Here is a 55,903-nt window from a genome sequence, read left to right on the forward strand (position 1 = left end):
ACACTGCAAGACTTCGTCTTCGACGGTCAAATTGTTGAGCCCAATGCAACGATATACCGAGTAATTGGAAGTAGACGTAAGATTCGCTTAGCAGGGATCTGGAATACTGTCGGCACTGACAGTCTTCACCGGCACTGAGATATTACATTTCTCGTCACTGATCGCGATCGTTACACTGTTAATCAGCGACGGACAATCACATCCTCATTCAGTTGACACTCCCACTGCGATTGAACGAAGGGGCTCAACGTCGGCTTCTAGCCGGCGTCTTCGGTCGTGTTTAGTTTATAGCATTGTGCCAGACAGCGAAGGCTTCGAGCCATGATTCTGCTGTTAACGGTTTTGCGTGGCTGAAGCAGTTTGAGAATGAAGAGGTACGTCGTTTTATCTCACGAAAGACACATTCAGCAGTGTTCCGATTTCCATGTTTTTCGTATCGAAATCGGAGCCCAGATCGACGAAGTGCAGTCTGGAGATGTTTTGCTCCATCGACGGAAAACCAGTATCTTTGACATCGTGTTTCTCGGTTCGAATCACAGTTTCGTCGGCGCAACGTGATTCGAATCCGCGTCAGTTGTGGGCTGTAGACCAGCTTTCTGTACCTAATCGTGAACGGCCTTACGCGATCGCTCGACACCGAACTTCTCGAGTTCTCGAATGGTATGCCAGTGCTCGGTCCGGTATCGGCACCCGGCGTAGCACTGCCCAAGACGAGTTGTCGGTAGACAGTAGCAGCGAATGCTCGTTCTTTTGACACGGGGGTAGAGTTAAGCCGGCCGGTATTGAATCATTCACACACGGGTGATCCGATAGATGGCTATGGTCGACGACCCACGTCCTCCACTCCCCAACTGGGTGACGGACGCCTACACCGTCCTCGAGACCGATATCACGGAGAACGCGGCCGATAGCGGCCAAAGCGGGGTGCCAGCGATCAGCCGTGACCAGGCCGCCGACGTACTCTGTGCGGACGACGACCTGGCGCTCGAGCCCGATGATGCCGACTATGCCCTGAGACGGCTCCTCAATCGCGGCTATTTCTACGCGGTTGACAACGAACTCCGGCTCACCTCTCCACCCGGCGAAGACTGACCGCGCTGCGGATTCAGGGCAGAATACACCTTGTTGCGAGCGCCTTGCTCCCGACAGTACGGCTTCTGGTTGTATCGCGGTCACTTCACGACTCCCCCTTCGAAAATTCTGCTCCTCACTCCCTGGATTACCATCTCAGTCTGTACCAGTATCACCTTGATCGTCGCTTCCAAACCGTTTCTTCACGAGCGGCCAGCTGGAATACACCAGCAAGAATGGGATGAGGACTACAGACCATCAGTTCATAAAACTGTGGCAACACCTCTTCAAAGTCAACCAGTTTCCGCCAATACCAGAACGCCACAATAAACTCGAGTCTCCCAGAAACCACTGCTAATAGTCCCAACACCAGCCTCTCCAGGTCTTGGATCGAGACCGGATGGCTCCTTCTGATGGAGGGTGGATGGAAGGTAGACCAAGAACGGCTGATGACTGGTTACGGCGTCAGTGGGCCTGAAATCACAGTATCCGATGATGAGCAAAACCGTGTTGATCGGAAACCGGTGGAACTTCCGTTGGCGCCGTACGAAGATTGTGCGTACGTAGATAATCAGATCTCGAGTAGATACACCGGTTTGCAGGCTAATATAGGCTGACTTGGTCTTGTTGAATTTTCTGCTGTCCGAATGGAGGGGAGATTCATCGACTGATCTTGAAGACGTTTCTCTAGTCCTCGCTAGGTTCTTGAGGAAAATTGCATTAGGTGAGCATGAGATATACACTCATAATTGACGGGTGGTTAGTATTAACACGGGTGTCGGTGTTGCTGAAACCGAATGAGGGATCCTTCAGACGGATCATCACCAGAAATGGATAGTCTTACGCTTGATATCGTTGTAGCGGTTGCAGCCGCTCAGGATGAGGAGATTGAAGACCTTCCGCCGTTAGCACACCGTTTTGATCCGGTTGCCTTGGAACGTTTTGTTGAGAGTTCGACCATACCAACGTCCATTGTAGTTGAAGTGTACGGATGTGTCGTCGAAATTGATTCCAACGGTAACGTTGCAGCAACAGATGCCACCACCTGAGCCATCTATCCGGATCCTTCGTTGAATGACGAAGCCAGTAGGATCGATTGAGACGAGATCGAGCGGCTCAGCGAGATTCTTGAGTGCCTCTACTTCGTTTCGCCCTGACTGGCAACCCTGCTGGACTTGTCTCTTGTGACGTACCATCGCCCCTCCTTGGAGTCGATGGGCATGGTGATTCTCGGCCTCGGATATCCCTTGTACAGCGCGGTTCGCCAGTCCAGCGGGCAACGGACGGACCCCGCACTCGAGGAACTGAGAGCCGCCTCTGCCCCGGAGACCTCACGGACGAGGAGTTCGAGGAGCGCCGCGAACGCTTGTAACGGGAGCGGTAGTACGCTGGTGGACACGTTCTGGGTCGGGCGCCGCCACTTCTGGCCGGTAGTGCCCCCGTTAGCGGTCGGATTCCGCTGGTCGGTACGAGCCTTTGCTGAACGTCACTGTTGTGTCGAGAAACCCTTCCCGAGCGGCCATCGCGGCGTATGATCCGTCGGTTCATCTGTATACCCCAATCGGAACAGATGCTGCGGAACACCATCGCCGATCGCTGCCAGATTCCCGCGCTCGTCCTGTTTTTCGGGAAGTTGCAGAATCTGACTCATCGGGTGTGGCAACGGAGTTAGCGCTGGCACACCTGTACCGTGGCGAGATCCACCGGATGAAGTTCTGGCATGAACGGCTCGACCGCACATCAAACTGGGCGGTACTCGTTATGAGTGGTGTACTTACATGGGGCTTTTCCGGCACTGATCGCCCGCATTACATCCTCTTGTTAGGAGTAGTAGCATTGGCTGTTGACTCGAGTAGTCGCGTCATCGTCGTTGCAGTCTCCGGGCGGCCGGCGTCGGTGACAGTGATCGGGACGGCGATCTCTGGTGCGTCTTCGAGAACGTCACCTGGCGATGAGAGCTGCGTCTCGAGCAGGTCCCGGATCCGATGGATGTCTGGGCTCCGGAGCACGACCGATCCGATCAACTCGCCATGTGGATCCGCAGCGTCGACCGTCGGTGAGAGCGACGGCTTACCGGCGTCGGTCTCGAGGAGATAACGGTAGGGAGCGAACACACCGTATTTCGATTGGATGAGTACCGATCGTGTGATTGACTCGGCAAGTCCCTCGAGGTCGGCACTCTCGCGGCCACTAGGGACGCGAACGTCACGAACGACATCGATCCAGTAGCGTCGAGTAGATGGATGAGAGAGCCCGCGAGACCGTGACTCGAGCGCATGATCTCGGCGCCGAGTGCAGATATGTCGTCGCCGGTGGCTCGAGAGGGCAGAGTCGTCAGCTCCTCGAGCGTCTCGCCTCACTTAGCGAGCGTTGTGCGGAGGATCTCGGGGTTGTTGAGAGCGGCCTCGGAGAGTCCACCAATGTTTCGAGCGCCACGAAGGATTGCAGGCGATTCATCGAGTGTGTCGACTATCTCTCTGAACTCACAGCCCGGATGTGGCATGAAATTCGGCTTGAGTTGCGAATGGGTGATCAGTCAGTACAGGTGATGGAGATATCGGTAGCAGTGATGATTATTCAAGAGCTTGTTCCAAAGAAAACTCTTGAACAATTCTGATAAGATCGTCCGGTTCAAGTGGTTTCAAGACATAGCCATCTGCTCCGAGATCATCCGATTGTAGATCATGTAGCTCTGGTCCTGTCCCCGTCAGAACAATTACTGGGATTTGTTTTAGACGTTCGTCATTATTTAGCTTTGTTAGTATCTCTTCCCCGCTCTTCCGAGGAAAGTGCCAATCAAGAAAGATAATGTCCGGGTGAGGTGCATCAACATAGCTGTCACGTTGATAGAGGAAGTCTAATGCCTCGTCACCATCAGTAGCAACAGAATAGGTGCCATAAAATCCGGCTTCCTTAAACATCTCCTTTGTGAGACGCACATCCCCTGGACTATTCTCAATTAAAAGAATTTCGCCCACATACTTAGGTTCGGCCACTATTCTGTCACAGACTCAGCGACTAATAAATATTCGTATTTCTAGTGTTATTGGCATCACTCTTCAGAATAAGATTACTGAACAAATTTGCAAACTTACCGTCCCCAGCCGAGCCACTTATCTTCACACACCATCTGGTTCAATCATGAACAACCGCCCTCAACCTCCAGATGAGGCGCAAATATTACTGGTCGAAGACAATCCCGGGGATGTGCGTCTCCTTGAAGAAGCCTTCCATGACGGTCAGATCAACAACCAACTCCATACTGTCACTGATGGCCAAGCAGCACTAGACTTCATTCACCGCAGAGACGAATACGAGGATGCGCCTCGTCCAGATGCCATCTTATTAGACCTCAACTTACCACGTGTGGATGGAGAAGATGTTCTTCACGAAATCAAACACCACCCAGAGCTGAAAGATGTTCCCCTCATTATTCTGTCTGGTATGGACGGAGATATCGTTGAATCACGCGACCTTGACCATGATGCAGACGAGGATGCAGTCATCGAAAAACCGGTCGACCCCGACGAGTTTCTTGGCGTGATACGGGAGTTCGACGGCTTCAAACTGTCCGTCGTTCGTACTGGTCAGTAAGTCGTTGCCCTGTACTTACCGTTTGTCGGGTAGTCACAGAAAGGGTATAGGAACGTTTCTCTGACACCCTGTGTTCCAGCGTATCACCGAAATGAACTCGAGTTCACTCATGAACTCCACAGCAATAGGGACTATCAATTGTGAACTCCAGTTAGTGGGACCCTCCACGAGCGACACGGCGCCGGGTCGGTCAACATGAGATAGGTGGACTGTCAATCCTGGCGGCCAGCACGTCCTGAACTTCGGCGGCTTCCAGCCAAGTGGACTGTCTGTCCTGGCGACTAGATATCACTGAACTCGAGCAACAACAAGGGACCATCGTGCGTGTTCCAGAGGGTGTCAGTGACCGATCCGCATGACGTTATCTTCACCCAGTCTGGAGCGAACTATATGTTCACTACACTTTCTGCTCTCCAGTCACAAGAGTGGGTACGGTCGGGAAATGGTTGTCAGAGGCACCTCCCACCGCATTATTCTTGATTTTACGAGCGGGTATAGAACTTTGGGTGTTTTTCACAGAATTTCCCAATTACTATCGGAAAGAAAAAACGTGGTCTTGTCTTCCTGTATTTACCGTTTGCCGGGTAGTTACAGAGAGGGTATAGGAACTTTTCTATGACAGCCTGTGTTCCGGCATATCACGGAACTCGAGCAACAACAAGTAACTGTCCATCTTACGTGTTCCAGAGGGTGTCAGTGACCGATCCGCATGACGTTCCTAATTGATTCCTCAAACTTCGTACTATCTGGTGGAGTATCGAGTTCTTCTAGTGAATCAGGTTTCGGACTATCTTCTAACAAGGCGAATAACAGTTGCCGACGATGGACATTCGATACTACTTCGTATAGTTCATCATGGACTTAACTCATGAAAATGACCAGTGGATATCCACACATAAAGTATTCCTCCCAGATTCATCCGAAAGAAACGTTTTGATTATCTGGGTGAATCAGCTTCTATTCAGTGTACATCTCTGTGTAACAACTATTTCAGGAACATCACGTCTGAAGAATGAAGTTTCAGTAGGGGCCAAATCTGGTGTCTTCAGTGAGAATCTCCTCTGCGTCGGTGGGACGATGCGCTACCAGAACTCGGCTAACAGTGAGCTAAGCGATCATTCGGTGGAGCGGTCTCACTGTCCCTTCCCGGGAACTTCGAGGGCAGCGGTGAGTCGCTGGAAGAATCCTTGCCGGTGGGTGTCGGCGCTCTCGACGGTCTCGTAGCTGGTCTCGATTGCACCGTTCTCTCGGTAAGCGAGCAGCGTTAGTTCGGAGCCGTCAGCACGTGCCGCGACGCCCTCCTCGACGGCTCCCGAGGTCGTAACGACGACTGGATGCGCATCGATCGAGTTCGCGAAGGCGCAGAACGCGTCGATGCGTTCTTCATCGGGCGTCTCGTGGATGCTCACGATCCGCCGCTCGTCCAGTAGATCGTCCTCGGCGAGGACGTGGACCGATCGAGACGCTCCGTCGTCAGTGACGGTCGCATCGATTTCCGTCTCGAAACGGCGGTCCGCTAACACCTCGGCGATTGTCTGCCGGGCGTCTTTTTGGCGATCGAGCCACTGCTCACCGTCAGCTGTGAGACGGTATCGATACAGTACTCGCTCGATCGCGTCCACCGGCGGGAACAGCGAGAAACACTCGCGACACCAGAGGCGTTCGTCGGGGATATCGAAGATCTCCGAACACTCCTCGCAAACATAACGGTCCGTCTCGTCTACGTCGGAGGATTCGAGATCCATCTCGCAGTCCGGACAGCGGTACCCATCCGCGGCGTCGAACTCCGTTTCGGGACCGGCGTATCCGCAGACGTGTTCGAGGACGGTTGTCTCGATGGCGTGTGCGCTCCCACATGCCGAACAGACGGTGGTGTACTGCAGGCCTTCGGTAGTACACTCTGGACAGACGTACACCTTCGAGACGAACTCGTTCGCCAACACGCCTCGGGTAGCGAAGTGCTCGAGGACGTCAGCCGGGTCATCGTCGACATCGTCGAGGAGTTGCGTTACGTTCGGGTAGCTGACGGTTCCCTCGGCAGAAATTTCGGGCTTGTACTCCCCATTTGGTATCAACTCGTCGATAATTCGAAGCTCCCCTGGTGAAACCATAGCTCTCTACATACTGCAATTCCAATCGCTGTATATCTTCCCCTAATTGACTACTGTTATTATAGATGTTTGTTTGATATTTTGTCTCTCTTCTTCTCATAGCCGGAAGCCACCGCTTCAGCAGCATCGTAGATTTGAGTGATTGGGCTGTTATCGACGATTGCACTGAGCTCGTCCTTGAGGACCGGCTTCGCGGACAGGGCACACTCTTCTCGAAGGTTCGTTACCTGCATTGTGGACTCGAGTGCGTCTGTTTGAAAATCCGAATCCGCGATGACGAGGTGATCGCCGGTCGAGCGGGCAGTCGCTTCGATCAGCAAATCGCGAACGGCTATCCGGTCGCCATCGGTAAAGTGTTCGTCTTGCAGCCGAGTTGCCTCGAGCGCAACGACCTGACTTGGGAACAGCACCGGGAGATCGCTGAGATACTCACCACTCGAGCGGTCAGTTCGATATCAAACCGTCAGTCTCGGTGGCGACGAAAAGAGGTATGACTCGCTGAATGAGCTGTGCGACTCCGATCGGGACCGACTCGAGGACGACGCCGGCGTCGGGGAGCAGATGACCGATGCGGTCCTCGAGCACAGAAGATGACCATCACCTGAGAGTAAGACCTTCTCGTTTAGGAGATAGCATCCCGTACGCCTTTTACCTCCTCGGCGCTTACTAGTAACTAACACAACACGTTTGGAAAAATGGACTCAGATCAAAACCAACCGAACGAAGTTGAAATATCACTTGAAGAGAATGGGGAGTTGGAGCTTACAGCAATTGATATCGACTCGGAAGGTCTTCCCCTCAATTTCTCGGTCGAGGGCGTGATCCGAGATATTGATTCCAATGTCTTAGACGACATAAAAGAAAAAGAACTAAAACCAATCGCTGTTCGTCTTCGACTTCTTAGCGGCGACGAGTAATAGCATTCCAAACAACAGGTCTATTTGTAGAAGCGCGTGGAAAGGAATGCGCATGGAGACAAACGATCAACGTGCATCCCTTATACCAGATGGAGGACGAGTCTTTCAAACTGAGTACCACAATGAACCACCGGTTCGGGCAGTTGTACGCGCCCTTTCTATCCTCGAAAACAGGTCGATCGAGCACGTACCGCCTTTCTACGAGTATGCTGATTCCGATGCGCTGAATCAGCTGATGGAAACGGCCCGTGATTCAGATCAGGAGATTAGTGTCGAAGTGACTGTTGAGGAGTACAATATTTCGGTCGAGAGCGACGGGACGATTGTAGTTAGCGATCCCACCGCTGATTCTGAACTCTCGGAGTAGGCAGCGTCCAGCCGAAGATTGTGATAAACATCGGCAGCCTCTGCTGTAGGCGGGCAAACAGTGCGGAAGCAGATTCAGAATTTTCACTTGAAACGTGGAGGTTGTTTTCCCGTGACTAGCGATCAAGACCAGACCTCGGGCGGAGCCCGGACGTATACAGATGAACAGTTTCTCGAATGGATTCCCGAGGAACGCAGTCAGCACATAGCGACGTCTCTCATCAAACGGCGTGTAGAGTGTACGTTCAACACCGTCAATCGCCGAGTGGCCGCACTTGCCGACGAGGAGGGAACCGACTGTGTAGACCTAGAGTCGAAGGAGGTAGTTAGCCCTGAGACTGTCGATGGGAGCAGTCGACCGATGTTTGGTTTCGGAAACGCACTGGCCGAAGTCCTCGAGGAATAGCCTGCTGTCCAGTCTGTAAAAACAACTACCCCATAGCACACCATGGGGTTATCAGAAAACGTCGAGAGAGCGGCTATCGCCCCACTCGAGAAACAAACACTTAGCCCATAGGGGAAGCCTCTTCCAATATCTGAAAGTATGAGCACTAAGAAATCCGGTGGACAATACTCGGGGATATGCGGGGCCACGAACAACCGAGGGGAGCCGTGCAAACTCCCTGTCGGGAGGGAACGCCTGGTTCACAGAAAGGGCGCTGTAAGTTCCACGGTGGCTCGAGCACAAGATTGTCCGATATCTCGCACCTGGAGGACGACAACTTTGCCGAGGTCAATCCCGGCGGGGACGCTCCGATCGGTAACGACAACTCGGCCACGCACAACGGTTGGTCCGACCCGGACAAGTACTATGATCGGCTCGAGGGCAAGGCGAACGAGTACGTCGATGAGCTGGCAGAGTCCTACATCAAAGAGTCCAAAGCCGACCTACCAGAGGACGAGAGACGGAAGAAGGCCCGCCGACTAGCGACGTATCATCTACAGTGGGATAGTGCGGCGGCTGATACCCTCGAGCGTGGCGTTGTACTTGAAGAGGAGATCGAACACGAGGGAGAGACGTATATAATCTCGAAGATCAACCCGGCTTTTGAAGCCGATAATCGGATCAACAGCAAGCAGATGAAGCTCATGCGGGAACTCCGGGTCTACAACTCTCCAGATGGACTCTCGTGGACCGAACAATAGGAAGACAGTGATAACCTCCACCGAATCGCTAGACCATTCACCGATTGTTGGGTGATGTTTTATTCGGCTGGCAAGCGTTATGGTCCATGATGCCCCGAACAATCGAACTCGACGACGACCTCGCCGAACGGATAGAGGGCCACCTCGAGGATGGCGAGACCATCGAGGAGTACATCGCGGAACTGGTCGCGATCTACGAACAGGAAGGGAGGTTCCTGCAGGAAGGGGCGTAGGTCGGGGCTCTCGCGGGGGGCTGATCACCCAGTTGTGACTGTGGAGTTTGAGAACCAGGGCAGAACGACTCCCTGCTATATCTCTACCTTCTGTCCAGAATCATTTAAAGAGAAAATCCGGTTCCGGTGTCCTTTTCCCGATCCTACTGAAAGTCACAGTTGTCAGAGGCACGCTGGTCACTATCAGCGTATTCTCCCCTTGGCCGATCGGCCGGCTTTGTATATCCAGATTGTATAGATACAATTTCGAGGGCTAATTGCCCGAGTTTCGACTACCAATTGTAGAACGCCGGCGAGAACAACTCCCTGCGATAGCTCTATCTTATGACCAGAACCACTTAAGAACGACTGGGTCGAATCCATCGCAGGAAATACCTCTATGCATTATTTGGGGCTTCTTACTGCTGTTCACGGAGACTAAACAGTATTAGGGTTTTTGAGAATGGGGGGGAGTGGTGACACTCGCGGCCCTGTCGCAGATCAAGGTGCAACGCTGGGGGTGGCGCGTTGCACCGCAGAGGCTCATTCCTATCAGCGAGCCGCGAGTGTGGTAGATGCTACCACACCCTGGCATATAAACTACTCTGAACTAACTCCCAGTTGTCTCATCAATTCTACTATTCGAGGATAGTAGTGACTAAGATTGGTACAACTCTCAAACTCGAGAACCCAAAAGACGACTTACTCACACTCGAGATCATGCGAGGAATGCGTTGGCACGGACGATCCGACACTACCGGGACCGACTCGAGGCACTCGATCTCCTCAAGCGTCTCATCTGCTTCATCAAATTCCGTCGTATAGCACTCGCTGAGCAGGTCTGCGAGTATCATCCCAAACTAACTCCACGACCTGCTCGCTTCTCAAACCACGCTAACTAGACGGTGCCACTTACAATCATGTGACAATATATCATACTGTCGGGGCAGTGCACGTTATCGGCCTCTGTCCCGACAACCGGCTGCTGAGATCGGCCGAAGCTCCCATTTCGCCATCTCTCAGGAGCCGGTTTTCTAGAAACCAGCCCGAAGGCTGATTGGAGAGAGGAGAAATCGGCTATCATAGTGGTGTGACTGGTGAGGTTTGCGAGGGGATCTGATGGCTGGGATTAATGGCTGTACGTATTGGAGTTGGAGCCAACGCCGTCTCAAAATGGAGGAGTTGACCGATTCTGACACGCTGCGAGCGTGGGATGTATAGTGTCGCCGGGGGATCATTATTCCGGGGTACGCGGCAGAGATCGCTGAATTGCGTCAACTCCAGCGGGAATGGGAACGAGAAGACGAACCGTTGCGATAACAATGTCACGGATACCTTTCAGCTTGGAGAGCTGCCATTCCACAAGTTCGCGCGGAGTAATCAGCGGTAGCGGAGGAGGAGAACGGCTAACTACAGCCACAGGGTGATAGCTACGCCAGATCCCATTCGGAGATGTAGTCGAGGAGAGCCTCCAGTCGCTTATCTGGCCAGTAACGCAGTTCTTGGGAGCGTGCATCGTACTCAACAATCCCTGCATCGGTGAGTTTCGGGAGGTGGATATGATGGACCGTCATCTCGAGCTGATCGCGTCCTGGCCGTGTGCCAGTTCGCTGGGCCTCTTGATCCATGAGATGGGTGATGAGTTCGGTGACGGTTGCGGTCTTCTCGGGATCATCGCGAAGGACGTGCAGCATATCGCGGCGCTGATTCGATGCTAACAGCTCGAATACGGCGTCGACTGAGAGAGTAGCGCTGAGAACGTCGGATTCGGGTTCTTGCGGTTCTGGCTGGTCAGCGGTGTTGTTTCCGTCATTGTTTGCCATTGTCTATCATTAGGGGGCGCTGACTATGTGAACATTTGGCAAGAAATGTCACGCAACTCGAGGATTGCTATTAGGTACTGCGTCTCTCAGTGACGCAGCTACTCTGACGCAAGTGCTGGTACTGCCTGGCTATTTGCGCTGTGACTCGAGTCGTGCGGTTGTTTCTATTGTCTTCTGAAGTTCAATGATCGATCGATCCAAGTTCAGCGGTTCGGGGAGTTGATCGGCTACGTTGTGGACGTCCCTGAGGAGCACTTTGAGTTGCTGTTCTGTAGGGTTCTCGACTGTGTCTGTGTCACTCATGGTGGCCTCCGGTACTCCCACACCATCCTGCTAACCATGAAACAGTGGTGTTGGCTAGCTAGAATTCGATGTCGACATCCGATTCAGATTTTGGGAGTTTATTACGCAGGAGTAACACTCCTACCGCACCTCGAGAGACCGCTTCGTGTGCTTGGTAATTCGAGACGATGAAGGGCCATCAAACTTACAACAGATTGCTGGTATTCGTTACTCGACGGGATACAGATCTCTGTCGTTGCCGACAGCTTTCGTCCGATATGGGACATCACAATCGGACACTCCCGTCGCCGTAACCGTTCCAACATCACCTCATGACATCCCGTACATAGTGTGACAAGGTTTGATATTCGGTGAGTCGACCGGGCTACTGCTCTCGGAACAATATGAGACACTTCGAGTTCCGTCATCCACTGCACTATTTCGCCCTTCGAGGGGAGTTCGGTCGGGTCGCCCATTGTTCCGCTCATGTCTCTCATTGTCTCTTCGTTCGCTTTTGGCCGCGCTTCGAGTTCGAAGTAGGTACGCAACTCGTCAGGATTCTCGACGAATGGAACGATGCACTCACGCACGTACAGCAACACCTCGTGGAACGCTCGAGCGAGGTGTTCCAAGTGCCTGACTGTCACCTCGTGGCGTTGCTACTGTCTTCAGCAACGTCTCGGACGGCTTGCTCGAGGCGATCGGTAGTGTGGTGGGCAAGCTCATCGTAGAGGAGTCGGCGGGCAATCCGGTCCCACTCTGCGGCGTTCTCAGACATCTAATCCGCTCCCGTCGCGGGTAGTCGCTTCGACACCGGCGCCGTGGAACAGTGCGGTCTGATCCGGCAGTTGCTACAAACGTGTAGCGTCCCGTTGTTGGCCGCAAAGACACGGTGATAGGCTTCCGTCATGTGGGCGTCGCAATTGTCACAGGGGGCATGATTAGTTGTCTTCGAACCGGTAGCCGTCCCGATGAGAGCCGTGTTCTCGGTCGATGTCTTCGAGCACTTCGCGGTCACAATCACGGCACCGGATATACTTCGTGCCGGTGAGATCGCCGTGCCTGTCGTATTTCGGACGGGGTCTTCCCAGACGTCGGTCGTTTCACTAACTTCGCAATTGCCTTGAACCGTGGATTCGTATACAGACATGGGTTTGTTCTCTAGCTTTGAGACAACCCGGACTCGGGTGGTCCAAGCACCCGGGCTTCCTTCCATCCTACTCACTGAATCCGAGCGAGAAACGATCCAAAATCCAGAGTCCAACGACAACCCCTACGTAGCCGTCTCTTGAGTTCGGTTTAAGATTGAGGACGAACTACCGGAGGACATCGAAATACTCCGTGAGCACCGACCGGATCTACTCGAGGAACTGCAGGAGGTAGTCTGCAAAGCTGATAATGATGGAGGACTTAGTAACAGCGACTGTCCGCGGTGTTGGGTAACGGCGTCGTGGAACGGGGAGCTGTGTAAGAATTTAGCTATACCGACGCTGGGCGTCTGTCATGAGTACATAGATCATATGTAGACGACGAGAGCGATACGGTCCAGCTTGCCGAAGAGGGGGAGTGGAAGTCCTAAACGCGGGGACCGATGAGTGTGAGATTCCAGAGAACGAAACGACTGCTCGACCGCTTATCTGCCACCGGAAGACAGGTGAGAGCGACAGAGAATATTGGTCAATTCTAGTGAATTCGTCCGTAAGAGTGGCTATACTCTGATTGAGAAACAAACACAAAGCTCACAAGGGCACTGTCTAGTTCCGCGCTTCTGATGTAGAATGGTGTTTCAGCGCCTGTTGCAGCAATATCGTATGATACCGGATCATCACTTCTTCTGAGGCATTTGCTGAAGCAGTCGACTGTTCGCCGCTCGTGGAACAGGATCTAGTTATATCAGATCACATATAGTGGTTTCACAACCGATTCCGTCACTTCGTCATCGTCCTGTCTTGCGGTTTTCCGTATCTAGACAGTGCTCTGCTAAGAGAAGTGCATCCAGCGCGTCTGAATCGGTTGCTTCTGTGAGAGGAGGAAGGTCCAAGGAAGAACAGTCTTCCAGAACAGCAATCACAGACCAGACCCCCGCACTTGGGTTCTCATCAGCTCCCAGTGTGTATTGGTGCGTCGTTTATGAGTTGTCGGTATTATTCATTTCTTAGAATGGGATTTGCTCGAGGAAATCTTCGCTCTGTGCATCGAGGTGGTCTAATCTGGAGCCAAGCATCTCCCGGACTAACATAACAAGCGCATTGTTCTCACCATTGCCGGTAATCGCGGTCTCAGTTTGAATCCCATGCTCGTTCTGCTTGCTGAGAGTGCCGAGCATGATGGCTTCTCGATCGGCAAACAGCAGACGGCCCACCTTTTCGCGTTCGGGAGGCATATTCATCCAGTCTCGCCGGGGTTCCCAGAGTGTCGCCTCGGGAAGTTCTTCGCGGACGCAATCGCGGATCGCCTTCGTTTGCGTCCCAATATACACCTCAACACCACGATCGATGGCGTCTTGCAGACACTGCAGACACGTCTCTTCAATAAGGTCTTCGTCGGTATACATGAGAAACAGTTCTTCATCAGCATAATTACAGAGCGCTCGACAGCGTTCGATCACATTAGCACGGCCGTCAATCCGCCAGATGTCTTGCGATGGCTCAGCAACTGAAAAAATTGCCCGCGGTGTCTCAGTGAGGGGAAGATTAAACCAGTCATTTTCTTCTAAGACAGGATGACTCCGATAGCTGACAGCGCCACTCCGAGCGTCGTATTCGATCAGCCCAGCCGTCACAAGTTTTGGGAGGTGAACGTGATGCAGGTCAGCACAGATGGCATCGATAGTCGCGGAATCAAGAGTCTCCTCCTTATCTACCTCATGGGCAGCAAGTTCCCTCGCGAGTGCAACACGCGACAATGGGTTGTCATAGTCAGTAAGGACAGAGAGCACGAGTCGCCGCCGCTTATACATGAGATTAGCGAGGACATCATCCCACCCATTCCAGTCTGTTTCAATAACACGTGTGAACGTCGGATTCTGTAATACCGGATGATTGGATGTTATGACGGTTTCAGCCTCTCTTTCCCAGTTAATCAGACCCGCTGTCTCGAGAACCGGAAACTGGCTCTGTTTGAGATCAATCCGGCAGGTCTGCATTTCATCTTCAGTGACGTCTACTAGCCGCTTTTCTTGCTCTTCAGCGATGAGGTGGATCGCTACTTCTTCGTCGGAGACTGGTGCAGTCCGATTCTGGAGAAGATTAAGTACAGTGCGACGGCGCCTGTTGCTCAAGCACTGGAGGATCTCATTTATTTGTCTCTCTGACATCGTCTTTGGACTCTCGAAGAAGTGCCTCGTGATAAGACCTACGCCATTAATCACGGCGCGCTTTAAGTGTGATTTTAATATGCTAACGATATGAGACAATGTCTAGTTATTATTTCGTCACTTCCTCAGCAGGAGTGCAGTCGTTGAGTGCCTGATTCGGCCGCTGTGTATTGTAATAATGGACAAAGGCGGTGAGTCAGCGTTGGGCGCTGGCTCGCCACCCCATCCACGTCTGGTGGAACTGATCGATCCTCATAGCTGCCGGCTGCGAGTTTCGTGGTGAGATCCTTGTTCGGCGCAGTCAGACGTTCTCGATAATTTCTGCAAGGTCGACCAGTTCGAGGTCGTCGCGTTCGGCGGCGGCCTCACGAACCGACTGCGTGAATCCGCTTCTGGCGAAGAGCACGTACTTCCGCTCCACGTCGCCACTGTTGGGTGCCCATCGAATTTCGTCGGCATGGTCTTCGAGCGACGCGAGTGCACCGTAGTCAAGTGGCGACGACGTGAACTTGCACTCGCCAGCGACCATCGTCCCATCGTCCGTCAGACCGACGACGTCGACCTCGTGTTCCTTGTACCACCACCGACCGATGTCGACGAACGTCTCTGCGGGATACAGTTCGGGAAGTGCATCCTGACAGAGCCTCTCGAACTCTTGGCTCACGAAGTCGGCCATCTCTGGTTCGATAACTGTCTCGTAGGCGTCGTCACTGAGGCGCTCGTATCGGTCTTCGTTGCCGTAGACGAACCGGAACCAGAACCGGAACAGAGGGTCGACGATCCGATATCTCCCCCGTCGTGACTTCGTCTTGTCTTCAGTGATCGGGACTTCACGCTCGACGAGACGAAGCCGTTCTAGCTTCTGGGCGTACGTCGAAATCTGCTTCCCATCGATGCCGACTGTCCCCGCAATCTCGTTCGCGGTCGTGTTCCCGGCGGCGATCGCTTTCAGGATGGCGAAGTACCGGTTGGGTTCGGTGAGTTCGGTACGCAGGACGTACTCGGGTTCGTTGTGGAGGAATCCCTGCTGGGAGAGAATCGAGCGCTGGATGACAGTTCCGAGATCGTGGTCCAGTTCGACGCCGTCGAGGTAGTACGGCGTCCCGCCGAACACGCCCCACGCGAACATCTGTTCCTCCGGGGTGTACGAGTCGGGGAAGAACTCGCACGCAGCGTCGAAGTCGAGCTGTCGAAGGTCGATCTTCTCGGTGAACCGGCCGTACAGTGGGCTGTTCCCGAGGAGCGTCGCCTCCTCCATCATACTGATCGACGAACCCACGAGTACGAGCGTCGCGGCCGTGTCCTGTATCTCCTGGTCCCACAGCCGCTGGATGACCGACGGGAGGCTCTCGTCTGCGTCGATGAGGTACGGGAACTCGTCCAGTACGACGACTGTGTCCTGCTCGGCGAGGTAGCCCAGAAGCGACTCCCACTCCCCTTTGATGCGGTCGACGCTGGGAAACGACTCCGACGCGACATCGACGAACTCGTCAAGTTGCACCTGCGACGTTGTCTCGGTCGCCTGGTAGAAGACGGCATCGTCGCGATCGGTCAGTGACTGCCGAACGAGTTCCGTCTTCCCGAGCCGGCGTCGGCCGAAGATGACGACCATGCCAGCCTCGTCGGACCCATAGCAGTCCCGAAACCGCGAGAGCTCGGTCTGTCGGTCTATGAATCGGTCCATACTGTCCCATGATCGGACATCAGTATAAGCGTGCCGGATAACCAAACTCAAAATAGGCTAATTCAGAATTGGCTATTCTGAATTAGACAACCAGATACGTTCGTCCTGCAAGCGGTTGGCGGGACGGTCGGTCGAGGGCTGCCGGCCGCTCGAGTGTCTCTCCACTCATTGCTGTCCCTCCAGCACTGGGGGTTGGTCATTGGACGCGACAGTAGTTGGTGAGGGTCAGAGAACAGTCGCTTTGAATGGGATGATGTCCACGAGTGACCGCTATGTGGCGGCCAGCCGTGAGTGGTTGATCCAGATTCGAGATCTGGATTCACCACATCTGAACGATAACTTCAGGAGTTAAAAGACATTTTCAACAGTTAGCAATATAGGTGGAGTTTATTTGGATACACATGAAAGTGAGCACGGTCTTCTAGATTCGCGTTCTATCTGCTCGAGATGATCGGTCAGCGGCGGGCAGTACGCGCGCAGTGGCAATTCGTAGCCAGGGATCGACCGAGATAATCGAGCAGTCGCTAAGTAGATCACTGTACTAGAGAGGCGGGTCATGGATCAATCGCCCAACCATGATTCGATGGCTCGCATCTCCCTTACTGCTGCAACGGTCAGTACTCTCCCTGTACTGAACGGCAACTACACGTGCGAACTGAACATGCAAACCAGTTCATTCAGATATCTGATTATCAGAGATAATCGTTTTACACCGTACCAACCGTTATCTAGCCACGGACTGTAAGTCTCTTCCCCTTCGCGGGAGTCCCATGAACATTCATACCAACAAACTGACCGTAGAGGCGTACGTCCGTCCAGACGGACTGGTTGAGCCGATCGACACCAAAATCGACGCATTACACCGACTCGACGCTGCGGATCATATCGACAACCTGGTGATACACGCGTGGCCGGCGGCAATCACGCTCACAGACCAACCGCCCTACAGCAACGCGATCGATGCATTTCAACAGATGGAAATGTGGGCCGGTGAACACGGGGGCAGCATCCAACCGCCGTTCAGCGTTCGGACTTCCACGTCCACCTTTACGAACGAAATAAAGACCACGCTCCGGACACCGATGATGTGTCTTGCGGTATACGTTGAAGAGCAATTGGCGAGCGTCTTCCCACACTCCCGGGGTGACGATCACCACGGAGTAATGGACGCGATTGCAGCCCTCAGAACGGACGACCTTGAGCTATTTCCGTATGTCCCTGATTCGGCTGCACCACCCCCGAGCCACTGTCCAGAATGCAGTACCCAACTGACAACCGTACAGGGAATCGGTGTATGTCAGTGTTGTGACCGAGTCGAAGTCGGCACTATGCCTCATCACGAGCGAAGTCAGCGGTCAGAGCGTAAGCTGCGACCGTGAGCTAAGAACACCCTTCCCCGGTGACAGGGTCGATCGGCTCGAGCATAAGGTGTAGCCTCCTGAGCCGCGTCTTGAGCGTCCGCCTGCAGGTGGTCGTATACCTGTACTGATCACCCTACTGTGTTGAAGAAAGAAGGAAGGCGGCATGCCGATTGGCTAGCAGTGGCTGCTCCTCTATGAAGGCTCAATAGGAGTGGAACTGACCGAAATCGGCCTGATAGCCTCTGAGCTAATAGGACTGGTACACTAATTAGATGACTTCACGGTCGAAAAATAGGCGCTCAAGGCTGTAGCGTCCACTTCCATACAGAACGAGGACAAGGAAACCCGCGAGATAGAGCAAACCGAGTTCTCCTCCATTTTGAATTGGAACAATTCCCTCTGGAAGATGGGCAATGAACTGAGCGACGACCATCTGCCCGGCCGCAATAAGTGCGACAAGCCGAGTGAGTAAGCCGACGACGATAAGGAGGCCACCGACTAGCTCAATAATACCAGCAGCACCGTACATGCTGATTAGTGGCGCAGTGCTTCCACTTCCATCGATACCTCCGAAAAGACCAAATAATTTCTGAGCACCATGCTGCACGAATAAGAGTCCGACAAGAACACGAAATGCAAAATAAATTTGTTCTTCATACGCTTTCACCCGGTGACCGAGTAGGGCAGACCTGCTATTTCCGGATTGATACTCCGAAGTCGAGTTTTGGTTGTCATGGGTAACGTCAGATGACATCGCCCGAATTTTTCACCCTTTTACATATATATTTCAGGTTTCCTTTATCCAACTAAGTTACGTTAGTGTGACCGGCCCCGCAGGAGTACCCGGCTAAGGATTCATCGCTGTTGGTCCAGTGATCGGCTGTTGGGAGACTGGTTGTCCCACAGCGATCGGCGTCTCGCGATTCGGTCGCTCAGTGCCAGTCAACTGTGCGGCCAGTCTGGCCCACGGCGCAACAGCAGGCTGATCCGCCAACGACCACGGATCGGACGGCCAAAAGAGGGTTCCGCCGATCGGGTCCTCAGAATCGCCGTATCGGTCCGGTGGAAGTATTGTCTCGAGTAAATAGCTAGCCGTTGCAAGGACGGCCGCCACGACTAATTCGAGCCAGAGATCTCTCTCAACTTCTATCCATACACTCCGATATTCGGTACTATTATTCGGACCTTGGAGAATACCTACCTATGCGACGACGCGCGATGCTTGAAGGTGCCGGAACGGCACTCTCAGCTACGCTGGCTGGGTGCGGAGACCTTATCGAACCAATGGACGATGAAAGCGAAGAGAGCCCCAATCGAAACAATGTGACTGACGAGAACAACGAGGACGACACTGAAAACGAAACTGAACCGGCCAGCGAACCAAGTGACTTAGATGATGACGACTCCGGCAACGAGAGTGATGAATCCGTCAATCCGGCTACGCTGATAATCGACGACTTCGAGGACTACAATAGCGGCGGTCAGCTGGGTCCATGGACACGTGACGGAACCGGCAATGCCAGAGTCTCCTCGAGCGCGGCCTTACACGAGGACTCGAGTCAGGGTATTCGGCAAAACGGCGACTCGAATATCCGTTCCTTCCCTGGTCAGGGGCTACCGAACTATCCTGAAGACGGCCGCGTGGTTTCGGTACTTATGCGTCCTGACTCGAGCACCTCCCAGCCCTGGATCCTTCTCGGAATGGGGGACAACGTGTGGGCCACAGAAACCCCAGGGTGGCGGCTTATTGTTGACCCGAACGGTGGAATTCGGATTGCTCGAGAGACAGGGAATGATGTTGTAATTCTTGACAAGAACACGAGACTCCCAAATTTGGTTGATAGAACTGTTGACTGTCAATTTGTTGCTGACAGTTCTAACGGGGTTGGATTCCGGATCAAAGACCTTGATGGTACCGTACTCGGCACCGTTAGCACAAGTGTGACGGATGGCATCGCGGACGAAATGAGTATTGGCTTTCGGTCGTCACAAGGCGTTGACTGGGATCGGCTGCGATTCGTCGACGGCGAGAGTGACGGCTGAGCGACACAGCTCAACATTCACGATCGTCTCGAGTAACTTCACCAGCGGTCTCTTGGCACCGTCTAGTTAGCTTCTATCACCGGTTGACGCCGTCTCTTGCAAAATACTTCTGCGACCTCGTCGAGCACGGCCTCGACGAGGTCGCTGCCCCTGACACTGTTGATGTCGATATCGACCGATTCAGGGACGTGATGATCGCTGATGGAACTGTTCTACGGTTGCACGAATTTCTTTCCGAGGAATACGAAGCCGGAAAGAGGAGCAGGCTGGAGCGAGGCTCCACCTGCTCTATAATGCCACTAAACAGACAATAGAACGGCTCGACGTGACTGACGAGAAAACGCACGACAGTACGTTGTTTAACACAGAATCGTGGCCCGAAGATTAGCTCGTTTTCTTCGACTGAGCCTACTTCAAGTACCGCCGCTTTGCGTTGATCGATGAGAACAACGGCTACTTCGTGAGTTGGCTGAAAGAGAGTGCAAATCCGGTCGTAACGGAGGAATTACGGGAATGGCGCGGCCGCGATATTCCCTTGGAAGGTGGGCAGGTCCACGATGTTGTGGATGATCTGCACCGCGAGTACATCGACGTGGAAGTCGAAGTAGCGTTCAACCGAAGACCGTACGCGGGCCGCAATCACGCGATACGAAGCGGTTCCGCGTCATTGGCGTCCTCCTTGCGGACGCCGACGACTACCACCCGTATATCACGAATCTCCCATGCGAAGAGTTTCTCCCGGCAGATCTAGCGGCACTTTATCGCTGTCGGTGGGAGGTTAAGTTGCTGTTCCGTGAGTTGAAGACGCAGTACGAACTGGACGAATTCGACACGAGCAACCCGGATATCGTCGGTATAGACACTATCTCGAGTCAGTCGTCCGCTGCTTTCGGCTGTAACCACGGCCATGGATTCGCCGGCTCGCGCTCTTCCTGCTCTTCGCTGGCGGCAACGAGTGTCTGGTAGTGGCCTCGGCCGTGTCCCGATCCGAACGGGCGGTCATCGCCAGTACAGCACAAGCACGGCGACAACCCCCACACAAGCGCCATCTCGAGGGTCAACTCCTGCTCGCTGCTAGGAAAGTACGAGCAGTCTCTCGAGAGATGGAACGCCTTCTTCGTGGATCCGCCGCTGTCTTTCACGTAGGCGGTCGTCTCGTCTGGCAGGTCGTCGACGTCGATCTCAGTCGGTGTCGATTCGAACTCGTGGTCGGCGGCTGTGGATTGCTGTCGGGGCATAAGTGTGGACGAATCACTGGGGTTTTTGACCTCTGATTGAGAATCCAGAGGCGTGGCCGGTCAGAGGACGGCCACAGAGACATCAGCCCGTCCGCCGCAGTCGAGACATCTGACACACCACCCACCTCTCGCTTTCACACTTTCGCCGCAATCACCATCCGCTCGAAGAGCGGTTGGTATCGAGTAAAGACCTCACACATTATCCGAGGTATCTACCGTACCAGTTCTACCAGATTCGATTTATTAGCACTAAAACATCGCAGGCGGCGTCGGGCGCTATACGTTCGATCGGCGATCACTACGTGTGGGGACCACGAGTTGAGATAACCAGCGTGAACCGTGGCACCAGAACCAACCCAATCTGATTTCACCACTTCGGATTAGACCAACCGAGGGGCTCGGAGTTCGATCGTCGCCTCATACTTGTAGTAAGTCCCCTCGGCCCAGACACTGCACATTCTCAAAATTCTCGACAAGGGGGAGAACCCTACTCACAGATCGAATTAAGGGCACGGTTAAATTCTCCGTAGATGGTGATTACTGATTACGGGGACTATAGGGGATGGAATATGGAACGACGAAAGATACTCCTCGGCAGTGGCACTGCGCTCGCAACCGTCTTGGCTGGCTGTGCCAGCAGTGAGGCTGATAGCCAGAAAAAGAAAGACGAGACAAAGACCAACAAGGAAAACGATCACAAGAAGGACGATACGGAAAAGAAGGACGATACAGAAAACAATCACAAGAAGAAAGGGAAGAAGACGGATATTCCTGGCTTCGATCGTGATGCATTCGACATCGACAGTGACGTCATCCATGTCAAGAAAGTCATGTACCGCAAGGGCAAATTTGACCTACGCGTGATGGTGACAACGACCGATCGGGATGTACTGGTCGAGGAGTTTCGAGCTCTCGCTCCTAGTCTCACTCGGGCAATTCGTGATGCCGATGAATTCCTCACAGAAGTCAAGGAGATCAAACTCACAGTCCTTGACAAGCATAAAAATAGAGTGCTCGCTGTCTTCCTGGATGTCAAGTGGTTACGTAAACTTCTGAATGGTGATATTACAAACGACCAGTTCGGCGAGAGGATTCTCGATCTGATAGAGTCTGTAAACGGTGGTCCGCTGCTAAATGCCGGTCAATCCTAGACTCCAGATTTTGTCGTCTTGAGCTACAGTCTCGAGGCATCAGTTCACCCTCCGAACCGACAGTCGTCACGGTGGCTCACGAAATCCTTGCGCCCGGTGAGGATCTCCCGCCCACCGTTACGGCACGGTGGTACCGCTCTCCGGTCGGTTCCCGTACTTGTCGTACTCGGCGAACAGTCCCTTCCACGAGTCCGGGCCGTCGTCCGTTACTTGTAGAGAACCTCTTTCGCCGTTTCCACATCAGGTACATTTGGGTAGTTTGACCATCCGTCCATCTTTTCTGTACAACAATCTAAACAAAATAGGTGATAAGTATTATAATCTTGATGGTTTTCGCGTTCCAACCAGTATCCCTCAATTTCATCTCCGTCAATAAGTGTCTCACACTCAATACATTCCTTCGGTTTGCATGGCGGGTTTGGTTCGGGCCAATAGAGCCTCATACACTGACTGCTCAATTGAGCGCCTAATAGTATTAATCCACCAACATTTAAATTACAGACTCTAATTAGATATGGTGGTGCAAATTTATCTGATCAATGTGCAGATCTACTGATCAGCTGATTTGTCACGAATCAGTTGGGAAAGAAGACGTGGGTTTGCTGCATCCATGCTCTCTATTCAGCAGGTTGTTTCTGACGCCTATCCGAGAGGTGGGTAGCTGCTCCGGTAGCGCCTTCGCCTGTATTGACCGCTCAGAGTGATCGGTCTACAGTATGAATGAGACAGGCGATGGTGAGTTCACGGAACTGTGTCCACCAGCGTCGTGAGCGGGCGAACGCGCCGTACTTTCGCTTGAGCGTGGAGTTGACAGTCTCGGATTGACTCCGCTGGCCGTAGAGATCAGCATCTAAGCGTGCGTTCCATGCTTTGTGGAGCGATGTGAACTCACGATACTTGAGCAATGGTCGAACCTCGTGTTGACGGGCAAGTCGTCTGATTTTCTGGTCGTCGTACCCTTTGTCACCGAGAAGAATGTCAATATGCTCGGGATGGCGTTTGATCAACGACGGAGCGATCTGGCTATCGTGTGGATCCGGTTCGAGCGTAACAATGAGCGGTTCTTGGACTTGCATGACAGCCGAATCCAAGAATTGCGCGCTCGTTGACTAGACACTACCCGACCGAGACTAGCTATTGACATTGAACAGATCTCAATCAACACACGTGATTACAGGATAATCACGCGTGGAGTCAGCTGAACTGGAATTTAGTTATTATCGCCACACTCGAGGATGGGGACTCTCAAAGTCCGAATCGACACTTGTTGGCCAGTCAACTACGCAGGTGAGGCCGCTTAGTCTCACTCGCTGGCAGGACGTCGGCGAGGATCGAAACAGCACTGGTCAGCGCGAATAGACCCGTGATGAGCGTCACGAGGATCAGCCCAGGGGTCGCCAAAAGGCCACCCACAGTAGCTCCCAGCAGGCCCAGACTGATGCCGAGGGCTATGTGGTAATATCTGGGGAGGGCATCCTCACTGGACGCGGACGCACGCGCTGGCTGCTCGCTTTCCCTCTGCAAAGGCTGTACCTCGAGATAGGGGCGGATCTCCTCAAGGCGATCACCAGGACGCACAATTCCGCGTGACTTCTCGTATTCGATGATCCCTTTCTTATCAAGTTTCGGAAGGTGTGACTGATAGAGGGGAATGTACACCCGCTGGCGCTGGGTCGACGTTAATTGCCTGACCGTGGTGTCGTGCTCTTGCGCTGCAATGTGCTCAGCGATATCGCGCATTCGAACAGCTCCTTCATCCTCGTGAGCCAGCAGATAGCGGATACTCTCTCGGCGGCGGTTCGTCTGGAGAAGATGAAAGATATCATCTTGGTCAAGTTCCTGTGACTTGTCAGACTGGGACTCGCTGGAGGGCGAACCCGATGAACGGAGCGGGTAGTCTAATTCAGACATAATTTTCTGAACGAATGGTTAGAGTATTCCGACATAAGTTTTATTGTTTTTCTAAAGACTAGATGACACTATGATATAGTAAATTAATTAAACAACCACAGAAGATAGTATATAGTTCGAAGACATTGTGGAGAAGATATTTTGGCCTCAGAGAAATCCTGTATCCAGTGGTCTGTTGGGGTGGGGGGTTCCCTGTGTCAGAGAATGTGAGTAACGGGTAATAAACAGCATACCACGGAAATTTGGTTTATGTGATAATCCCTATTGTAGGTGTGTAGAGCTGAACAGTGAAATGTCAGATCAGTAATTCCAGATTGCTTTGATAAGACTGGGTCAACTATTTGTCTATTGCAGCAGGCGAAATGATCTAATTTCTTGTATACTCGGTGGTGTCAGCACCAGTACTAAATACTAGTGTACGGAGATAAATCGTATGCCCCAGGAAGGATCTGGTTTAGCTTCTGATCTGTCTATTGAAGTGGACGAAAGATACGACCATGAGCGCCATGGTCACGTCGAAGCCACTGGCATCTGGCAAGGCGTGACCAGCGTTGATAGGGTACACAACACGGGTGAGGAACAGACAATCGTCATCCGCTATTCGCTTCTCACGACAGATGACCGGCGAGGGCCCCCGAATCTTGTCGATACTATCGACGGGTTTCTTGACGCGATTGAGGCAAGTGACTGACGCCGTTCGAAAGAGCCGCACTCTTATCCTCTTACGGAATTATTGGCCGCTGCCGTCCTACTAGATCTAATTTATTGGCGTGGGGACATCACAGCCGCTATCAGGGTCGTGTCGGGTAAGCGCCGCTCGCGGCACCAGATCACTATGGTTGAGTAGTACACGTAGAGGATGCCAAAGGGCCGGGGACAAATAGTGGTGGAACGAAGGTCCCCGGCGAGATAAGCTATACTCGCCTACCAGAATAAAGCACCTCTTGGTCTCCCTGCTTGCACCCTTGCACTTAAGGGCGAAAACACACTTGTAGATTCGACTCTCCGGTCGAAGACGGGGAAAAGAGAACTCGTCTAAAGTCGGTCCTTCTCTCGAAGGTGCTCCACAGTGCAGCTCGAGCAGAAGCGGTCGATCACTCACCGTCTGTCTCCTTGCTGACGATGTCGATGGTCTCTTGGGCGGTCGAATTGATTTGTTCAAGCTGATCGAGAATCGTCTCTGGTTCATCATGCCACGGGGCAAGGTAGAACGCTGACCTACTGGTATCCAACTCGAAGTACCGCCCAACGATGGAGCCGACCGCTTCGGCCTCGAGTTCACGCTTCGATCGCTCAGCCTTGTCGTCAGCACCACTGTGTACTCGTAGATCCGTTTTTCCACTCTCGAGCTGGTGATCTCAGATTTCCAACACGGATGACTGACCGCGGCAAGCGTTTCACGATCGATGACGACGATGTCGTCGACGACGGGAGAATTGACCGCTATCGTCGGGCAGACACCCTCGGACGGCAGGCCCAGCGAGAGTATCGCGAACTTGAGCGGTTCGTCGAGTGGGCCGCCGGCGAACGCGGCAACGACTGAACCGGGATCGTCCCTCACGACGCCGACCGAGAGCCGACCTGGTTGAATATATACTGACCTTCATGTAGTTGGCTACGAATCAGATTGGAAGCGTGCTTTTGCCCACTGGAAGCGTATAGAGGTCAATGAAACCACTACAACACAGAATGGGACCAGCCCGGAAACAACCAGTGTCCTCGGATATCGAAGAATTGAAACAAGATATTGAACAGGTCCAAGCCGAACAGCGCCGGTTACGAAACACGCTCAGCGGTCTCGCTCGAGAATCGGACCTCTCGGTTGGCTGTCTGTGTTGTCACTGTGAGGGAGCGTATATGCTACTCAAAGATGGTATCATGTCCTGTCCAGCGTGTTCAAACCGAACGTCAGTATGAATTCTCTACCGAACCCGCTCGAGCACAGCCTCGGCGCGCTGATCCTCGTCGGGTTCGCTATCCGTGAATAACATTTTCTCGCCCCGATGACAGAGCCCGCTGAGGCCAGCAGCTAACGGATGTTGGTCCCGAATCACAGCCGAAAGGGGGGTGCCAGCCAGTGGGACCGGCATCTGGGGTGCCGACGTGAGCGACACACGTTAATTCACTCGTCGTGATGCACTGCCCCGGGTGCCAACCGTCCCACGCACGACTAGGCTGCCGGTGTGATGAGACGGGGGGTGACCAATGTAAACAGTGCGAGAGCACCAGTGAGGTGCCAGTATCGACGCACCATCTGGGTGCCATCGTGACCGCACTAGTTGGGTGCCGTCTTGTGCGAAACACCGCGGTTCCAGTAACAGCAGATCACGTGGACTTGAGTTCATTCATGAACTCGACAGCAGTAAGGGACTGTCACTTGCGAGCTCCAGTTCAGTGGGACCGTCCACGAGCAACACGGCGCCGTGTCAGCCAACACGCGACAGGGGGGGGACTGTCAATCCTGGCGGTCAGCATGTCCTGGACTTCGGCTGCTTCCAGCCAAGTGGACTGTCAGCCCTGGTGACCAGCGGATCACCGAACTCGAGTAACAACAAGTGACTATCCATCGTGCGTGTTCCAGAGGGTGTCAGAGACCGATCCGCATGATGTTCTTTTCACCCACTCTGGAGCGAACTATCCGTTCACTACACTTGCGAACTGAATCCTGACTTTATTTTAAGAGGAGTTGAAGTTATCTACGAGAAATATTTGGTTTAGAGACGATACTGGTCAGTCTCCCTCGCTCATAACAACGAATCTTGCCCCCCGCAGAGACACACATTACGTCCGGATATCCGGATCGCTCCATCCACGAGACGAAAGGCTGTCTGGGGTTTATTGCAGCTCTTACATTTCACTAGAAGACGTGTTATTTCACTTTGGTTCGGCATACCTACACTAGATAACACAGCTCCAATAGAAATAGATGTGAGATCAATTCACAGTTTCACATATATGTAGATCAGAACTACCTCACCCTCCAATCGGTTTATATAACTCAACTTTCGCCCGTCGTTGCGCGATAAGCGAGTTACCTGTACTTACCGGTTATCGGGTGATCACAGAGAGGGTATGGGAACCTTTCTCTGACACCCTGTGTTCCAGCGGATCACTGAACTCGAGCAACAACAAGTGACTGTCCATCTTGCGTATTCCAGAGGGCGTCAGAGACCGATCCGCATGCCGTTCTTTTCACCCACTCTGGAGCGAACTATCCGTTCCCTACACTTGCGAACTGAACACACCATAAGAATGCAGTGGATATGTGCAAGCATACCAATACGGTTAGACAGTACCGCTTTCACCCTTAGAGACATTATTTCAGATGTGATGGATCAGATGGAGGCATTTCGTGTCCTCGCCAGCGCTGATCGTCAGTTGGTACTCCATGAGTTAGTAAAAAGGGATGGAACAACCTGTATAAAGGAACTCTCACGAGAGGTGGCTTCCCGGAGACATCAAATCCCTTCCCAAAAAATCAGCGATACAAAGGTTAAACGCGCCCATATCCGATTGGTTCATAGTTCTCTGTCACTGCTACAAGAGAAAGGAATAATCAACGTGAATTGGGAGGAGAATGAGGTTTCACTTGCCAGTAAACCAGAAGTCGAGCAACTGTTTGATGCTGCTGAAGAGTTAGAAAGTTGGCCTCCAGATGATTTACTGGAAGATCCATCTCGTAGTACGTAATTTAATATTCCGGTGATGAGCGACTTGGTGGCGAAGACGTGATCACGGCTGTTGTCGACGAATTTTACGATCGTATCATGGCAGACGAACAGGTCGCAGATTATTTCGACGATGGCGATATGCAGAAACAGCGCGCCCATCAGGCACAATTCATTAGCTCCGTCACCGGCGGCCCGGTCAAGTATTCGGGCGGGGAGATGAAGACCATTCATGCAGATATGGGGATTACTCCCTCAGACTTCCAGGCAATCGCGACCCATTTCGACGGGGCACTCGTCGAATTCGACGTCAATGAAGATGATCGACAGGCAGTCCTCGAGGAGATTGCTAGTTCTCAGGAGGCGATTGTCACAGCAGCCGACTGACTAGTGTGTCGTGACCGGTATGCTGGTGGTATGAGCCACGGATTCAGATACATTCTGGTGAAACAGTGGAAGTTCAATTAATGAATTTTCTGCAATAATAATCTGATCGACAGCGTGATTCTCTGCATAAGTGACGACTTCTTCCGTTTCATCGCCGGATCTCACGACAGATTCGATCGCTTTGTCATACCGTTCAGAGAGTTCATACGCTCGGGAGAACACATTCTCTGCCCGTTTCTGCTGCGCCCGAGTGAACAAGTCCGGAGCAGGAAGAAGTTCTTCGCTTTGTTCACTTCCTAACTCCGGAATCACATATTCACACGGGTCACGGTTTCTAAACGGATCGAATGGGCTCCGTGCGGTGGTCACGTGGATCACGGTGATCTTTGCGTTGGGATATTTCTGAAACGCATACTCTAGTATATCCGTCGACGGGGCCGTACGACTGATCACCACTAGTACGTGCCCACCCATATACGCGGCTTCGAGAAGAGAGTAGAAAACCATTTCCCAGCAACGGTCGCGATGGTCTCGTTCCGGACGTCGAAGTAAGGACGAGAGTGAGCAACTGTGTCGGCGCGGTCCCTCGGACACTATCGAACGAAAACGCCGACGCTGGAGACGTTACACCGATCCTCGGAACAGAATGAGAACGGGAATGATCGTTAGCCGGCCGACCCACATGTTGTACATCAACATAATCGAAAAGTGGTTTCACACCTTCAAGATGCGAGTTGACCGCTTCCATAATTCGTGGGCCAGCCGAGGTGCTAAACTAAACAGTGCCGATAAAAGCAATCCACCATAGGCTGTATTTTACGCTCGGTATATAAATGGCGAGGCGATCAGATCCGGATCACTCCAAATTAGTGGAATGATCTCCGGTTGTCACCCGGCCGATCAGCCGTTCGTAGAATATGACGATCACGCTGCCAAAGATGGCGACCACGACGAGCGCCCACCACCAGAGATGTCTCGAGGAGACCTACAGAGCCGTCTAATAGATTCAGCCGTGCCAGGATGATTGAATTCCTCTGTTTGACTACCACTTGGATACCCCATCACAGAGAACTCTCAGAGTGCTCACAGACAAGATATGAGTATGAGAATTAGACCGCGAATCCGCCTCCGCTCCGCACAGAGCTATCCGGATTTTTGACGAAGATGTTGGTGTGTGATTACGGTATTGAGTATGAGCATACTTGCGACAGCCCCCTACTCAGTCCCCTTCATGATGATTCCGAATCAACCTCACAGATGACCTTTTTAAGTTTGATTTTATTCCCAACAAGTTTATTCATCTTATCTTCACTGAGTCCACCAACACATCCTTCAACTCTGAAATCAATGGAATTGGTCGTTTCAGAAGGTACTACAGCCAAATCCCGAATCTCCAGATTGTCCAATTCGACTTCCACGTCTATGATGTAACGCCCCACTGTGATATAACCGATGGTTATTGCAGAATTGACCGAAACATGGCGTAACAGAGAGAAACGACTGAGTAGCCTTAGAATCAAGTGTACTCTGCGGCACCTACGCCGTCTTCGTCGTTAGTCTTACTCGCTCCGAGAATCGATCCGGTTGAGCGTCTCTATGGTCCGCTCGAGTTCACTAATCGTCTGGTTCTGGTTCAGCTCTTCGGGGAGCTGCTCGGCCTCGGCTTAAACGTCAGTGAGCAGCTCTCGAAGTCGTGTCTGGCGGCTACTACTACTATTGGTATCACTGCTCATGTCATCAAGTCCCACATCCCGTCATATAAACCCCTCCACTTCCGAATGATGCCGTCTCGATCCAATACAGTGGCCGAGAGTGTCTTCCCGATCGACGCCGGCTCTTACCAAACATTGGCCTTCGATCAATCCGCCGTGTTTGGTAAGACGACCGCAAAGCCCGGTACTCTCCGCTTGGACCCCTGCCTTCGCGTATCTAAACTGACCGGGATGCCAGCCGACGACTGACCTTGAAGAGTGACGACTGCTATATTGGAGAGTCTATCGTTGGGTGGCAGCCGCTACAGACCCAGTTGTCACCTCCGCTCGCTGTATTTTTCCATATCCGTTCGACCTCTTCACCGCATTTGTCACAGCGTGGCATGGAGGGCATGCGCCAGGAGTCGTAATGAAGCTGGTGCCAGCGAAGTCGTGTTGTGCTCGAGAGAGTTTCCCACCGTTCTACTCATGAGTCCGTGTCGTGATCGTTCCTGCCGGGTGCGCCGATTCTGATTCCAAGGAAATACTCCAGATAATCGACGAGCAGGGTATCCGTCTGATCACCGACGCCGCACAGTCCCCTAGTTGGACTCATTCGGATTCGGATCCAGAGAGCAGACGTCTCTGAAAGTTCGGACCGTTCAGATAGGTCGGAGAAGTCGGATTCTGAATCCGAGAACCTGGCCTCGGACCTGATGCTATAGACACTACTCGTCTAGTTCGCTTTCGTCAAGGACGCCCATTTGCTGGAGTTTGACCGGCGAAGCAAAGCGATTCGGTATTCATCACCACCGTCATTTCTGGAGGGGTTTCTGCGTTTGGGTGCGAAAATTGTTAACTCAGAGAACCAACCATAGTGCCTCCATCAGTTTTCTCGGGATTTGTAGTGGATTCACCCAAAAGGATAGTCACTTTGTGCCACACTTCTCAAGTATCAGGACTGATAATCCAATTATTCAAGGGACTTTGCCCGGTTCTGAAACTCACCGCCACAGTTGGGACATTCGCCAGGGTGGGTTTCGGCCGTGACGATCTTCCCACACTGTAAACACTCGAACTCAGAGGCTATTTCCGCCGTATCGCCTTCGACATCTTGATCGTGAGGCATACTCCCATCTTGTTGTGCCAGCCACAAGTACTCACTGTAGAACACCCCGTCCTATATCGGATGTTTAAGCCTTCAACTCGAGGCCGTTTCCTGACATTTGAGAACCATCCTCAGCCTCAATCAGCAAACAATACCTCTGGTTAGATGATGAGGGTCACCGAGTTCCTCAATGGGGAGTCGCTAACTGGCAGACAAGCAGCCACCATTTTCTTCCTGTGGCTTGGCTTAGTGCTAGCAGCGGGTTTTGTACTGGTTTTCAATACCTCATATATCCTATATTCCAGTGATAATATATTCTGGCAATCAGAACCGGAAATAAACCAGCTCAGTCGAGTGTGAACATATCGCAGATGTGCGAAATACCGAACATACTACGGGATTACGACCTCGATGCTACTGACAAGATTGTCAGATCCCAATTACAAGATGAATACCTCAATCATCCGACCCGCGGACCGTATGTTAAGTCACGAGATCTATATAGAGGCATCAAACCCGATATAGATGAGCGGTTCACGTTAGAGCTGTTCGGGATGTTCTGCGAAAGTCGTCCATACTTGGAAAAGTGGTCCCGAGGGTATAGTGGATCGTATCGTTACCACATCATTGAGGAGGAATTATAGACTCAGATTGCACAGTATTCTCAGCCATAATTAACGAAAGCATATACGGTACCGACCACCTATATTCGTAGTAAGTACGTCGTCAGACCCTCTCGTAGCAGGGCAGTGGTCTGGCTCTTTGAGGGAATCAGCGAGAGTTCCTGGAGTCGTACTTCGGTCGGTTCCACCTCCGTATCTGATGATCTCATGACAAGTGTGGCATACACCACAAGGACACGGCTGCCACGAGCGTGAGTCAGAATCACTCCGAATCGCGGGCAGTAATAGGACTAACCCATCGTATAGTAAGAGCGAAGACCTAACGGCAGGGTGCAACTCCCAGCGTCGCCCTGAGCGTGTGACAACTCATCATCGGACGTACGGTATGGCCTGGGCAACTAGGACCTGCATGGTAACGTGCAGGGGAGCATCAAGAGCGGTTTAAACTCTCTTTTGAGAGAGAATAATGGAATAGTATCTCACAGACAAATACTATACTGAAATCATATATGGGGAACATATGTTCTCGATAGAGGACAGATAACAAATAGCATACTCGATAGAGAGTCTGTGAGATGGACGACCTCACCGGGTTCCAACGCGACCTCCTGTACGTAATTGCAGGTGCCGACCAGCCGTCCGGGCAGGATGTCAAAGATGAGATTGAGCAGTACTACAGTTCGGAGATCAATCACGGACGGCTCTATCCCAATCTCGATACACTTGTCAACAAGGAACTGGTCGAGAGAGGGCAACTCGATCGTCGGACGAATTACTACGACATCAACGACCCCGGGCAAACTGCAATTGAGGAACGACGAGAGTGGGAATCCCAGTATGTGGATTAGCTAATAGAGACCTCGTAGTAGTCAGTGTACTTCACGAGGTCATACCCTTCGAGCCCATCCACAATTGTACTATCAACAGAGATGTCGATGTTTTCGGTGAGGATCGGGAACTCTTCCTTCGCGTCTTCGCCCAGTTCGTCGTAGTGGCAAACTCGGGAATCAGAGGGGACATTTTCAACCGGTTCGAGTGTGACGTTCTGACTCACGATACGTCATACCAATCGCAGCGTCTTCAATATTTTTGCGATGATAATCTATGACCGTCAATCTGAAACGGATTTTGGGGCTGGTAGATTGACAATCGTCTACGACGATATTCGCGGAGCTTGTGCCACTCGTAGTCGGAGGAAGCCTCATCAAGTAGATCGGGGTTGATATCGAAGACCTCAGCGACTTTCGTGTGGTCGGTTGTGAATTCGAGCGACTCATAGACGGCAACTGTCAATTGGCTCCGATCGCTCTACTCCTCTGTGACGGCGCAGGCATGGGCTTGGCCTCAGCCATCTCAAGGGTCAGCTCACCGATCTGGCAGGCGTCCGTCATCGCTACTCGAGAGCGTTGCAGCGACCACGAGGTTCCCGTAATCCTTGAGGTCAACGTACTGCGACCAGAGCGTCTATTGCAGGTGGAGTTTGTCCCTCACCCGGTGGAACTGTAGCTGGGTGACACACGCCATCCTGTCACTGTCCGATCACAGAACACATGCCTGCTTGTGGTCTTTCTCCTGGAACACTTGTGCGACCAGCCCGTTCGTCGAGGATCCGTGCATCCCCTCGTTGAGCCTGGCGGAGATCATCTGGATTAGGTCCGGCTCTCGGTGTCGTCGTACGTAGATCCCGTCGTGCAACGCGATGATCCGGTCGTTGATCCAGTCTTCTCCGGAACTTCCGTCGACGAGTGTCCCTAGCACTTGAGTGTTCTACCGCACCACAATGCCCCAAGGAGCCGGTTTTGAATCCATTAATTCGCATAATAGGAAACAGCTTAACTCTATTTACTGTACCTGAGACACTGTCTTACTATAGTTGATTCTTATTATAGGAACCTTTTTCACAATCTGTCTTGTACCCTCCGGTATGCCAGGTGAAAATTCCGTCGGTCGTAAGCCACGCGTGACTGACGAAGAGATCATTGACGTCTTCCAGAGTGCCGAAACTCCGGTCTTGACGACTACAATGGCGGCCGACAAGCTGCCAATTGGGAAACGAGGGTTACTCAACCGACTCAAGAGTCTCGAAGAGGAAGGATTGCTCGAGAGTATGGAGGTCGGTCCTCGAGGGAGAGTCTGGTGGGTCCCTGAAGGTGTCGAGACAGACGAAACGGACTATCTCAAGAGTTTCGGAAAGTATGAGGGCACCAATATTGCTGAGAGCGTAGAAGCTGTTGGGGAGCGATTTGATCGCGATATGAGGGAGGACCGCGATGAACTGTTTAGACAGTAGCTTTGTCATTGACTATTGGAAGGGGGAAAAGTTCGCAAAAGACTTTCTCGAAAGCACTACTGAACCAATCGGTATTCCCACAGTTGCGCTTTTCGAACTCTATGTAGGAGCGCTCCTTTCCGACTCACCAGCAGAGGACATTGCAAGCGTAAGGGATGATCTTGATTGGGTCGAACCACTCGCATTTGATGACATGGTTGCGGCTCATGCTGCGCGGATTGAAGCGACCCTCCGGAATCAAGGAGAGCCGATCAACATGATGGATGTTCTCATTGCAGCTACTGCTCGAAAGTGTAATGCGAGAGTCATCGCTACAGACTCTGACTTTGAGCGTGTTCCTGATTTAGATGTCTACAATCCGCAAGGGGGATGAGCTCACCCACCAGTATGGGTGAGGTAAATCGCCTCATCGATCCAGAGTTACTCGTCGAGGTCGAGGCAGTTGCGATTCTCCTGGAGTAAATCCTAGTCTGTACGTACCGCTCTGTCTTGAGTCGTTTTGCTATCTGGGAGTTGATTACGGTGCTGCCCGCTCGGTCGGCGAGGTCACGCTGTGACAGGCGGTTTTCGGCTGTGAGAAGCGTCTGAACGAGTTGGCCAACTGTCGGTGGGAGATCGACGAGCAACTGCTCGGGGTCGAGCGTTCCCAATGCATAGCGGAGTTCGTCCAGCCGGAGTTCTCGGCTGTCGTCTTCGCTAGCGAGTTGCTGGAGTGCGTGGGCAGCAGCGTATGGTGAGCTGACTACCGCCTAGAGGAGGGAGATGCTGTCTCGAGTCGGTCGGAGGTTCGTGGCCTGCAGGATCCGCGTCGCAGCCATCGCGTAGCCCGTTCGATCGACCGACGAGAGGGAGATGTGGACAGCGAATTCGGAGCGTCCTCAGCGACTGCTGCTGGCCTTTGAGTACGACACCAGGTTCGACGCGAGCAGTCTTCACATCCGGATCGACGCGAACCGATTTCATCGGCGACAGGTCGATCATGAGGGCATCATCCTCGACGGCCCTGCCCGCAATGTTGTGTCCACCGCCTTTCACCGAGATAGGGTAACCGTATTCTTTCGCGAACGCCACTGCGCTGTAGTACGGTGATAGCCACTCATATTGTCACTCAGATAATTACATTAAATTATTCTCTACTTGAGATGGCTTGCCAAGGGTGGAAAAGACTGTAACGCCTCTATTAGTGTATGGATGATGCTTCGTTGGAGAACCCTGCTGATCGTATTACTGTCGGTGGGTCAGATGTCGATCGCTTGTTCGAGATACTTGAGCACCGGTATCGCCGCTACATTATCCAGCGACTCCGGACGACCGATCAGCCAGTGACGGAGGAGCAGTTAGCAATGGAAATTGCGGCGCGGGAACGAGAGGTACCGGTCCAGACGATTACGCTTCAGACAGCGGATTACATCCGTACCGTGCTCCATCACACTCATCTGCCGAAAATGGTGGATGAGTCCATTATAACCTATGATACGGACACTGGGAAGATCTCACTAACAAATCAGATAATAGATCTCGAGCCGGTGTTAGCCGCAGTGAGCGACGGTCTCGCTGGCGCTGAGTGAACTCGAGATGCCATTACGACTGCTGATCTCACGGATAGAACCGGCGTTCCTCGAGGCCATCGATAGCACTGAACAGCTACGTCGGGAGATGAAGAACCGAGATAGCTTCAAACCTCCTTCGTAGGGGGGGTATATAGGTGATGTTGACGCGTTCCCCCTGCAGATCATGTTCCTGTGGCACAATAAATCGCTATGCACGAGTCGCACTCGAGTGATATCCAACTCGAAGTACCGCCCAACGATGGAGCCGACCGCTTCGGCCTCGAGTTCACGCTTCGATCGCTCAGCCTTGTCGTCGGCACCACTGTGTACTTGTAGATCCGTTTACCCCACTCTCGAGCTGGTGACCTCAGATTCCCAACACGGACGACTGGAAGACGATGACGGCGCTGTCTCCCCGCCCTAACGGACGGGGCTTAGCGCCTCCAATTCAAATAAAGGAACCGTGGTACCATCGACTGTTCAGGCGCGAGAGGGTGTCACGCGCAAAGCGCTTGCTGCGTGAGCGGTGGACCCATCTGTACGGCTCGGTTGTTCTCGGTCGATTCTGTCGCTGTGAGCGCCGCTGCCAGCTGTAGCCACAGACCGACTCTGGGATGATCGAGTAATCGTACTGGATCTGGTGGCCAGAACAGTACACTTCCTATCGGGTCGTCGGGGTCGCCATACCGATCTGGGGGAAGAAATATTTCGAGGAGTGCGTCAGCTGCATCACGTAGCGTCTGGTTCTCCTCGAGGCCGGTCGGAACAACGGGCTCGCGACGTTCGGTGGCCGTTCGGAACGACAACGCCAGTCGATACCCGCTCTCGTCGACGCGAATGAGATCGAGCGCCTCGAGTCGGTCGCGATAGTTTCGGATCGTCCGTGCCGAAACATCCGCTCGGTCGGCAAGTTCGCACTGTGAGATTCGGCTCTCGGTGGTGAGAAGCGTGTGGATGATTCGACCAACGGCCGGTGGGAGGTCAGCGAGTAACTGCTCGGGCTCGAGCGTGCCTTGCGGGACTCCGTCCCGTGTGGCCGACTCATCGGGCAGCGAATCACGCTCGAGAACGACGACCTCGTCGAATCCGTCAGCGAGGACGCGCGCGGCACAGAGCCCAGCCATACTCCCCCCAAGAACGACTGCCCGGTGGCCAACATCGGTGACGCGGTCACGTTTGAATCGGTCCACGTTTGCCAGCGTCATATCGATCGTTCACTGTGCTCCAAAAATAACTTTTCAGCTATCACTTGTCGAAATATTACGATTATATTTGATTTTGCGGAAATACACACGATGGACTGTCATTTTACGCTTCTCACTCCCTGGCATTTTCCACTCCACTCAACACCATCTTATCGATGACTCCAGCAGGAGACAAAATGAGTTATTGTCCGTATCTTTGGATCTGTATCGTCTGCTAGCTTGACTCAAGCACCCCTCCATCAAAGAAGAAGTGCTGCGGGACGTCGCTACAACCGCATGAACCGTAAGCGACCGCATGAGCTATTCAGACTAAGGAGCGGCACTCGAAGCCGGAGGTTGTTTCGTCGCTTGTAGGATTATGTAGGTTGTTAACGTACCTTGTGATATGAGTACGGATGAGCTGTCCTCAATCGGGCTCCTCGAACGAGACACAGAGAATCCGGCTGTCGGAATGTTCCCGCCGACCGCATCGTCGACCGCATTCGATGCCGTAACCCGTGGTGATCTCATTTACTGGGGAGAATGGGTGAAGCGGGACGCGCTCGTCGTTACAAGGTACCGATCCGCCTACGACAGTGATGCGCGTTTCACAGAGCTGGGCCAATCGATGCTCGCCAGTGACGGCACGACGACGTTACCACCGCCCGTTGTAGATCGCATCGAACAGTGGGCAACAAAGGAAATCCATTTTGTCCGGGATGAGTCGGTACCAATGGTCTGCTTGCTCATGACAGATGACACGTTGCAGGAGCTGAGTAGGGAAGAGTAGAGCGGGAACTCGTTACCGATCTTCAGCGGGAGTCGTCACCCGAAGCTCGGTATCAACTTGGTAGAGGTATCCGCGATCGATCAGTCGTTTAATTGCGTGCTCAGTGTCCGCTCGTTCAAGTTCCAGTGTCTCGGATGCACACAGCAGATCGACTGCTTGGCCACGCCTGATCGCCGGAACCTGGCCGTGACAGGTCCTGCTATTGGAATCGATGATGTGGGTCGAAAGCACGGCGTACGCGTCTGTAATCCACTCGGAAAGCGGCGGACGGGGATCATCGGCCAGAGACATGACTCAGTTCACCTGTATGTATACTCCTCAATACTGTGCAGTTTAAATGTATGCCGTGAGTTCAGTCTCCGCGCGATTAGCAACTGTTCAATCTATGGTAAGGAGATTAATCGATCTCAGTCAATTGTGGTCAAGAAAGATCAGTACGATATAGTTTTATATTATAGTAGCATCCAATATATTGTGGGAAAGGTATCAAATATAGATTCGTTGGATACTCTCATGAGATGCACGACCTCACCGGCTTCCAACGCGACCTCCTGTACGTAATTGCAGGCGCCGACCAGCCGTCTGGTCAAAACGTCAAAGACGAAGTTGAGAAATACTACAGTTCGGAGATCAATCACGGCCGGTTGTATCCCAACCTCGACACGCTTGTCGATAAGGAGTTTGTTGAGAAGGGGGAACTTGATCAGCGAACGAATTACTATGCTATCACCGGCGCAGGTAAGGAAAGAATCCAGGAGCGGCGAGAGTGGGAGGACCAGTATATTGATATTTAATTGAATTATATTCGTTTGAGACGTACATTCTCTGGAACCTACTATTTGGCCGACAGAAAGCTTATGATAGCAGGCTTGCGTCCTCATACCATGCTAGCTGAGAACAATCTTCCAAATCTCGTTACAATCATTGGGCGCGGAGTGCCATCAAACTATGAAATTACTGTCGACGGCGATATCGAACTGGTCGGCGCTGACCCGCTCGAGGAGGCAACGATCGTCTCAGAGAAGGCCGCTGAGGGAGCGATCGAGACTGGCGTCCACCGATTCCGGTTCTCCGGTCAGATGGCGAACGTCCACGTCGTTGACTGGAACAGCGTCCCTGCGCCCGAGTCACCGAGCACACCAGAGGTTCATATCGACTACGTCATTCCCGGTCGGAGAGGCAGCAACTAGCGACACAGTCACCTCTTTTCCCTCATCCGAGGGGTCATAAAACACCGATAGCAGATGGTATGACGCGTTACACACAGGTGAGTTAGGTAATGGAGCAACAACCAATAAACTTGATTACTACAAAAAACTGTATACTAAATACAGAGCGTGTATTTCTTATTGAGACCAGTAGCTGAGGCACTCTTACGGCTTACAAGTCGATCCAGCCAACCTACAACCCAAGTGAAAATGTAGCCGCCGAAGGGTGTCTGCGGGTACGAGCCGGAGTACTGATTGACCATTACGCTGCCGGCCTCAATTTCGTTCGCAACGCGGTAGCCACGTCCGAGATCGTTCGTCCAGACCGTCGCGTAGAGGCCAAACTCAGTGTCGTTGGCCCGCCGAATCGTCTCCCGTTCGTCCAAAAACTCGTAGAGGGCAATGACCGGACCGAATACCTCCTCTCGGGATTGGATAGAGGCTCGTCACTTGCTATCTTGATCAGACTCTCGGGGATCTTCAACCAGTTCGTACAACCCTATGTCATAGAGGTTGTACGCGTGGTTGTGCTTCCATGCTCGGGCGGGGTTGAACTCGAGACACTCCCACCTCGTCTCAGTGTCCCCGCTACTCACCGTCACCCGGTGACTGACGCTCCCGTCCGCTCCGAGGAGTACCCTGTCCCAGACGGCGCCAACTAATTCTGGCTCCGTCTCGATGTCGGACATTCCGCCCGTAGACAAGCACGGAGACACCACCGCTTCCGCTAAACAAGGCCATCTGGCTTTTATCAGCCGGTCGAGAGAATGGCAAAGCAGATACTTTGATCTAGGACCAATAGCCTCAACCTATCCATCTTCGAGGAGAGAATCCCACCCTTCACAGCAGTTGAGAACGTTCTGGATAACATCAAGTCGAGCAATTACGAGCGATTTTCAATTAGAGGAAGTCGGGGAACCAAATATTGAAATGAAGCGGTAGACTTTGTTGACGTATGCCTGGACAGGATACGTTGCCCACTGAGTCCGATATTGTCATCATTGGTGGTGGCATCATGGGCACCAGCACGGCATTTTTCCTCTCTAAAGAAACCGACCTTGACATCACGCTTATTGAGAAGAACAAAATCGGGACAGGGTCGACTGGTGATTCTTCGGCGATTCTCCGTCACCACTACGGCGACCAGGAGATCTACAGCAAGATGGCATGGTGGAGCCATCAGTTCTACCGTAACTTCGATGACGAAACTGGCGAAGTGATTGCTCATGAAGAAAATCCCATGGTCCGGTTTGCAAACGAAGATACACCGGGTGGCACGTACGCTGAAGCCGGATACGACGTCCTCTTTAGTCTAGATATCCCCGTATCGTGGTATGAGGGTGATGAGCTCCTCGAGCAGTACCCTATGATTTCTGGGGTGGAAAACTATGATTTCGGGATTTCTGATGACGAGGCAGCGTACTCTGATGGGGCTGATGCTGCGAACGGATTCGACCGTGCGGCGCGGCGCAACGGTGCGACCGTAATCACCGGGACCGGTGTTGAATCGATCACAACTGACGAGGGAAGTGTTGTCGGTGTTGAAACTGAAGATGGGGATATTGCCTGCGAGAAGGTCGTGGTAGCGGCCGGGCCTTGGACGCCGCGGCTCGGCGAGACCGTGGACGTAGATATCCCGATTGCGGTAACACGCGAGCAGGTCCTCATTCTTGATCCGCCGGAAGATTACAAACGCGATTATCCCTCACTGGTCCCCACGACAGCACTTCCAGGCGGTGAGTGGTATATCCGCCCTGACTTTGGTGATGGTATTCTGGTTGCTACGCATCATACTGACGAGGAGGTAGACCCCGACCGATACGACAAAACGCCCGACGAGGAGATAATTCTTGAGCTGACCGAGGAGCTCGGCGAGATGATTCCCGAACTCCGCGATGCAGGAATACAGGGTCAATATTGTGGAGTCTACTCGACGACACCTGACCACGACTTCATCTTGGACGAGGTCGGTCCAGACGGCTGTTACTTCGCCTGCGGATTCTCCGGACACGGCTTCAAACAAGCGCCTGCCGTGGGCAAAATTATGACCGACCTGATCACAACAGGGTCTACGTCGTTAATCGATGGCAGTTTCTTCTCCTACGACCGTTTTGAGAAGTCGGCAGCCGGTCATGGCGAAGTAGCGGATAACGTGTAGCACTGTTCACCTATTCATATGCGAGACGTAGACGTAATTTGCCCGAATGGGTCTCTCGATGCTGTCTTAGCTCAACACGGGCTATCTGCCGACCGAAACACAGTCCGCGTGCTTGGGTTTCCAAAGCACCTGTTCGAATTCGACATCGAAATCAACCGGAGGATCTTTGAGAGCAGGGACGTGTCGATGTCTGTGACTGTAGATCTGCTCACTGCGACGTGCCGGAAAAACGACGTTTATCCGGAGATAGAGTCTCGGTCAGTCTCAGCGACCTCCCTCTTAAACCCAAGATTGGATCAGGAAACGGCTGCGGATACAGCGTACTCCTTCGTTCGTCGCAAGATCAATCGCCAGTATAATTCGTTCAGCACGCCGCATATTCAGATTCTGCGCGACGAGACGGCATTCAAACTATTCTGGATTGTCCCCGTTTCGTCATCGGAGAACGTCCACGTGATCGATACGATCACACACCAATTGACGGCACAAGACGTTGCACTAGACAGTGTCACAGAGGAATCTACTGCCGAATCGCTTGACAGGTGAGGGGGTTAGCTGTCGGCCGGAGAGAGATCATCCAGCTGCCGGTCTGCAAGATAGGTTGTTGCAATCTCTTCTTCTGTTACCGCCGTCAGCTGCGGCGAATGCTGGTTCGAGGCTGCCTGCGCGGCTTCTTGTCGTTCACGGACGAGGTCGATTTCGTCTTGCAGCGGCTTCGAGATTTCGCGGAGTTCCCGTTGGATTTCTTCTTCACCGCGCTTTGGCGGACCGGAGAGATAGCTACCGATGATGACCGCCAGCATGCTGAGCGTGAATGCTGGCAGGAGTTCATAGACGTCGAAGATCATGCCCGGCCCCCCGGACGCTTGATTCCAGATGATGGTTGTGACTAGTCCAGTGAACATCCCCGCGAGTACACCCGGCCCTGTTGTTTTCTTCCAATATATCGACATAGCGAGCACGGGACCGATGCTCGCGCCGAGGCCCGCCCAGGCAAACAGGATTGTCGTGTGCACTGATCCTGGTGTAACCCAAGCCCAGGTAGCGGCCAGGAGGCCAATGGCGAGAACAGACATACGGTTTACGAGGAGAATCTGTCGGTCGCTCGCGTCTTGATTGAGAATCCCACTATATACGTCTTCGCCAAACGCGCTGGCAGCGACAAGGAGCTGCGAGTCGGCGGTACTCATAATCGCTGCTACGCCGCCCGCAAGGAGGAAGCCGGCGAGCCACGGCGGGAGCGTTTCGAGAATCATCATCGGCGCGACGAGATCCTGGTTCTCAATTCCAGGGAGCATCACTACCGCGCCGAGTGAGATGATCGGGATGCCGATTAGCGCAATCAACATGAATACGACGGCGACGATCATGGCGTAGCCAGCTTTGGACGGACGTTCCATTCCCATGTATCGGACGACGCCGTGCGGTTGGCCGAGCCCGCCCAAGGCGATGACAGCGATTGTCGAGAAGATGAGGAACTCATATGGCGACCGGCCACCGGTAAACGAGGTCATGTTGTCGCTGGCAGCGTTGTTGAACTGGGTCATCAGCTCATTCGGACCGCCAATAACCACCAATACTGCGATTGGGACAATGATGGCGAACGCGGTCATCAGCAGGGCTTGGAGTACATCAGTGTAAGCCGACGCGGTGAATCCGCCCATCACGGTGTAGATGACAACGACGCTAAGTGCAATCACGAACCCAAGCTCGTAGGAGAGTTCGAAGCCGACAGAGATTGCGCTGGCGGCAGCAAGTAATTGGCCTGCGATGTAGCCAGCCATGAATACGCCGATGATGAGCGTGCTCGTGATGCGGATGAGGTGACTGGTATCCCCGTACCGGGCGGACAGGAATCCGGGGACGGTCAGCGACTTCAAGACGCGTGAATAGCGGCCGATACGTTTCGCCAGTATCCCCCAGGTCACGATTCCAAGCGGAATCTGCCAGACCATCCACCACAGCGACGAGATACCGTTCGCATAGACAAGTGCCGGGAAGCCGACCACCAACCATCCGCTCCACAGGCTAGCCTGTTCGCTTAACGCGCCAGTGAACAGATTCAGTTTCCGGCCGCCGAGGAGGTAGTCTGGGACCGTTTCGGTGAGACGTCCACCGTACGCGCCGATGACGAGGAGTGCGACAAGATACAGGATGAACTCGATGTAGATGATGGTCTCAACCATGATCGGCACCCCGTTCGGTACTGGATTCGTCATGTGCGTTTCCGAGAATCGCCTCGTCGGATTCGTGGAAATAACGGACGTACAGTAGCGCGATTCCGAGCCATACTAGAATGTTTCCTCCATAGAAAAAGAGGAGTTCAACCCACGTCAGCATGATTGATGGTCTCTTTTCGACTAGCAAATAAGTAGTGGTTCATTGCAAGACACAGCTACCGTCAGTAAACACAAATGCTTTATACAGACAGAAGAGGACGAATACCAACGGTTCACACATCTCGACCGAATCAGTCGGTCGGAAGGAGAACTCATCAACTTATTTGATAATTGATCATTGCGCCAGTACTATTCACCAATACTTAGACGGATTTTCTCTGGTTCGTTGATTAAGTCTTTCAGCGCCCGCCGAGGGGCAGAGGTGCTCGCCGACGGCACTAAGGTCCGCGCTCGCGAGGCGGTCATCGCGAACCTGACGCCGACAGTGTTGTACGACCGGCTCGTCAACGACACTGCACTCCCCCAGTCGTTCCGGGAGACGGTCGACCGCTACGAGTACGGTCCAGGGGCGATGATGATCCATCTCGCGCTCAATGATCTTCCAGACTGGGACGCTGACCCGGAGCTGTCGGAGTTTACATACGTCCACATCGCGCCGGGTGTCGATGACTTGGCAGAGACGTACACCGCCACCCAGAACGGGTACCTACCCGAATCGCCGATGCTCGTCGTCGGACAGACGACTGGGGTGGACGAGTCCCGAACGCCTGACGACGGGCACATCCTCTGGGTCCAGATGCGGGCGCTCCCGTCAGAGATCGAGGGCGACGCCGACGAGATCGAGGCAACCGACTGGGAGGCAGCTGCCGAGCTGATGGCCGATCGCATCCTCGACAAACTCGAGATGTACGCGCCTGGGATTCGGGACTCGATTCGCGATTGGGATGTGCACTCGCCCGTGGACCTCGAAGCAACCAACCCGAACCTCGTCGGCGGCGATAGTGTCGCCAGGAGTCACCACCTTCGACAGAACTTCTTGTGGCGGCCATTCCCCGGCTGGTCGAGGTACGGCACGCCTGTCGAGGACCTCTACGTCTGCGGATGTGACGGTAGGGAGTGAACACACCGTATTTCAATTGGATGAGTACCGATCGAGTGATTGACTCGGCGAGCCCCTCGAGGTCGGTGTTGTGCGGTGGGTCTCGGAGTCGTTGAGAGCAGCCTTGGAGAGTCCACCGATTTTCGAGCGCCACGAAGGATCGCAGGCGGTTCATCGAGTGCGCCGACTACCTCTCTGAACTCACAGCGCGGATGTAGCATGAAATCCGGCTTGAGTTGCGAATGGGTGATTAGTCAGTACAGACGAAGGCGTTACCGGAGCGACTATCTAATTCTCTGGCATCTGCCAATAGAAGCGCGCTGAATACAGAGGATGGGGGTTGTGTCGCTCGCCCAAAAAGCCGTCGTTGGTCCGCCAGCTCCGGCCTACCGTCCCGGAGAAGAAGGCTACGCTGACTGGGTGATTCTTGCCGTTCAGGGGTTGAAGGAGTATCTCGGCCATCCGTACCGGAAGCTGATGGACGTCCTCCGCGAGATGCCGAGAGTGACGAAATCACTCGGATTGACGCCTGAAACGGTCCCACACTTCTCGGCCGTATGTATACGAAAGCAGGCGATTCCGATGAAGCAGTGGCATGCGATCCTCAATCAGTCCGTTGAGATGTATGATCTCGGTAATGTGCAGGCGATCGACGCAACCGGTGTCGATCGCGTCCAGGCCAGCCAGCACTACGCAAAACGGACGGACTACACGTTCGAGGCGGTGAAGACGACGCTGCTCATTGATTGTGAAACCAGTGCGATTCTCGATATACACTGTTCGATGAAACAACCGCACAATACGCAAGTCGGCTGGCAGGTGTTAGTGCGGAATCTCGACGATTTGGCGACTGTCGCTGCCGATAAGGGCTACGACTGGGAGGTGCTTCGCACGAGGTTGCGTGCAGAAAGTATCACGCCGCTGATTCCGCAGCGAGATCCTGGGATACGGGGGTGGGCGAGAAACTTGCTCATCAAGGATCGGGCGTATCACCAGCGCTCGAACGCTGAATCCGTATTTTTCGAACTCCGACGTAGATACGGCGATACGCTCTAGTCGAGAACCTGGTTCGGGCAATTCCGTGAACTTGGCATGAAATCCGCGGTCCGCAACATCGAACGCGCCATCGAGGACTCACAGCCGTGAAATCACGCGTTCAAACAAGGCCCAGAGGATGTATTCATCAGTGCGGTCGCTCACGAAGGAATCGTTAGGTAGGTGTACGTATTGATACCTGAAATCTACAGTCAGTCGATTTGCCAGATTTGCACCTCCCAATCTGGATACTGATCAGTCGTCGATCGAATCGTCAGACTTCCTTCTATCTCGACGCCGTTTGTATGTGCTTCCTCTAAGACCTCTTCTAAAGCGGAACGAAGCGGTTCGACGTCAGTAATTGTCTCTTCTTCTCTCATACCCCAGATGAACCATTCTCCGCTGGTTCTTCAGAGACGTGAACGTAGTTCCCAGTCACTGTTATGCAGTAGGTCATGTAGGTGAACTCTATGGAGATCTCATCACGATCCCCACTGTGTCTACCGGAATGAAAGAGGCGATTCAACGCATCGGGATCAACGTATTCGTAGAGCGGGTCCAGCTCTATCGGATCGCAAGTACCCATCTCCGAAACGATGGAGACAATCGTTTGGCTCACTGGCTCCTTCTCACTGTCTGCAACGTCAACCGAGAGTTCTCTGCTAGCCATCTACGTTCTACTAAGTTCTATATTCACATGACTACCCCTCAGTCAGTACCTTCGGTTTTAAATGGGGGTCACCTCTAGACTACGATTCGTCGTCGCTTCCGTCACGGTTTGAACGAACCGTCTGGTCGATGAGCGTATCCAACGCTCGCCGCATCCGGCGTCCGAGCGCAGATGAGGACACCTCCATACCCTCAGCTAACTCTTCGAGTGTGACGTTTCGTGGTTGATTGAAGTACCCTCGTTTGTGCGCTCGAATGAGCACCTCTCGCTGTCCAGGGGTCAATCCGAACTGTTCGGAAGGGTCGTCGGGTTTTTCCCGATATAACTGCTGTAACTGAAATGATATACCCCGCTCTTGACAAGCTTCATGGTAGGCTGTTATCGCTTCACGGGATGGGAAGCGGGGGATAAGATTTGCCCCGTCACTCGTTATTATCACGCGGATAGCCATGATATTTTGCTCTAACGCAATTGGGTAGAGATATTTCTTTTCTCTTCCCTTCAAAAATATAAGCTGGTACAATCGTTTCTCGTGGAGATCGCTGAGGCGCTGGTAGCCTGCAATTGTCGAATCAGTAGTGAGTGCAGTTTCGAACGAGTCGAAATCATCACCCCATGCCCATACTGTCAGTCGTGGTTCACCAGAAACCGTGCGGAACTCTTCCTGCTGAAGTTTCATGTCCGGCACTGCTTCAAAGGTCTCATGGAGATACAGAAGTCCAAGTTTTACTCGTCCAACGAGTGCCATTATCGCACATTCATGGTTTTCCTAGTTCTATGTTCGGATCTGGAAACATACAGAAGGGTGATTCGAAAAATAAGGATTAGATACTCTCTTTCCACGACACTGCTATGGTCAATCTGCAGACCTACCCAACGGTTCCTTCGTGAGCGATCGCGCCGATGAATACAATCTCTATACAGGACACCGAAGACGCGGGAGTCCCAGAGCTGATACACGCACTGTATTCAGCACGACTCGTCGAAAATTATCTGAACTGGTAGGTTCCTCAGAGGTCACCCCGCATGTGTAGTGAGCGTGTGCTGCACGCTGAAATACATCTGAAGAATAGGATTGTAACAGAGCCGTCTCAAGGAGTGTCTCATGCAGTTCGTCGACGAGAATCTGCTTGCCATCAACGGCGCCACGTTCTGGGTGATACCTCTGATCACCGTACTCTAGGTCGGGAACCAGATCGTCGACATCGAGAGCTCGGTCGAACTCAGGGACGTCCTGTGGATCGGGCTCGTCTGGCGTCATCGGTCGAGCACCTCGACGTCGAGATTCGCACCAGCTGGACCAGCGACCGCTTTCGCACACTCGAGTTCGCGGCCTCTCGCTGGGCCTGCCGTTCGAGAGCGACTGCCCGACGATAGCGGTCGATTCTCTCGCCGTCGACGACATCGTTGTCATCAATCGTGAACCGCTTGCCACGGTGGTCAAACTGCTCGAGCATTAAGGTGTAGCCTTCTGAGCCGCGTCTGTTCAGGCGCGAGAGGGTGTCAAGCGCAAAGCGCTTGCTGCGTGAGCGGTGGGCCCATCCGTACGGTTCGATTGCTTCTAGTCGATCCTGTCGCTGTCAGCGCAGCTGCGAGTCGCAGCCACGAGCCAACTCGGTGGTGATCGAGTAATCGCGACGGATCCGGTGGCCAGAACAGTACGCTGCCAAGTGGGTCGTCGGGATCACCGTATCGCGCTGGCGGGAGGATTGACTCGAGAAAGGCGTCGGCGGCGTCGAGAAGCGTCTGATTCTCCTTGAGAACGATCGGGACGACTGGATCACGGCGTTCGGTACTGGTTTGGAACGACAGCACTAGACGATATCCAGTCTCGTCAACACGAATGAGATCGAGTGCCTCAAGGTGATCGCGATAGTTCCGAATGGTCCGTGCTGAGACGCCTGCCCGGTCGGCGAGGTCACGCTGTGACAGGCGGTTTTCGGCTGTGAGAAGCGTCTGAACGATTCGGCCAACTGTCGGTGGGAGAGCGGAGAGCAACTGCTCGGGATCGAGTGTTCCTAACGCATAGCGGAGTTCGTCGAGCCGGAGCTCTCGGCTGTCGTCTTCGGTGGCGAGTTGCTGGAGTGCTCGAGCAGTGGCGTACGGTGAGTTGGTCACTGCGTGAAGCAGCGAGACAGCGTCTCGAGTCGGTCGGAGGTTCTTGTCTTGCAGGATCCGCGTCGCAGCCACCGTGTAGCCTGTTCGATCGACCGTCGAGAGGGAGACGTGGATAGCGAATTCGGGAGCGTCATCAACGACCGCTGCTGGCCTCTCGAGTGCCTCCTCCAGAGATTGGTGAAGACGATGGACATCCTCACCACGAACGACGACAGAGCCGATGAGCGTCCCTAACGGGTTATCTGCATCAACAGTCGGGGAGAGTGCAGTGTGACGCTTTTCCTCACGAGACTCGAACAGTTGGCGGTAGGAGGCGAACGCACCGTATTTCGACTGAATTGCCGTCGAAATGCTGATCGAGGTTGCGAGTTCCGTGAGCGAGTTCGTGTCGAGTCCAGACGGGACTCGAAGTTCGCGAGTGATGTCGATCTCGAGAGCATCGAAGAGATGCACGATCGAGCCGGCAAGGCCGTGAGCGGAGCGCATAATCTCGCTACGGAAGCGGTCGCGATCCTCGTACTCGCCGGCTGCGAGTTTCGCGGTGAGATCCTCGAGGTCAGTCCCCCACTCGATGAACGCTTCACGGAGTGCCTTGGGATCCTCAAGTGCTTCATCGGAGAGTGCACCGATACAGCGAGCGTCTCGCAAGATTGCCGGTGGATCCTCCAGCGACTCGAGACGACTGTCAGTGAGCACTCGGTTGAGCAATTGCGGCGAGGCTAACGCTGTCGCAAGACTCACCACATACTGCAGGGGCCCACTTGCCCGAACCGCGACCACGGCTTCCTCGCGATCAGCGTCGAAACTCACGTATCGAGTATGGTCAGGACCGTCCGTATGGTCCTCAAACGGGGCCTCAACAAGGGTGACCCCGCCGTCCTCTCCACAGCCAGCAGCGGCGGCATGCCCCGGACGGTCGAGGTAGGCCGTTCGGTAGGGGTTGCTGTCCTCTCCGCCGTCATGCCCCTCCCCTCGTGCGTGCGGGGTTACACGGCACTGTTGGGAGGATGTTCCGGTGTCGCTCACGGCCTCGGTCAGTTCCTGTTGCCGACCGTGTTGGGCGTCGAGCGTGGCGAGTAGCTGTCGACCGGCCTCGAGCAACTCGACAGTCCGATCATCGGCAGGGCCGAACTCAGCGACCAGTCCAAGCTCAGTGAGCGAGTTCGTCTCGGAGACCAAGAGCTGGGAGATCCGACTGCGATCGACGTCATGCATCGCCCGCAGCGCGTGCCGAGAGAGTGTCTGAGCGGGTTCGTCGGCGAGTTGCCGAAGGAGTTCGACCTTTCGGCCATCAGGATCCAGCGCCTCGAGGGCGTCGTCGACGCGGTCCCCAGCAGGATGGTGTGTCTCTCGCCATTCGCTCACGCCGGGGAGGTCTTCGCGGTGGTGCTGGGCAAGCCAGTGCTGGGTCCGTCCGGTTGCGATGATACGGACATCGAAGCCCGTTGCGAGGATGGCGAGTAGGCGACAGATTGGCTCTCGTTTCCGTCGAGGGGTGTTCTCAAATTCGCGGTCGATGGTGACTGCAAGCGTCGATGGCTGGTCGTCAGGAAGGTGGTCGGTGAAGAATTGAGCGGTCGCGAACAGGTCCTCGAGACTCGCATGACCTTGCCCGAGCGTTGGCACGAGATCGGCGGCAAGCCGCCACGCATCGCGACGGTTCCCGCGGGCGACCTCGAGGATTCTGGAGCGCAACCAGTAGGGGACGTTCTGCTCCTCGAGGGCGTCATAGCAGTCCGGGACGGTGCGGCCGTCGGCAAACCGGCGCACGGCACGGATGAACAGCTCTCGGATCGACTGCTGGGCGAACAGCTGGTCCCACAGCTCCGAGACAGGATCGGTGTCGATCTCGAGGGTGGCCTGTGGGGACAGCGGCGGCTGCTGGGTCGGTGTGAGTCCCGCGTCGGTCACGGTGGACTCTCCTCGAGTGGGAGCTGGGGGCGTGCTGACTGGCGAGTGGAGTGGCGTGCCATCGAGTCCTAGAGTCGAGTGCAGAGAGTGCGGACAGCTGAGCGCAGTGGCTCACCGGCTGTCGGCGTGAGTGCGTGTTAGCGGCTCACCGATCCGGGATGGGGATCGCCTCTGATTCGGCGGCCCTGTTGGAGGGTGGACTCGAATCCTGGATTTCGGGCTCGAGAGCGACGACTCGTGTCTGCTGGGTTGGCAGATCAGCGCGGGTGCCGAGCCTGCACTCGGCGAGGAGTTCCGTACAGCCACGTGTTGGCTCTGTGATGGTGTCGGGACTGCAGGCCACGCAGTAGGGTCGATAGATCGCCCAGCGGTCGGTGTCGGCTGGGCGGGAGGCAAGGACGGTCACGCGGTCGCCTTCGTACAGTCGGTACTCACAGTGTTGGCACGTGGTGGTGTCGTGGGGACCGACCGGGAACCCCTCGAGGAGTTGGGTAGGGGTGGTGACGACCTTCATTGGTCGTCACCCTCGAGTGCGTCGAGGAATGAGTTCGTGAGACTCGAGTAGAGGTGTTGAGTTGTAAAGCCGCGTTCGGCGGTGACGTACTCGATCCAGTCGTTGATGCACTGGTCGACCGCCTCGAGGTCGTAGCGGTAGGTACGGTCGCTGTTGTGGATGACGTGGATGGTCTCGTCGGTGGTTCGGTAGACGTGGTGTGCGTCTTCGGTGTCGATGCCAACGAGAATGTAGTCTGGTCGGGGGTCAGTGCGACTGCGAGCCGAAACCGTTTCGGTTGTGCGTGGTTGAATTGACATTGGTCTTGCCACAAGACCGAGGTCGGCTGTTGGCGCAGCCGGCCATGATTTTCCCTGGCAACCCTCGGTCTCTATTCTGTGTTATTTCGGCAACTCTATTAAACATATTGGTCGTAGGTTGTTACCCATAGGTTTTTGTCGATTGCCGCCCACTTATCAGGCACTAATGAGTAGAGCAACTCAACCTATGGATGCAGACAACATGCGAGATGCTGACTGGGCAATTGTAGACGTGCTTCGTGAAGGGAGAGCGAATGCGCCATTAATTGCTGAAGAGACGGGATATTCCTCGCAATATATTCGCGAGCGTCTTGGGCGGTTGAAGCAGGATAATATCGTTAAGCCGCTTGGTCACGGAATATATGAGGTTGTTCCTGAAGAGTTGCCAGATGAATAATTCACTGAAGAGACGCTTATGAGGCGAATTTGCCCCTAACGCAGCGCCAGACCGGGTCGCAAACACGACGACGTGATTGCCAATCACAGCGGCTTACGTAGATAAGGCAGCAACGGCAGCCGTGAAAGGACATCTCTCAATAACAAGCAACCTTGAGACCGGTATTAGGTACCTTTAATCTGGTTGCTTCACGGTCACGGACAAACTTCGCTACGAACCGTACACTGACCTCGACGACAAGTCAGACACGCACAACCACATTAGCCGACATCATGATCTCGGCGAGTTAGAGTTCGTCCCGGTTGTAGCCCTCAATCCGATTGCGATCTTGAGTTCGACACAGGATCAGTACTTCACAACTCGTCTACGCTGAGTCGGTCTAAAGTCTGACTTCTCTTATTGATCGGAGTGATCGATGTAGTTCACTCCGGAGATCGACGAGGAGCTGTCGCTGTCGGCGGCGGTCAGCCGCCGACGCGACGGCGTTGCCACTCTCTACACAGACTTGCTCGGTCAGTAACTACCGGTGGAACCGGTCGTCAGGAGGCCGGTTCGCGGGGACGGCCCGACGCACTGCGAGGGCCGCTCACGCCAGTTCGGAGTCGTCCATCGGAACGAGTACGTGATCGGGACTGTCCATACCGATCCCTACGAGCGACTGGACCTTCAGTCGTTTCATAGAGTCTCCGTTCCTGTCCGAACCCTTCTCGGTCCTCGGTCAGTCGGTCCGTCTCGTCGGTACGCGGCGATTCCAGGGCGAGCAGCGGCCGCGCTCACACTTTTCCGCCGCTGGATTGATGTCGATACCATGACTACGGACACAAATGCGACCGATCGTGACGAGGGCGAACGGATCGACGCGGCGGTGAGCCGGAGCGATCTCGTCCACGAGCGGCTCCGCGAGTCGCCGGTCGAACGGTGGCTCCTGCTCGACGGGAACCGATACATCATCACGGCGCTATTCTCGCTGGTCGTCTTCATCGCGTGTGCGAGCATCGGCTTCGCCGGATACATCCCAGTCACTGATCCCGCCACCGCGACCACGCTCGTCGCGGCGATCGTCGGCGGGACTCTTCCGTTCATCACGATCGTGCTCGCGATCAACCAGCTGGTGCTTTCGCAGGAACTGGGCTGGCCCGGCGATCTCTCTGACCGGTTCGAGAAAATGGTGACCTACCGGCAGGAGGTCGAATCGTTGACGGAAACATCGGTCAGTCCGGCGGCCCCCGCCGACTTCCTTCAGCTGCTCGTCGACACCGTTATCGATCGAACCGCGCGACTGGACCTGGCCACCGGCCGGCTGGCCGATCCTGACCGCGCTGTCGTCAGGGGATTCGTCGAAGCGGTCGAATCCGAGGGCGAACTCGTCTCGGCGTCACTTGAGGGGGCGGACTTTGGGACCTTCGACGCGCTGTCGGCGGTACTCGGCCACTTTAACGGGGCGCACCTGTACGCGGCCCGGCAGATCCGTGCCCATTACGCCGACGACCTCTCGGCCGACGACCTCGAGGTCTTCGACTCGCTCGTCGAGTTACTCGGGCAGCTCGCGATCGCTCGTCAGACGTTCAAGACGCTGTACATGCAGTACGAACTCGCACACCTCTCGAAGGTTTTGCTGGTTGTCGGCTTCCCAACGCTGCTGGGCGGTGGGATTTTCATGATGACGTATCCGACGATTATCGAGACCGTCGGGACGCCATCAATGCTCGTTCTCATCGTCAGTGGCGTCGTCACCTTCGTCTTCCTTCCGTTTACCGTCCTACTGGTCTACACGTTCCGAATCGCCTCGATCGCGTCGCGAACTGCCGACTTCGGCCCGTTCGTGCCGCGCGTCGACTTCGAGGAGGCGGTGACCCTCGAGGACGAAGGTGAGTAACACATTAAGTCACACAGGAGCAGTTGCGGGAATCAGTGCTGATACTGGTGGTAGATAGAGAGTCGCTGGACTCTGTACGCATGGCCCGACGGCCGTGGGAACGTGCTCACGCGCGAGTACGAGGACCTGTTCACGGTCGTCACCGAGCGCAGCGACAACGGAACCGGTCGCCTTCGAGTTGGAACAGCCGCTTACGTCGACGACTGTGAGGGTTGGCAGTTCCACGGCGCGAACGGCATCTACGCCGATATCCCGTTCGAAGAGCGGGAGTTGACCGACGCCGAACGCGCCTACTGTGACGAGCACCCGATGTACCGCGATACCGAGAGCGTCGTCGAATTCGACCTACCAACTCCCGAGGCGCTCCGGGCGGCGATCGTCGACCAGGACCTCGAACGCTTTGGCTGTCTCGAGGCGATCATCGAAGACGCCGACCGCCGACACGACGTACTCACTGGGTTGCAGGAACGGATCGCCAGCGAACACGTGCGATCGAACCAGCATTATCAGTAGATAGTAGCGCGGTTTCTTTATTCAGTCTCGAACCTGAAACTGAATCGGGCGATTCGGTAACTACGTGTGCTTACTGATCGAAACCCGTGCTGTTAACCAACTAATGTATTCTTTCTTGGTAAGCGTGATACAACCAACTCGCCCTCCCGTACAGCGACGAAATCGATCCTAATCGCATTGTTGCTATGTCATGAAGGGTGTGATCGATGCGATATTCTGGGCCACTGTTGCTACCCGGAGAATAAACGCTATCAGGAGCGCAAGAGGGATGAGACTAACCACAACCGTCAGGAGGGTGAAAACGAATATCGTTGGCAGAGGGGCAGCCACCGTGGGAAAGGTAGCGAGCTGGATGAGTAACGCGACTGGGAGAGAAATAGCCAGCACACCAACGTACAGGAGCGAGCGAGAGAGCTTCGCGAGTTCTTCTTTTATGAATGTGGTCGTAAAGTACTGTCGAGCGATGTCGAGATTCTTCAAATCCGCGCTCAAGGAATCGAGCGTGGAGAGCAGCTGTTCATGCTCATCCCCCTCGTAATCCGACTCGAGCTGATGGCATTCATGAATGTGGGTCGCGTATTCGATGCCAAGGAGGGGAACGATCACCGAAGAGAGCTTATCCGGTCCTGTCCCGAGCTCCTCGCTAATCTGGGCACATTCCTCCGGTAGCTCATCGATAAGGTGGGTATCCAGTTCACTGCTCGAGTCGGGGAGAAGTTCCGCGAGCGAACCGGCGCGTTCTTGGGTCTGCTGAAGGAGCTGTTGCAGGAAGTCAGCTGGATCAGTCGGTGGTGCCGGCTGGTCAAGTGCTGTCTGCCGATAGTCGTCTGATTGGTCAATCTCGTCTCGGAGCGACCCCGGTGACTCCAGTTCCTGGGAGAGAATCACTTGGTTGATCGCGACCACGAGGGTGATGAGCGTGATATTCCCTCCGATCAACGCGCTCGCGATATAGATCACCGGCGTGAGATTGCGGATGGTGAACCGGGAGAAAAGAGGGATAAGCACCACCACAGCCATGGTGAAGAGTATCCCAGTGGCGACGCGGAACCGACCCCCTGAGAGGAGCAGCCATCGACTGAATCGGTCGTCCATTCGTTGATTGGTGCTTTGCCGGTCAGCCCGAAAATGTGTGGTGCCTCTCTCCACTTTCTCACTGTATCAGGATTTGATGTTCCGGTTATGAACGATCTTTGTGTTTCTACTGAACGGCAACTACTTTTCCTGTACTTACCGCTGGTTCACGATCTCCTGTCCGACTCTGTCTGATTTCTCGGACAGTCTTTTCAGGTAAGTTCTCTCTGAAAGGCACGGTAACGCTATGTACGTATTGCGTGTCCATAGATACCTGACCGGCACCCAGTTAGGTAATCGAGAGCCTTACCGATCCAGGAGTTTCTCACCGGCTAGTGGGGCGACAACAGCACCACCAACTGCGATTGCGGAACCAGAAAACGTGACCATCAGTGGTGGTTCGAGAGCGTACAAGAGTGTAAAGAAACCGCCCGCGAGTCCAAGGACAGCGAACCCAGCACCGACCACCCACCGGTTCGACGGATGGGCTGGCGTTGAATCAGCGATGCCACGCCAGACGAGCCATGCGCCAACGGTGCTTCCGAGCACGGCCACGCTCTCAAAAGAAACTCCCTGTAATAACCCCAGCGCCGCGATGGCGACGGCAACGAGCAACACTCGACCGGGAACGGTGCCGCGGTCGGTGATCGCGTAGAGAACACCCAATATCACCAGCCCAAGGCCAGCCCCGACCACAACATCTACGAGGTAATGAACTCCCAGAACAAGCCTCGAGAGCGAGATGATACCGGCGACAGCGCCCGCGACTCCGAGCCACAGATATGATAGTTTGTTCTCTACGACGACGAGCGCGAATCCACCCCATACCATCGTCGTCCCGAGGGCGTGACCACTCGGAAATCCCGGTCCGTCCCCTGTCGAAGTACTCGCGAACGCCGGCTGGAAGAGAGATGGTATCCACTCGACGACGGGCGGCTCACCTGCCCCTGCCGGACGAGGGAGCAGGAAGAACTGTTTGAGTACCCCGATGAGGGCAACATACGTGAGCAGGAGTCCAAGGACAAACAGGGCACGCCGTCGATCGACCCCCCACCGCGGAAACTTATCCCCGGCGACATAAAGTACGCCGCCTCCCAGAAAAAGGAACCACACGTCACCGAGTTGTGTCAGCAGTGCGAAAAGAACGAGAATCGGGTCCTGCGCTGATCCATGAAGCGCCTCGGTGATCCCAATACCGCGGTCCTCCGTAAGCATCCTTGTTCGGTAGATTGTTGGCTTCCGTGCCGTTATAGCCTCGGCCTGTACTGACCACTGCAGATCTTACATCTGTCTCTTACTGAAGGATTTAACAGGCCCTCCACATTCAGCCTCGA

The 55,903-nt window shown here is 53.9% G+C and carries 59 protein-coding genes and 12 pseudogenes; 33 read left to right on the top strand and 38 right to left on the bottom strand.

The features are described from left to right. Positions 1-280 precede the first annotated feature (280 nt). Positions 281-665 (bottom strand): annotated as a pseudogene (locus tag HTUR_RS26190) (IS6 family transposase); the annotation flags it as partial. A 148-nt stretch (positions 666-813) separates the two neighbouring features. On the opposite strand from HTUR_RS26190, the gene HTUR_RS23240 reads away from it, so the two are divergent. The 4 genes and pseudogenes from HTUR_RS23240 to HTUR_RS26615 all read left to right on the top strand — a co-directional run. After that, a complete protein-coding gene (locus tag HTUR_RS23240) occupies positions 814-1,092 on the top strand; it encodes a hypothetical protein (protein ID WP_012945807.1) in 279 nt (92 codons plus the stop codon). A 776-nt stretch (positions 1,093-1,868) separates the two neighbouring features. Beyond that, positions 1,869-2,120: a HalOD1 output domain-containing protein gene (locus HTUR_RS26985; protein WP_148225468.1), complete on the top strand. Its 252-nt coding sequence runs from the start codon at positions 1,869-1,871 to the stop codon at positions 2,118-2,120. 171 nt (positions 2,121-2,291) lie between these two features. After that, positions 2,292-2,443, top strand: a pseudogene (locus HTUR_RS28245) (SHOCT domain-containing protein); the annotation flags it as partial. Between the two features lie 284 nt (positions 2,444-2,727). Next, positions 2,728-2,916, top strand: a pseudogene (locus HTUR_RS26615) (DUF2270 domain-containing protein); the annotation flags it as partial. A 728-nt stretch (positions 2,917-3,644) separates the two neighbouring features. Here the strand turns inward: HTUR_RS26615 and HTUR_RS26200 are convergent. Next, positions 3,645-4,067 (bottom strand): response regulator, encoded by a 423-nt coding sequence (locus tag HTUR_RS26200; protein WP_085943689.1) that lies wholly within the window; start codon positions 4,065-4,067, stop codon positions 3,645-3,647. A gap of 145 nt (positions 4,068-4,212) precedes the next feature. Between HTUR_RS26200 and HTUR_RS23260 the strand changes: the two genes are divergently transcribed. After that, a complete protein-coding gene (locus tag HTUR_RS23260; RefSeq protein WP_012945810.1) occupies positions 4,213-4,665 on the top strand; it encodes a response regulator in 453 nt (150 codons plus the stop codon). A 1,133-nt stretch (positions 4,666-5,798) separates the two neighbouring features. On the opposite strand, the gene HTUR_RS23265 is transcribed toward HTUR_RS23260, so the two are convergent. Genes HTUR_RS23265 through HTUR_RS27695 form a run of 3 tightly spaced genes read right to left on the bottom strand, consistent with a single transcriptional unit; the run spans position 5,799 to position 7,361 of the window. Next, positions 5,799-6,776 carry a TackOD1 domain-containing metal-binding protein gene (locus tag HTUR_RS23265; protein ID WP_012945811.1) on the bottom strand — a complete coding sequence of 326 codons (978 nt, stop codon included), beginning with the start codon at positions 6,774-6,776 and terminating at the stop codon, positions 5,799-5,801. A gap of 59 nt (positions 6,777-6,835) precedes the next feature. Next, positions 6,836-7,186 carry a hypothetical protein gene (locus tag HTUR_RS27690; RefSeq protein ID WP_012945812.1) on the bottom strand — a complete coding sequence of 117 codons (351 nt, stop codon included), beginning with the start codon at positions 7,184-7,186 and terminating at the stop codon, positions 6,836-6,838. 34 nt (positions 7,187-7,220) lie between these two features. Next, complete coding sequence (locus HTUR_RS27695) at positions 7,221-7,361, bottom strand: hypothetical protein (RefSeq protein WP_187291519.1); 141 nt, start codon at positions 7,359-7,361, stop codon at positions 7,221-7,223. A gap of 110 nt (positions 7,362-7,471) precedes the next feature. Between HTUR_RS27695 and HTUR_RS27000 the strand changes: the two genes are divergently transcribed. From HTUR_RS27000 to HTUR_RS27705, 5 genes are all read left to right on the top strand, one after another. Continuing rightward, complete coding sequence (locus HTUR_RS27000; protein WP_148225469.1) at positions 7,472-7,693, top strand: hypothetical protein; 222 nt, start codon at positions 7,472-7,474, stop codon at positions 7,691-7,693. Between the two features lie 52 nt (positions 7,694-7,745). Then, a complete protein-coding gene (locus HTUR_RS27005; RefSeq protein WP_148225470.1) occupies positions 7,746-8,060 on the top strand; it encodes a HalOD1 output domain-containing protein in 315 nt (104 codons plus the stop codon). A gap of 111 nt (positions 8,061-8,171) precedes the next feature. Then, positions 8,172-8,465, top strand: coding sequence for a hypothetical protein (locus HTUR_RS23275; protein ID WP_049942097.1), 294 nt, complete (start codon positions 8,172-8,174; stop codon positions 8,463-8,465). A gap of 284 nt (positions 8,466-8,749) precedes the next feature. Next, a complete protein-coding gene (locus HTUR_RS27700; RefSeq protein WP_049942098.1) occupies positions 8,750-9,205 on the top strand; it encodes a hypothetical protein in 456 nt (151 codons plus the stop codon). A gap of 89 nt (positions 9,206-9,294) precedes the next feature. After that, entirely contained in the window at positions 9,295-9,438 is a 144-nt protein-coding gene (locus HTUR_RS27705) for a DUF7557 family protein (protein ID WP_449271841.1), read from the top strand. A 1,409-nt stretch (positions 9,439-10,847) separates the two neighbouring features. On the opposite strand, the gene HTUR_RS23290 is transcribed toward HTUR_RS27705, so the two are convergent. From HTUR_RS23290 to HTUR_RS23300, 8 genes and pseudogenes are all read right to left on the bottom strand, one after another. Further along, positions 10,848-11,240: a winged helix-turn-helix domain-containing protein gene (locus HTUR_RS23290; protein ID WP_012945815.1), complete on the bottom strand. Its 393-nt coding sequence runs from the start codon at positions 11,238-11,240 to the stop codon at positions 10,848-10,850. A 129-nt stretch (positions 11,241-11,369) separates the two neighbouring features. Continuing rightward, positions 11,370-11,543 (bottom strand): hypothetical protein, encoded by a 174-nt coding sequence (locus HTUR_RS27710; RefSeq protein WP_012945816.1) that lies wholly within the window; start codon positions 11,541-11,543, stop codon positions 11,370-11,372. Between the two features lie 101 nt (positions 11,544-11,644). Next, a complete protein-coding gene (locus HTUR_RS28730) occupies positions 11,645-12,019 on the bottom strand; it encodes an HNH endonuclease (protein ID WP_394298221.1) in 375 nt (124 codons plus the stop codon). Positions 12,020-12,300: 281 nt separating this feature from the next. After that, complete coding sequence (locus HTUR_RS28865) at positions 12,301-12,738, bottom strand: DUF7563 family protein (protein ID WP_449271840.1); 438 nt, start codon at positions 12,736-12,738, stop codon at positions 12,301-12,303. A gap of 720 nt (positions 12,739-13,458) precedes the next feature. Continuing rightward, entirely contained in the window at positions 13,459-13,632 is a 174-nt protein-coding gene (locus HTUR_RS28735; RefSeq protein WP_226377589.1) for a HalOD1 output domain-containing protein, read from the bottom strand. A 45-nt stretch (positions 13,633-13,677) separates the two neighbouring features. Then, positions 13,678-14,838, bottom strand: a complete 1,161-nt coding sequence (locus HTUR_RS23295; RefSeq protein WP_012945819.1) for a DUF7344 domain-containing protein — start codon at positions 14,836-14,838, stop codon at positions 13,678-13,680. Between the two features lie 109 nt (positions 14,839-14,947). Further along, a pseudogene (locus tag HTUR_RS28250) lies at positions 14,948-15,094 on the bottom strand (integrase core domain-containing protein); the annotation flags it as partial. 45 nt (positions 15,095-15,139) lie between these two features. Continuing rightward, complete coding sequence (locus HTUR_RS23300; protein ID WP_012945820.1) at positions 15,140-16,522, bottom strand: ATP-binding protein; 1,383 nt, start codon at positions 16,520-16,522, stop codon at positions 15,140-15,142. A 770-nt stretch (positions 16,523-17,292) separates the two neighbouring features. On the opposite strand from HTUR_RS23300, the gene HTUR_RS28590 reads away from it, so the two are divergent. Then, the gene (locus HTUR_RS28590) at positions 17,293-17,901 is read left to right on the top strand and encodes an HTH domain-containing protein (RefSeq protein WP_012945821.1); all 609 of its coding nucleotides are present in this window, start codon (positions 17,293-17,295) and stop codon (positions 17,899-17,901) included. 250 nt (positions 17,902-18,151) lie between these two features. On the opposite strand, the gene HTUR_RS23310 is transcribed toward HTUR_RS28590, so the two are convergent. After that, the gene (locus HTUR_RS23310) at positions 18,152-18,637 is read right to left on the bottom strand and encodes a DoxX family protein (RefSeq protein WP_012945822.1); all 486 of its coding nucleotides are present in this window, start codon (positions 18,635-18,637) and stop codon (positions 18,152-18,154) included. A gap of 530 nt (positions 18,638-19,167) precedes the next feature. On the opposite strand from HTUR_RS23310, the gene HTUR_RS23315 reads away from it, so the two are divergent. After that, positions 19,168-19,926, top strand: a complete 759-nt coding sequence (locus tag HTUR_RS23315; protein ID WP_049942101.1) for a hypothetical protein — start codon at positions 19,168-19,170, stop codon at positions 19,924-19,926. A gap of 71 nt (positions 19,927-19,997) precedes the next feature. Further along, positions 19,998-20,784: pseudogene (locus tag HTUR_RS26225) on the top strand (IS4 family transposase); the annotation flags it as partial. A 14-nt stretch (positions 20,785-20,798) separates the two neighbouring features. On the opposite strand, the gene HTUR_RS27720 reads toward HTUR_RS26225, so the two are convergent. Beyond that, positions 20,799-21,164 carry a hypothetical protein gene (locus HTUR_RS27720; RefSeq protein ID WP_012945824.1) on the bottom strand — a complete coding sequence of 122 codons (366 nt, stop codon included), beginning with the start codon at positions 21,162-21,164 and terminating at the stop codon, positions 20,799-20,801. A 530-nt stretch (positions 21,165-21,694) separates the two neighbouring features. Here HTUR_RS27720 and HTUR_RS23325 point away from each other — a divergent pair. Further along, positions 21,695-22,315 carry a hypothetical protein gene (locus HTUR_RS23325; RefSeq protein WP_012945825.1) on the top strand — a complete coding sequence of 207 codons (621 nt, stop codon included), beginning with the start codon at positions 21,695-21,697 and terminating at the stop codon, positions 22,313-22,315. Positions 22,316-23,010: 695 nt separating this feature from the next. Here HTUR_RS23325 and HTUR_RS26235 read toward each other — a convergent pair. Both HTUR_RS26235 and HTUR_RS23335 read right to left on the bottom strand, forming a co-directional pair. Beyond that, positions 23,011-23,346, bottom strand: a pseudogene (locus HTUR_RS26235) (transposase); the annotation flags it as partial. 244 nt (positions 23,347-23,590) lie between these two features. Next, positions 23,591-24,226 (bottom strand): DUF7344 domain-containing protein, encoded by a 636-nt coding sequence (locus tag HTUR_RS23335; protein ID WP_012945826.1) that lies wholly within the window; start codon positions 24,224-24,226, stop codon positions 23,591-23,593. 433 nt (positions 24,227-24,659) lie between these two features. Here HTUR_RS23335 and HTUR_RS23340 point away from each other — a divergent pair, with 433 nt between their 5' ends. Then, positions 24,660-24,917 (top strand): hypothetical protein, encoded by a 258-nt coding sequence (locus tag HTUR_RS23340; RefSeq protein WP_049942104.1) that lies wholly within the window; start codon positions 24,660-24,662, stop codon positions 24,915-24,917. 403 nt (positions 24,918-25,320) lie between these two features. Here HTUR_RS23340 and HTUR_RS28255 read toward each other — a convergent pair. Further along, a pseudogene (locus HTUR_RS28255) lies at positions 25,321-25,548 on the bottom strand (DUF955 domain-containing protein); the annotation flags it as partial. 53 nt (positions 25,549-25,601) lie between these two features. On the opposite strand from HTUR_RS28255, the gene HTUR_RS27015 reads away from it, so the two are divergent. From HTUR_RS27015 to HTUR_RS23345, 3 genes and pseudogenes are all read left to right on the top strand, one after another. Beyond that, positions 25,602-25,769, top strand: a complete 168-nt coding sequence (locus tag HTUR_RS27015; RefSeq protein ID WP_187291521.1) for a hypothetical protein — start codon at positions 25,602-25,604, stop codon at positions 25,767-25,769. Between the two features lie 1,787 nt (positions 25,770-27,556). Beyond that, positions 27,557-27,916 carry a DUF7344 domain-containing protein gene (locus HTUR_RS26250; protein WP_081443533.1) on the top strand — a complete coding sequence of 120 codons (360 nt, stop codon included), beginning with the start codon at positions 27,557-27,559 and terminating at the stop codon, positions 27,914-27,916. Between the two features lie 17 nt (positions 27,917-27,933). Beyond that, a pseudogene (locus tag HTUR_RS23345) lies at positions 27,934-28,281 on the top strand (group I truncated hemoglobin); the annotation flags it as partial. On the opposite strand, the gene HTUR_RS26255 reads toward HTUR_RS23345, so the two are convergent. Then, positions 28,282-28,755 carry a universal stress protein gene (locus HTUR_RS26255; protein WP_148225474.1) on the bottom strand — a complete coding sequence of 158 codons (474 nt, stop codon included), beginning with the start codon at positions 28,753-28,755 and terminating at the stop codon, positions 28,282-28,284. It abuts the pseudogene before it with no gap. Between the two features lie 220 nt (positions 28,756-28,975). Between HTUR_RS26255 and HTUR_RS27815 the strand changes: the two are divergent. Further along, positions 28,976-29,059 (top strand): annotated as a pseudogene (locus HTUR_RS27815) (IS6 family transposase); the annotation flags it as partial. Positions 29,060-29,510: 451 nt separating this feature from the next. On the opposite strand, the gene HTUR_RS27020 reads toward HTUR_RS27815, so the two are convergent. Together HTUR_RS27020 and HTUR_RS26260 are read right to left on the bottom strand one after the other, a co-directional pair. Then, entirely contained in the window at positions 29,511-29,699 is a 189-nt protein-coding gene (locus HTUR_RS27020) for a hypothetical protein (RefSeq protein WP_148225475.1), read from the bottom strand. 1,246 nt (positions 29,700-30,945) lie between these two features. After that, on the bottom strand, positions 30,946-31,101 hold the full coding sequence (locus HTUR_RS26260; protein ID WP_012945831.1) for a rubrerythrin-like domain-containing protein: 156 nt from the start codon (positions 31,099-31,101) through the stop codon (positions 30,946-30,948). 1,177 nt (positions 31,102-32,278) lie between these two features. Between HTUR_RS26260 and HTUR_RS23360 the strand changes: the two genes are divergently transcribed. After that, on the top strand, positions 32,279-32,551 hold the full coding sequence (locus HTUR_RS23360) for a PadR family transcriptional regulator (RefSeq protein ID WP_012945832.1): 273 nt from the start codon (positions 32,279-32,281) through the stop codon (positions 32,549-32,551). Here HTUR_RS23360 and HTUR_RS23365 read toward each other — a convergent pair. Further along, on the bottom strand, positions 32,548-32,757 hold the full coding sequence (locus HTUR_RS23365) for a hypothetical protein (protein WP_012945833.1): 210 nt from the start codon (positions 32,755-32,757) through the stop codon (positions 32,548-32,550). The genes HTUR_RS23360 and HTUR_RS23365 overlap by 4 nt on opposite strands. Before the next feature lie 485 nt (positions 32,758-33,242). Next, a complete protein-coding gene (locus tag HTUR_RS23375) occupies positions 33,243-33,461 on the bottom strand; it encodes a hypothetical protein (protein WP_012945834.1) in 219 nt (72 codons plus the stop codon). A gap of 166 nt (positions 33,462-33,627) precedes the next feature. Between HTUR_RS23375 and HTUR_RS27725 the strand changes: the two genes are divergently transcribed. Together HTUR_RS27725 and HTUR_RS26280 are read left to right on the top strand one after the other, a co-directional pair. Beyond that, entirely contained in the window at positions 33,628-33,993 is a 366-nt protein-coding gene (locus tag HTUR_RS27725) for a hypothetical protein (RefSeq protein ID WP_012945835.1), read from the top strand. Further along, a complete protein-coding gene (locus tag HTUR_RS26280) occupies positions 33,974-34,366 on the top strand; it encodes a type II toxin-antitoxin system VapC family toxin (protein WP_012945836.1) in 393 nt (130 codons plus the stop codon). Before HTUR_RS27725 ends, HTUR_RS26280 begins: the two co-directional genes overlap by 20 nt. A 323-nt stretch (positions 34,367-34,689) precedes the next feature. Here HTUR_RS26280 and HTUR_RS28740 read toward each other — a convergent pair whose 3' ends face one another. Further along, complete coding sequence (locus HTUR_RS28740) at positions 34,690-35,064, bottom strand: FAD-binding protein (RefSeq protein ID WP_081443536.1); 375 nt, start codon at positions 35,062-35,064, stop codon at positions 34,690-34,692. A gap of 116 nt (positions 35,065-35,180) precedes the next feature. On the opposite strand from HTUR_RS28740, the gene HTUR_RS23390 reads away from it, so the two are divergent. Then, on the top strand, positions 35,181-35,561 hold the full coding sequence (locus HTUR_RS23390) for a DUF7344 domain-containing protein (protein ID WP_012945837.1): 381 nt from the start codon (positions 35,181-35,183) through the stop codon (positions 35,559-35,561). 216 nt (positions 35,562-35,777) lie between these two features. On the opposite strand, the pseudogene HTUR_RS28265 reads toward HTUR_RS23390, so the two are convergent. Together HTUR_RS28265 and HTUR_RS23395 are read right to left on the bottom strand one after the other, a co-directional pair. After that, positions 35,778-35,873, bottom strand: a pseudogene (locus tag HTUR_RS28265) (DUF955 domain-containing protein); the annotation flags it as partial. 167 nt (positions 35,874-36,040) lie between these two features. Further along, entirely contained in the window at positions 36,041-36,748 is a 708-nt protein-coding gene (locus HTUR_RS23395; protein WP_012945838.1) for an HTH domain-containing protein, read from the bottom strand. A 385-nt stretch (positions 36,749-37,133) separates the two neighbouring features. On the opposite strand from HTUR_RS23395, the gene HTUR_RS23400 reads away from it, so the two are divergent. The 3 genes from HTUR_RS23400 to HTUR_RS23410 all read left to right on the top strand — a co-directional run bounded on the left by HTUR_RS23400 (position 37,134) and on the right by HTUR_RS23410 (position 38,707). Further along, positions 37,134-37,517, top strand: coding sequence for a hypothetical protein (locus HTUR_RS23400; protein ID WP_012945839.1), 384 nt, complete (start codon positions 37,134-37,136; stop codon positions 37,515-37,517). A gap of 518 nt (positions 37,518-38,035) precedes the next feature. Beyond that, the gene (locus tag HTUR_RS23405) at positions 38,036-38,311 is read left to right on the top strand and encodes a PadR family transcriptional regulator (protein ID WP_012945841.1); all 276 of its coding nucleotides are present in this window, start codon (positions 38,036-38,038) and stop codon (positions 38,309-38,311) included. Positions 38,312-38,401: 90 nt separating this feature from the next. Then, a complete protein-coding gene (locus HTUR_RS23410) occupies positions 38,402-38,707 on the top strand; it encodes a hypothetical protein (protein WP_012945842.1) in 306 nt (101 codons plus the stop codon). 134 nt (positions 38,708-38,841) lie between these two features. On the opposite strand, the gene HTUR_RS26300 is transcribed toward HTUR_RS23410, so the two are convergent. Continuing rightward, the gene (locus tag HTUR_RS26300; RefSeq protein ID WP_226377590.1) at positions 38,842-39,162 is read right to left on the bottom strand and encodes an aldehyde dehydrogenase family protein; all 321 of its coding nucleotides are present in this window, start codon (positions 39,160-39,162) and stop codon (positions 38,842-38,844) included. Between the two features lie 9 nt (positions 39,163-39,171). Continuing rightward, positions 39,172-39,414: a hypothetical protein gene (locus HTUR_RS27730; RefSeq protein ID WP_012945843.1), complete on the bottom strand. Its 243-nt coding sequence runs from the start codon at positions 39,412-39,414 to the stop codon at positions 39,172-39,174. A 266-nt stretch (positions 39,415-39,680) separates the two neighbouring features. On the opposite strand from HTUR_RS27730, the gene HTUR_RS23420 reads away from it, so the two are divergent. Both HTUR_RS23420 and HTUR_RS23425 read left to right on the top strand, forming a co-directional pair. Next, the gene (locus tag HTUR_RS23420) at positions 39,681-40,883 is read left to right on the top strand and encodes an NAD(P)/FAD-dependent oxidoreductase (RefSeq protein ID WP_012945844.1); all 1,203 of its coding nucleotides are present in this window, start codon (positions 39,681-39,683) and stop codon (positions 40,881-40,883) included. 18 nt (positions 40,884-40,901) lie between these two features. Beyond that, positions 40,902-41,429: a hypothetical protein gene (locus HTUR_RS23425; RefSeq protein WP_012945845.1), complete on the top strand. Its 528-nt coding sequence runs from the start codon at positions 40,902-40,904 to the stop codon at positions 41,427-41,429. A gap of 5 nt (positions 41,430-41,434) precedes the next feature. Here the strand turns inward: HTUR_RS23425 and HTUR_RS23430 are convergent, their stop codons facing one another. Further along, the gene (locus tag HTUR_RS23430) at positions 41,435-43,069 is read right to left on the bottom strand and encodes a sodium/proline symporter (RefSeq protein WP_012945846.1); all 1,635 of its coding nucleotides are present in this window, start codon (positions 43,067-43,069) and stop codon (positions 41,435-41,437) included. Positions 43,070-43,484: 415 nt separating this feature from the next. On the opposite strand from HTUR_RS23430, the gene HTUR_RS23435 reads away from it, so the two are divergent. Beyond that, positions 43,485-44,183 carry a phytoene desaturase family protein gene (locus tag HTUR_RS23435; RefSeq protein WP_049942112.1) on the top strand — a complete coding sequence of 233 codons (699 nt, stop codon included), beginning with the start codon at positions 43,485-43,487 and terminating at the stop codon, positions 44,181-44,183. 312 nt (positions 44,184-44,495) lie between these two features. Next, a pseudogene (locus tag HTUR_RS23440) lies at positions 44,496-45,308 on the top strand (IS5 family transposase). A 265-nt stretch (positions 45,309-45,573) separates the two neighbouring features. On the opposite strand, the gene HTUR_RS23445 reads toward HTUR_RS23440, so the two are convergent. The 7 genes and pseudogenes from HTUR_RS23445 to HTUR_RS23465 form a co-directional block, all read right to left on the bottom strand. Next, positions 45,574-45,867, bottom strand: a complete 294-nt coding sequence (locus HTUR_RS23445; RefSeq protein ID WP_012945849.1) for a HalOD1 output domain-containing protein — start codon at positions 45,865-45,867, stop codon at positions 45,574-45,576. A 79-nt stretch (positions 45,868-45,946) separates the two neighbouring features. After that, complete coding sequence (locus HTUR_RS23450) at positions 45,947-46,615, bottom strand: helix-turn-helix domain-containing protein (RefSeq protein ID WP_012945850.1); 669 nt, start codon at positions 46,613-46,615, stop codon at positions 45,947-45,949. Positions 46,616-46,783: 168 nt separating this feature from the next. Next, entirely contained in the window at positions 46,784-47,128 is a 345-nt protein-coding gene (locus HTUR_RS27035) for a hypothetical protein (protein ID WP_148225478.1), read from the bottom strand. After that, positions 47,125-47,324 (bottom strand): annotated as a pseudogene (locus tag HTUR_RS28275) (hypothetical protein). Before HTUR_RS28275 ends, HTUR_RS27035 begins: the two are co-directional and overlap by 4 nt. Before the next feature lie 46 nt (positions 47,325-47,370). Further along, a complete protein-coding gene (locus HTUR_RS23455; RefSeq protein WP_012945852.1) occupies positions 47,371-49,896 on the bottom strand; it encodes an HTH domain-containing protein in 2,526 nt (841 codons plus the stop codon). Between the two features lie 145 nt (positions 49,897-50,041). After that, positions 50,042-50,410 carry a hypothetical protein gene (locus HTUR_RS23460; RefSeq protein ID WP_012945853.1) on the bottom strand — a complete coding sequence of 123 codons (369 nt, stop codon included), beginning with the start codon at positions 50,408-50,410 and terminating at the stop codon, positions 50,042-50,044. Continuing rightward, positions 50,407-50,709: a hypothetical protein gene (locus HTUR_RS23465; protein WP_012945854.1), complete on the bottom strand. Its 303-nt coding sequence runs from the start codon at positions 50,707-50,709 to the stop codon at positions 50,407-50,409. The genes HTUR_RS23460 and HTUR_RS23465 overlap by 4 nt, the downstream gene beginning before the upstream one ends. 166 nt (positions 50,710-50,875) lie before the next feature. Here HTUR_RS23465 and HTUR_RS26310 point away from each other — a divergent pair, with 166 nt between their 5' ends. From HTUR_RS26310 to HTUR_RS23475, 3 genes are all read left to right on the top strand, one after another. Next, on the top strand, positions 50,876-51,106 hold the full coding sequence (locus HTUR_RS26310) for a winged helix-turn-helix transcriptional regulator (RefSeq protein ID WP_226377585.1): 231 nt from the start codon (positions 50,876-50,878) through the stop codon (positions 51,104-51,106). Positions 51,107-51,914: 808 nt separating this feature from the next. Next, positions 51,915-52,982, top strand: a complete 1,068-nt coding sequence (locus HTUR_RS23470; protein ID WP_012945857.1) for a hypothetical protein — start codon at positions 51,915-51,917, stop codon at positions 52,980-52,982. A 102-nt stretch (positions 52,983-53,084) separates the two neighbouring features. Continuing rightward, positions 53,085-53,495, top strand: coding sequence for a hypothetical protein (locus tag HTUR_RS23475; RefSeq protein WP_012945858.1), 411 nt, complete (start codon positions 53,085-53,087; stop codon positions 53,493-53,495). Between the two features lie 183 nt (positions 53,496-53,678). On the opposite strand, the gene HTUR_RS23480 is transcribed toward HTUR_RS23475, so the two are convergent. Continuing rightward, positions 53,679-54,590 carry a hypothetical protein gene (locus tag HTUR_RS23480; protein ID WP_012945859.1) on the bottom strand — a complete coding sequence of 304 codons (912 nt, stop codon included), beginning with the start codon at positions 54,588-54,590 and terminating at the stop codon, positions 53,679-53,681. A gap of 285 nt (positions 54,591-54,875) precedes the next feature. Continuing rightward, positions 54,876-55,784 carry a phosphatase PAP2 family protein gene (locus tag HTUR_RS23485; RefSeq protein WP_012945860.1) on the bottom strand — a complete coding sequence of 303 codons (909 nt, stop codon included), beginning with the start codon at positions 55,782-55,784 and terminating at the stop codon, positions 54,876-54,878. Positions 55,785-55,903 lie beyond the last annotated feature (119 nt).

Source organism: Haloterrigena turkmenica DSM 5511 (assembly GCF_000025325.1).
GTDB classification, from domain to species: domain Archaea; phylum Halobacteriota; class Halobacteria; order Halobacteriales; family Natrialbaceae; genus Haloterrigena; species Haloterrigena turkmenica.

Bases quoted from the DNA above. Each gene is read 5' to 3' on its own strand.
- HTUR_RS23390 (WP_012945837.1), top strand. From the start codon at position 35,181: ATGGATGATGCTTCGTTGGAGAACCCTGCTGATCGTATTACTGTCGGT.
- HTUR_RS23445 (WP_012945849.1), bottom strand. From the start codon at position 45,867: ATGGCTAGCAGAGAACTCTCGGTTGACGTTGCAGACAGTGAGAAGGAG.
- HTUR_RS28730 (WP_394298221.1), bottom strand. From the start codon at position 12,019: ATGAGAGACATGAGCGGAACAATGGGCGACCCGACCGAACTCCCCTCG.
- HTUR_RS23470 (WP_012945857.1), top strand. From the start codon at position 51,915: ATGACTACGGACACAAATGCGACCGATCGTGACGAGGGCGAACGGATC.
- HTUR_RS27730 (WP_012945843.1), bottom strand. From the start codon at position 39,414: ATGTCCGACATCGAGACGGAGCCAGAATTAGTTGGCGCCGTCTGGGAC.
- HTUR_RS27710 (WP_012945816.1), bottom strand. From the start codon at position 11,543: ATGAGTGACACAGACACAGTCGAGAACCCTACAGAACAGCAACTCAAA.
- HTUR_RS23465 (WP_012945854.1), bottom strand. From the start codon at position 50,709: ATGTCAATTCAACCACGCACAACCGAAACGGTTTCGGCTCGCAGTCGC.
- HTUR_RS27720 (WP_012945824.1), bottom strand. From the start codon at position 21,164: ATGCCCCGACAGCAATCCACAGCCGCCGACCACGAGTTCGAATCGACA.
- HTUR_RS27015 (WP_187291521.1), top strand. From the start codon at position 25,602: ATGACTGACCGCGGCAAGCGTTTCACGATCGATGACGACGATGTCGTC.
- HTUR_RS23260 (WP_012945810.1), top strand. From the start codon at position 4,213: ATGAACAACCGCCCTCAACCTCCAGATGAGGCGCAAATATTACTGGTC.
- HTUR_RS23340 (WP_049942104.1), top strand. From the start codon at position 24,660: ATGCCCCAGGAAGGATCTGGTTTAGCTTCTGATCTGTCTATTGAAGTG.
- HTUR_RS23295 (WP_012945819.1), bottom strand. From the start codon at position 14,838: ATGTCAGAGAGACAAATAAATGAGATCCTCCAGTGCTTGAGCAACAGG.
- HTUR_RS27005 (WP_148225470.1), top strand. From the start codon at position 7,746: ATGGAGACAAACGATCAACGTGCATCCCTTATACCAGATGGAGGACGA.
- HTUR_RS23395 (WP_012945838.1), bottom strand. From the start codon at position 36,748: ATGACGCTGGCAAACGTGGACCGATTCAAACGTGACCGCGTCACCGAT.
- HTUR_RS23405 (WP_012945841.1), top strand. From the start codon at position 38,036: ATGCACGACCTCACCGGCTTCCAACGCGACCTCCTGTACGTAATTGCA.
- HTUR_RS26250 (WP_081443533.1), top strand. From the start codon at position 27,557: ATGGATCAGATGGAGGCATTTCGTGTCCTCGCCAGCGCTGATCGTCAG.
- HTUR_RS26260 (WP_012945831.1), bottom strand. From the start codon at position 31,101: ATGCCTCACGATCAAGATGTCGAAGGCGATACGGCGGAAATAGCCTCT.
- HTUR_RS23485 (WP_012945860.1), bottom strand. From the start codon at position 55,784: ATGCTTACGGAGGACCGCGGTATTGGGATCACCGAGGCGCTTCATGGA.
- HTUR_RS23450 (WP_012945850.1), bottom strand. From the start codon at position 46,615: ATGGCACTCGTTGGACGAGTAAAACTTGGACTTCTGTATCTCCATGAG.
- HTUR_RS23240 (WP_012945807.1), top strand. From the start codon at position 814: ATGGCTATGGTCGACGACCCACGTCCTCCACTCCCCAACTGGGTGACG.
- HTUR_RS23300 (WP_012945820.1), bottom strand. From the start codon at position 16,522: ATGGACCGATTCATAGACCGACAGACCGAGCTCTCGCGGTTTCGGGAC.
- HTUR_RS23315 (WP_049942101.1), top strand. From the start codon at position 19,168: ATGGACGATGAAAGCGAAGAGAGCCCCAATCGAAACAATGTGACTGAC.
- HTUR_RS23265 (WP_012945811.1), bottom strand. From the start codon at position 6,776: ATGGTTTCACCAGGGGAGCTTCGAATTATCGACGAGTTGATACCAAAT.
- HTUR_RS26255 (WP_148225474.1), bottom strand. From the start codon at position 28,755: ATGGGTGGGCACGTACTAGTGGTGATCAGTCGTACGGCCCCGTCGACG.
- HTUR_RS27705 (WP_449271841.1), top strand. From the start codon at position 9,295: ATGCCCCGAACAATCGAACTCGACGACGACCTCGCCGAACGGATAGAG.
- HTUR_RS23410 (WP_012945842.1), top strand. From the start codon at position 38,402: ATGCTAGCTGAGAACAATCTTCCAAATCTCGTTACAATCATTGGGCGC.
- HTUR_RS23325 (WP_012945825.1), top strand. From the start codon at position 21,695: ATGGTGATTACTGATTACGGGGACTATAGGGGATGGAATATGGAACGA.
- HTUR_RS27000 (WP_148225469.1), top strand. From the start codon at position 7,472: ATGGACTCAGATCAAAACCAACCGAACGAAGTTGAAATATCACTTGAA.
- HTUR_RS23360 (WP_012945832.1), top strand. From the start codon at position 32,279: ATGGACGACCTCACCGGGTTCCAACGCGACCTCCTGTACGTAATTGCA.
- HTUR_RS23335 (WP_012945826.1), bottom strand. From the start codon at position 24,226: ATGTCTGAATTAGACTACCCGCTCCGTTCATCGGGTTCGCCCTCCAGC.
- HTUR_RS26310 (WP_226377585.1), top strand. From the start codon at position 50,876: ATGAGTAGAGCAACTCAACCTATGGATGCAGACAACATGCGAGATGCT.
- HTUR_RS26280 (WP_012945836.1), top strand. From the start codon at position 33,974: ATGAACTGTTTAGACAGTAGCTTTGTCATTGACTATTGGAAGGGGGAA.
- HTUR_RS23460 (WP_012945853.1), bottom strand. From the start codon at position 50,410: ATGAAGGTCGTCACCACCCCTACCCAACTCCTCGAGGGGTTCCCGGTC.
- HTUR_RS26985 (WP_148225468.1), top strand. From the start codon at position 1,869: ATGAGGGATCCTTCAGACGGATCATCACCAGAAATGGATAGTCTTACG.
- HTUR_RS28865 (WP_449271840.1), bottom strand. From the start codon at position 12,738: ATGGAAGGAAGCCCGGGTGCTTGGACCACCCGAGTCCGGGTTGTCTCA.
- HTUR_RS27035 (WP_148225478.1), bottom strand. From the start codon at position 47,128: ATGACGCCAGACGAGCCCGATCCACAGGACGTCCCTGAGTTCGACCGA.
- HTUR_RS23400 (WP_012945839.1), top strand. From the start codon at position 37,134: ATGAGTACGGATGAGCTGTCCTCAATCGGGCTCCTCGAACGAGACACA.
- HTUR_RS23420 (WP_012945844.1), top strand. From the start codon at position 39,681: ATGCCTGGACAGGATACGTTGCCCACTGAGTCCGATATTGTCATCATT.
- HTUR_RS27725 (WP_012945835.1), top strand. From the start codon at position 33,628: ATGCCAGGTGAAAATTCCGTCGGTCGTAAGCCACGCGTGACTGACGAA.
- HTUR_RS23310 (WP_012945822.1), bottom strand. From the start codon at position 18,637: ATGTCATCTGACGTTACCCATGACAACCAAAACTCGACTTCGGAGTAT.
- HTUR_RS28590 (WP_012945821.1), top strand. From the start codon at position 17,293: ATGAACATTCATACCAACAAACTGACCGTAGAGGCGTACGTCCGTCCA.
- HTUR_RS23290 (WP_012945815.1), bottom strand. From the start codon at position 11,240: ATGGCAAACAATGACGGAAACAACACCGCTGACCAGCCAGAACCGCAA.
- HTUR_RS23480 (WP_012945859.1), bottom strand. From the start codon at position 54,590: ATGGACGACCGATTCAGTCGATGGCTGCTCCTCTCAGGGGGTCGGTTC.
- HTUR_RS23425 (WP_012945845.1), top strand. From the start codon at position 40,902: ATGCGAGACGTAGACGTAATTTGCCCGAATGGGTCTCTCGATGCTGTC.
- HTUR_RS23430 (WP_012945846.1), bottom strand. From the start codon at position 43,069: ATGGTTGAGACCATCATCTACATCGAGTTCATCCTGTATCTTGTCGCA.